Origin of the sequence: Pseudomonas putida (genome assembly GCF_004357765.1) — a bacterium.
Lineage (GTDB): Bacteria > Pseudomonadota > Gammaproteobacteria > Pseudomonadales > Pseudomonadaceae > Aquipseudomonas > Aquipseudomonas putida_U.
On record NZ_SMTE01000013.1, the window covers coordinates 113528 to 171198 of the forward strand.

General features: G+C 63.4%; 50 protein-coding genes, 2 tRNA genes and 1 pseudogene (2 of these 53 running past the window's edge). 31 read left to right on the forward strand and 22 right to left on the reverse strand.

Annotated elements, in window-relative coordinates:
• Window positions 1-328, forward strand: partial view of a glycoside hydrolase family 17 protein gene (locus E2H86_RS20215; protein WP_133331040.1) — the end only. It extends 1226 nt beyond the left edge of the window; only the last 328 of its 1554 coding nucleotides appear in the window; the start codon falls outside the window, past its left edge; its stop codon occupies window positions 326-328.
• Between the two features lie 20 nt (window positions 329-348).
• On the opposite strand, the gene E2H86_RS20220 is transcribed toward E2H86_RS20215, so the two are convergent.
• On the reverse strand, window positions 349-711 hold the full coding sequence (locus tag E2H86_RS20220; RefSeq protein WP_133331042.1) for a hypothetical protein: 363 nt from the start codon (window positions 709-711) through the stop codon (window positions 349-351).
• Window positions 712-940: 229 nt separating this feature from the next.
• Here E2H86_RS20220 and E2H86_RS20225 point away from each other — a divergent pair, with 229 nt between their 5' ends.
• Window positions 941-2239 carry a serine/threonine protein kinase gene (locus E2H86_RS20225; protein WP_133331044.1) on the forward strand — a complete coding sequence of 433 codons (1299 nt, stop codon included), beginning with the start codon at window positions 941-943 and terminating at the stop codon, window positions 2237-2239.
• Window positions 2240-2312: 73 nt separating this feature from the next.
• The gene (locus tag E2H86_RS20230) at window positions 2313-3056 is read left to right on the forward strand and encodes an MlaA family lipoprotein (RefSeq protein ID WP_409977299.1); all 744 of its coding nucleotides are present in this window, start codon (window positions 2313-2315) and stop codon (window positions 3054-3056) included.
• A 19-nt stretch (window positions 3057-3075) separates the two neighbouring features.
• On the opposite strand, the gene E2H86_RS20235 is transcribed toward E2H86_RS20230, so the two are convergent.
• Together E2H86_RS20235 and E2H86_RS20240 are read right to left on the reverse strand one after the other, a co-directional pair.
• Entirely contained in the window at window positions 3076-4224 is a 1149-nt protein-coding gene (locus tag E2H86_RS20235) for a patatin-like phospholipase family protein (protein WP_133331048.1), read from the reverse strand.
• Between the two features lie 62 nt (window positions 4225-4286).
• Window positions 4287-5222, reverse strand: coding sequence for a lipid A biosynthesis lauroyl acyltransferase (locus E2H86_RS20240; protein ID WP_133331050.1), 936 nt, complete (start codon window positions 5220-5222; stop codon window positions 4287-4289).
• Between the two features lie 111 nt (window positions 5223-5333).
• Between E2H86_RS20240 and minC the strand changes: the two genes are divergently transcribed.
• The 13 genes from minC (at window position 5334) to E2H86_RS20300 (ending at window position 17561) form a co-directional block, all read left to right on the forward strand.
• Window positions 5334-6092 (forward strand): septum site-determining protein MinC, encoded by a 759-nt coding sequence (minC, locus tag E2H86_RS20245; protein WP_133331052.1) that lies wholly within the window; start codon window positions 5334-5336, stop codon window positions 6090-6092.
• A 96-nt stretch (window positions 6093-6188) separates the two neighbouring features.
• Complete coding sequence (gene minD, locus E2H86_RS20250) at window positions 6189-7001, forward strand: septum site-determining protein MinD (RefSeq protein ID WP_133331054.1); 813 nt, start codon at window positions 6189-6191, stop codon at window positions 6999-7001.
• 3 nt (window positions 7002-7004) lie between these two features.
• The gene (gene minE, locus E2H86_RS20255; RefSeq protein WP_021782476.1) at window positions 7005-7259 is read left to right on the forward strand and encodes a cell division topological specificity factor MinE; all 255 of its coding nucleotides are present in this window, start codon (window positions 7005-7007) and stop codon (window positions 7257-7259) included.
• A gap of 142 nt (window positions 7260-7401) precedes the next feature.
• The gene (locus E2H86_RS20260) at window positions 7402-8037 is read left to right on the forward strand and encodes an RluA family pseudouridine synthase (protein WP_133331056.1); all 636 of its coding nucleotides are present in this window, start codon (window positions 7402-7404) and stop codon (window positions 8035-8037) included.
• 133 nt (window positions 8038-8170) lie between these two features.
• Window positions 8171-9460: a M18 family aminopeptidase gene (locus E2H86_RS20265; protein ID WP_133331058.1), complete on the forward strand. Its 1290-nt coding sequence runs from the start codon at window positions 8171-8173 to the stop codon at window positions 9458-9460.
• 221 nt (window positions 9461-9681) lie between these two features.
• On the forward strand, window positions 9682-9849 hold the full coding sequence (locus E2H86_RS26035) for a hypothetical protein (RefSeq protein ID WP_165976104.1): 168 nt from the start codon (window positions 9682-9684) through the stop codon (window positions 9847-9849).
• 45 nt (window positions 9850-9894) lie between these two features.
• Window positions 9895-12054, forward strand: a complete 2160-nt coding sequence (locus E2H86_RS20270; protein WP_133331060.1) for a mechanosensitive ion channel family protein — start codon at window positions 9895-9897, stop codon at window positions 12052-12054.
• Between the two features lie 277 nt (window positions 12055-12331).
• Window positions 12332-13396 (forward strand): ABC transporter substrate-binding protein, encoded by a 1065-nt coding sequence (locus E2H86_RS20275; RefSeq protein ID WP_133331062.1) that lies wholly within the window; start codon window positions 12332-12334, stop codon window positions 13394-13396.
• Between the two features lie 83 nt (window positions 13397-13479).
• Complete coding sequence (locus tag E2H86_RS20280) at window positions 13480-14286, forward strand: alkaline phosphatase family protein (RefSeq protein WP_133331064.1); 807 nt, start codon at window positions 13480-13482, stop codon at window positions 14284-14286.
• Window positions 14283-15122: an ABC transporter permease gene (locus E2H86_RS20285; protein ID WP_133331066.1), complete on the forward strand. Its 840-nt coding sequence runs from the start codon at window positions 14283-14285 to the stop codon at window positions 15120-15122. The genes E2H86_RS20280 and E2H86_RS20285 overlap by 4 nt, the downstream gene beginning before the upstream one ends.
• Window positions 15112-15906 carry an ABC transporter permease gene (locus tag E2H86_RS20290; protein WP_133331068.1) on the forward strand — a complete coding sequence of 265 codons (795 nt, stop codon included), beginning with the start codon at window positions 15112-15114 and terminating at the stop codon, window positions 15904-15906. Before E2H86_RS20285 ends, E2H86_RS20290 begins: the two co-directional genes overlap by 11 nt.
• 1 nt (window position 15907) lies before the next feature.
• Window positions 15908-16897 carry an ABC transporter ATP-binding protein gene (locus tag E2H86_RS20295; RefSeq protein ID WP_133331070.1) on the forward strand — a complete coding sequence of 330 codons (990 nt, stop codon included), beginning with the start codon at window positions 15908-15910 and terminating at the stop codon, window positions 16895-16897.
• Window positions 16898-16907: 10 nt separating this feature from the next.
• Entirely contained in the window at window positions 16908-17561 is a 654-nt protein-coding gene (locus tag E2H86_RS20300; protein ID WP_133331072.1) for an HAD family hydrolase, read from the forward strand.
• A gap of 106 nt (window positions 17562-17667) precedes the next feature.
• Here the strand turns inward: E2H86_RS20300 and E2H86_RS20305 are convergent, their stop codons facing one another.
• Window positions 17668-18630, reverse strand: coding sequence for an NAD(P)H-quinone oxidoreductase (locus E2H86_RS20305; RefSeq protein ID WP_133331074.1), 963 nt, complete (start codon window positions 18628-18630; stop codon window positions 17668-17670).
• Window positions 18631-18773: 143 nt separating this feature from the next.
• Here E2H86_RS20305 and E2H86_RS20310 point away from each other — a divergent pair, with 143 nt between their 5' ends.
• The gene (locus E2H86_RS20310; protein WP_165976105.1) at window positions 18774-20855 is read left to right on the forward strand and encodes a carboxy terminal-processing peptidase; all 2082 of its coding nucleotides are present in this window, start codon (window positions 18774-18776) and stop codon (window positions 20853-20855) included.
• Between the two features lie 129 nt (window positions 20856-20984).
• On the opposite strand, the gene E2H86_RS20315 is transcribed toward E2H86_RS20310, so the two are convergent.
• The 6 genes from E2H86_RS20315 to E2H86_RS20340 form a co-directional block, all read right to left on the reverse strand.
• Window positions 20985-21353, reverse strand: a complete 369-nt coding sequence (locus E2H86_RS20315; protein ID WP_133331078.1) for a hypothetical protein — start codon at window positions 21351-21353, stop codon at window positions 20985-20987.
• Window positions 21350-21688 (reverse strand): helix-turn-helix domain-containing protein, encoded by a 339-nt coding sequence (locus tag E2H86_RS20320; protein WP_133331080.1) that lies wholly within the window; start codon window positions 21686-21688, stop codon window positions 21350-21352. Before E2H86_RS20320 ends, E2H86_RS20315 begins: the two co-directional genes overlap by 4 nt.
• Before the next feature lie 100 nt (window positions 21689-21788).
• Window positions 21789-22229, reverse strand: a complete 441-nt coding sequence (locus E2H86_RS20325) for a YkvA family protein (protein WP_133331082.1) — start codon at window positions 22227-22229, stop codon at window positions 21789-21791.
• 247 nt (window positions 22230-22476) lie between these two features.
• Window positions 22477-23226 carry an FKBP-type peptidyl-prolyl cis-trans isomerase gene (locus E2H86_RS20330; RefSeq protein WP_133331084.1) on the reverse strand — a complete coding sequence of 250 codons (750 nt, stop codon included), beginning with the start codon at window positions 23224-23226 and terminating at the stop codon, window positions 22477-22479.
• 237 nt (window positions 23227-23463) lie between these two features.
• On the reverse strand, window positions 23464-24396 hold the full coding sequence (gene pcaQ / locus E2H86_RS20335) for a pca operon transcription factor PcaQ (RefSeq protein WP_133331086.1): 933 nt from the start codon (window positions 24394-24396) through the stop codon (window positions 23464-23466).
• A 9-nt stretch (window positions 24397-24405) separates the two neighbouring features.
• Complete coding sequence (locus E2H86_RS20340) at window positions 24406-25335, reverse strand: helix-turn-helix transcriptional regulator (RefSeq protein WP_133331088.1); 930 nt, start codon at window positions 25333-25335, stop codon at window positions 24406-24408.
• A 432-nt stretch (window positions 25336-25767) separates the two neighbouring features.
• Between E2H86_RS20340 and E2H86_RS20345 the strand changes: the two genes are divergently transcribed.
• The 4 genes from E2H86_RS20345 to E2H86_RS20360 all read left to right on the forward strand — a co-directional run bounded on the left by E2H86_RS20345 (window position 25768) and on the right by E2H86_RS20360 (window position 29790).
• The gene (locus tag E2H86_RS20345) at window positions 25768-27111 is read left to right on the forward strand and encodes an MFS transporter (RefSeq protein WP_133331090.1); all 1344 of its coding nucleotides are present in this window, start codon (window positions 25768-25770) and stop codon (window positions 27109-27111) included.
• A 209-nt stretch (window positions 27112-27320) separates the two neighbouring features.
• Entirely contained in the window at window positions 27321-28031 is a 711-nt protein-coding gene (locus E2H86_RS20350; protein WP_133331092.1) for a fumarylacetoacetate hydrolase family protein, read from the forward strand.
• 15 nt (window positions 28032-28046) lie between these two features.
• A complete protein-coding gene (locus E2H86_RS20355) occupies window positions 28047-28811 on the forward strand; it encodes an SDR family oxidoreductase (RefSeq protein ID WP_133331094.1) in 765 nt (254 codons plus the stop codon).
• 28 nt (window positions 28812-28839) lie between these two features.
• Window positions 28840-29790: a 2-hydroxyacid dehydrogenase gene (locus tag E2H86_RS20360; protein ID WP_133331096.1), complete on the forward strand. Its 951-nt coding sequence runs from the start codon at window positions 28840-28842 to the stop codon at window positions 29788-29790.
• 69 nt (window positions 29791-29859) lie between these two features.
• Here the strand turns inward: E2H86_RS20360 and nirD are convergent, their stop codons facing one another.
• The 3 genes from nirD to E2H86_RS20375 all read right to left on the reverse strand — a co-directional run bounded on the left by nirD (window position 29860) and on the right by E2H86_RS20375 (window position 37094).
• Entirely contained in the window at window positions 29860-30222 is a 363-nt protein-coding gene (nirD, locus tag E2H86_RS20365) for a nitrite reductase small subunit NirD (RefSeq protein WP_133331098.1), read from the reverse strand.
• The gene (nirB, locus tag E2H86_RS20370) at window positions 30222-32774 is read right to left on the reverse strand and encodes a nitrite reductase large subunit NirB (protein WP_133331100.1); all 2553 of its coding nucleotides are present in this window, start codon (window positions 32772-32774) and stop codon (window positions 30222-30224) included. The genes nirD and nirB overlap by 1 nt, the downstream gene beginning before the upstream one ends.
• Window positions 32775-33065: 291 nt before the next feature.
• On the reverse strand, window positions 33066-37094 hold the full coding sequence (locus E2H86_RS20375) for a bifunctional nitrate reductase/sulfite reductase flavoprotein subunit alpha (protein WP_133331102.1): 4029 nt from the start codon (window positions 37092-37094) through the stop codon (window positions 33066-33068).
• A 338-nt stretch (window positions 37095-37432) separates the two neighbouring features.
• On the opposite strand from E2H86_RS20375, the gene map reads away from it, so the two are divergent.
• On the forward strand, window positions 37433-38209 hold the full coding sequence (map, locus tag E2H86_RS20385) for a type I methionyl aminopeptidase (protein ID WP_133331106.1): 777 nt from the start codon (window positions 37433-37435) through the stop codon (window positions 38207-38209).
• 134 nt (window positions 38210-38343) lie between these two features.
• Here map and E2H86_RS20390 read toward each other — a convergent pair.
• A tRNA-Asp gene (locus E2H86_RS20390) sits at window positions 38344-38420 on the reverse strand.
• Window positions 38421-38433: 13 nt separating this feature from the next.
• Window positions 38434-38509, reverse strand: a tRNA-Val gene (locus E2H86_RS20395).
• Between the two features lie 217 nt (window positions 38510-38726).
• Between E2H86_RS20395 and rdgC the strand changes: the two genes are divergently transcribed.
• From rdgC to sugE, 3 genes are all read left to right on the forward strand, one after another.
• Window positions 38727-39647, forward strand: coding sequence for a recombination-associated protein RdgC (gene rdgC, locus E2H86_RS20400; RefSeq protein ID WP_133331108.1), 921 nt, complete (start codon window positions 38727-38729; stop codon window positions 39645-39647).
• 165 nt (window positions 39648-39812) lie between these two features.
• Window positions 39813-40778 (forward strand): bile acid:sodium symporter family protein, encoded by a 966-nt coding sequence (locus tag E2H86_RS20405; protein ID WP_133331110.1) that lies wholly within the window; start codon window positions 39813-39815, stop codon window positions 40776-40778.
• A 121-nt stretch (window positions 40779-40899) separates the two neighbouring features.
• Window positions 40900-41217: a quaternary ammonium compound efflux SMR transporter SugE gene (sugE, locus tag E2H86_RS20410; protein WP_133331112.1), complete on the forward strand. Its 318-nt coding sequence runs from the start codon at window positions 40900-40902 to the stop codon at window positions 41215-41217.
• Window positions 41218-41378: 161 nt separating this feature from the next.
• On the opposite strand, the gene E2H86_RS20415 is transcribed toward sugE, so the two are convergent.
• Complete coding sequence (locus E2H86_RS20415) at window positions 41379-43256, reverse strand: 1-acyl-sn-glycerol-3-phosphate acyltransferase (protein ID WP_133331114.1); 1878 nt, start codon at window positions 43254-43256, stop codon at window positions 41379-41381.
• A gap of 333 nt (window positions 43257-43589) precedes the next feature.
• Between E2H86_RS20415 and E2H86_RS26885 the strand changes: the two are divergent.
• Window positions 43590-44549: pseudogene (locus E2H86_RS26885) on the forward strand (methyl-accepting chemotaxis protein); the annotation flags it as partial.
• Between the two features lie 141 nt (window positions 44550-44690).
• The gene (locus E2H86_RS26890) at window positions 44691-45404 is read left to right on the forward strand and encodes a methyl-accepting chemotaxis protein (RefSeq protein WP_439958287.1); all 714 of its coding nucleotides are present in this window, start codon (window positions 44691-44693) and stop codon (window positions 45402-45404) included.
• Window positions 45405-45526: 122 nt separating this feature from the next.
• Here E2H86_RS26890 and E2H86_RS20425 read toward each other — a convergent pair whose 3' ends face one another.
• The 3 genes from E2H86_RS20425 to E2H86_RS20435 all read right to left on the reverse strand — a co-directional run bounded on the left by E2H86_RS20425 (window position 45527) and on the right by E2H86_RS20435 (window position 48600).
• Window positions 45527-46828, reverse strand: a complete 1302-nt coding sequence (locus tag E2H86_RS20425; protein WP_133331118.1) for an SLC13 family permease — start codon at window positions 46826-46828, stop codon at window positions 45527-45529.
• Between the two features lie 31 nt (window positions 46829-46859).
• A complete protein-coding gene (locus E2H86_RS20430; RefSeq protein WP_133331120.1) occupies window positions 46860-47693 on the reverse strand; it encodes an amidohydrolase family protein in 834 nt (277 codons plus the stop codon).
• Window positions 47694-47868: 175 nt separating this feature from the next.
• On the reverse strand, window positions 47869-48600 hold the full coding sequence (locus E2H86_RS20435) for a GntR family transcriptional regulator (RefSeq protein ID WP_133331122.1): 732 nt from the start codon (window positions 48598-48600) through the stop codon (window positions 47869-47871).
• Window positions 48601-48798: 198 nt separating this feature from the next.
• On the opposite strand from E2H86_RS20435, the gene E2H86_RS20440 reads away from it, so the two are divergent.
• Window positions 48799-52275: a PAS domain-containing hybrid sensor histidine kinase/response regulator gene (locus tag E2H86_RS20440; RefSeq protein WP_133331124.1), complete on the forward strand. Its 3477-nt coding sequence runs from the start codon at window positions 48799-48801 to the stop codon at window positions 52273-52275.
• On the opposite strand, the gene rmuC is transcribed toward E2H86_RS20440, so the two are convergent.
• Together rmuC and E2H86_RS20450 are read right to left on the reverse strand one after the other, a co-directional pair.
• The gene (gene rmuC, locus E2H86_RS20445; RefSeq protein WP_165976106.1) at window positions 52247-53620 is read right to left on the reverse strand and encodes a DNA recombination protein RmuC; all 1374 of its coding nucleotides are present in this window, start codon (window positions 53618-53620) and stop codon (window positions 52247-52249) included. The genes E2H86_RS20440 and rmuC overlap by 29 nt on opposite strands.
• A gap of 186 nt (window positions 53621-53806) precedes the next feature.
• A complete protein-coding gene (locus E2H86_RS20450; protein ID WP_133331128.1) occupies window positions 53807-54229 on the reverse strand; it encodes a tetratricopeptide repeat protein in 423 nt (140 codons plus the stop codon).
• A 959-nt stretch (window positions 54230-55188) separates the two neighbouring features.
• Between E2H86_RS20450 and E2H86_RS20455 the strand changes: the two genes are divergently transcribed.
• The 3 genes from E2H86_RS20455 (at window position 55189) to E2H86_RS20465 (ending at window position 57555) form a co-directional block, all read left to right on the forward strand.
• A complete protein-coding gene (locus E2H86_RS20455; protein ID WP_016715487.1) occupies window positions 55189-55413 on the forward strand; it encodes a hypothetical protein in 225 nt (74 codons plus the stop codon).
• 248 nt (window positions 55414-55661) lie between these two features.
• Window positions 55662-56144: a hypothetical protein gene (locus E2H86_RS20460; protein WP_133331130.1), complete on the forward strand. Its 483-nt coding sequence runs from the start codon at window positions 55662-55664 to the stop codon at window positions 56142-56144.
• A gap of 145 nt (window positions 56145-56289) precedes the next feature.
• The gene (locus tag E2H86_RS20465) at window positions 56290-57555 is read left to right on the forward strand and encodes an OmpP1/FadL family transporter (RefSeq protein ID WP_133331132.1); all 1266 of its coding nucleotides are present in this window, start codon (window positions 56290-56292) and stop codon (window positions 57553-57555) included.
• A 42-nt stretch (window positions 57556-57597) separates the two neighbouring features.
• On the opposite strand, the gene E2H86_RS20470 is transcribed toward E2H86_RS20465, so the two are convergent.
• Window positions 57598-57671 carry the 3' portion of a LysR family transcriptional regulator gene (locus E2H86_RS20470; protein ID WP_133331134.1) on the reverse strand. Its footprint extends 856 nt past the window's final position, so only the last 74 of its 930 coding nucleotides appear in the window; its start codon lies beyond the right edge, outside the window; its stop codon occupies window positions 57598-57600.

The window sequence follows — 57671 nt, forward strand, 5'->3', positions numbered from 1 at the left end:
GCTGTTCGTCTGGCTCCAGGCCCGGGCTGGCTGGCTCTTGCTGGCGGCAGGGTTCGCCGCAGCGGTGAGCATGCTGGCGATGGTGTTCGACCCGCGCTATCGCAGTTTCCCGACTGCCGCGCTGGCACTGCCGGCGCTGGTGTATGCCGTGCGGCCGGTGGCGGCGGCGCGGGCCGAAGTGGCTTTGCTGGCGGTGATCGTCGGAGGCGGGGTGCTGCCGCAATTGTACCGGGAAGGGCTGGAGAACCAGCAGGCCTGGGGCTGGGCGCTGGTTGGGGTGGTGATGACGCTGGGCCTTTGGCGGAGTTTGCGGGTGGGCCGGGCTTGAGATCGGCCCACACCCTGGATCTACCGACGGGCCCTAACCAACCGCAACCCAGCCAACACCACGGCGAACACCGCGATGCTGGCGGTATACAACACCAGCGCAGGCACGCCGAACAGCAATGCCAGTCCCGCCAGCCAAGCCCCCAACCGCCCCGGCACCCACTGCGCCACCAGCGCCAACGCCAAGCCGCTCCAGGCCAGGATCTGATGGTGAATGGTCAACCCCAGCAGCGACCGGGCCTGGCACTGCCAATACGGCCCGGCCCCTGTGCACAGCCCGACCCATTGCCCATCCTCCATCAACCCATAGCGCACGGCGAAGCTTGCAGCCAGCCACATCGCCAGGAACGAGGCCACGACAACCACCGGCAGGGTACGAGACATCCTGTTCTCCAAAAGCGGTAAAGGTAAGCGGGCATCATCACCCAAGTGCCATTGCAAGGCAAAATCGTCCTCATGCAGCTATGTTGCAGAGAACAAACCTGCGCCGCCACAGACTGGCGCGGCAATAACTGGCGCGACAAAGACCGCAACACCTTGGCAACTTTGCCATGACGGTCGTGGTCCTAGCCTGCATATCGCACGACCTTGCTTGCTTTCCCTGGGGGACACCATGCTTCGACCTTGGCGCTTCGCCGCTTTTCTCGGCGGCCTGCTATTGGCTACGGCCGCTTCAGCGCGGGATATCGACGCCGCAAGCTATGGCTATCCGCTGACCAACCCGTTCGAGGCGACCATCGCCACCACCCCGCCGGAGCAACGCCCGACGTTGCCCAGCGACGATGACATCACGCAATCGGACTACAGCCTGAACCTGCGTCCGGACCGTGAGTTCACCTTGCCGGACAACTTCTGGCCGGTGAAGAAGCTCAAGTACCGCTTGGCCCGACAGGACCGCGAAGCGCCGTTGATCTTCATCATCGCCGGCACCGGCGCGCCCTATACCAGCAGCATCAACGAATACCTGAAGAAGCTCTTCTACCAGGCCGGCTTCCATGTGGTGCAACTGTCCTCCCCGACCAGCTGGGACTTCATGAGCGCCGCCTCGCGCTTTGCCACCCCCGGGGTCAGCCAGGAGGACGCCAAGGACCTCTATCACGTGATGCAGGCCATTCGCGCGCAACAAGCCCGCCTGCCGGTCAGCGATTTCTACCTCACCGGCTACAGCCTCGGCGCGCTGGATGCCGCGTTCGTCAGCCACTTGGATGAAACCCGGCGCAGCTTCAACTTCAAGCGCGTGTTGCTGCTCAATCCACCGGTCAACCTGTACACCTCGATCAACAACCTGGACAAACTGGTGCAGACCCAGGTCAAGGGCATCGACCGTGGCACCACGTTCTACGAACTGATGCTGAGCAAGCTCACCCGCTACTTCCAGGACAAGGGCTACATCGACCTCAACGATGCCCTGTTGTATGACTTCCAGCAGTCGCGTCAACACTTGTCCAATGAACAGATGGCCATGCTCATCGGCACCTCGTTCCGCTTCTCGGCCGCCGACATCGCCTTTACGTCTGACCTGATCAACCGACGCGGCCTGATCATCCCGCCGAAATACCCGATCACCGAAGGCACCAGCCTCACGCCGTTCTTCAAACGGGCCCTGCAATGCGATTTCGATTGCTACATGACCGAGCAGGTGATTCCCATGTGGCGCGCCCGCACCAACGGCGGCAGCATCCTGCAACTGGTCGACCAGGTCAGCCTGTACGCCCTGGAAGATTACCTGCACAAGAGCCCGAAGATCGCCGTGATGCACAACGCTGACGACGTGATCCTAGGCCCCGGCGACATCGGTTTCCTGCGCAGGGTGTTCGGCGACCGCCTGACCCTGTACCCCCATGGCGGCCATTGCGGCAACCTCAACTACCGCGTCAACAGCGACGCCATGCTGGAGTTCTTCCGTGGTTAACAAACTCTTCCTCGTCACTGCCCTGCTCGCTGCCGGCAATGCCTTGGCACAAGAGCCCGCGCCACGGGCCAGCGTGATAGAAGCCGACCCGCAGGTGACTGCCGCGCCGCTGGCGCCGGAAGCCGACGGTTTCATCGATCCGTTGCGCGAACTGAAATTCAACCCTGGCCTCGACCAGCGCGAGTTCGAGCGCTCGACCCTGGAGGCGCTAAACGTCTATGACCCGCTGGAATCGATGAACCGGCGCATCTACCACTTCAACTACCGTCTGGACCAATGGGTCCTGCTGCCCCTGGTCAACGGCTACCAGTACGTCACCCCGCACTTCGTGCGCACCGGGGTGAGCAACTTCTTCAGCAACCTGGGCGATGTACCGAACCTGTTCAACAGCGTGCTGCAACTCAAGCCCAGGCGCTCGGCGGAAATCACCGCACGGTTGATGTTCAACACCCTGCTCGGCGTGGGCGGGCTGTGGGATCCGGCGACCAAGATGGGCCTGCCCAAACAGAATGAGGACTTCGGCCAGACCCTGGGCTTCTACGGTGTGCCCGAGGGACCGTACCTGATGTTACCGGTGCTGGGTCCCTCGAACCTGCGCGATACCACCGGGCTGGTGGTGGACTATGCGGGCGAGGACGCGATCAACTACCTGAACGTGGCCGAAGCCAGCAGCGACCACCCCGAGATCTTCGCGTTGCGCGTGGTGGACAAGCGCTACACCACCAACTTCCGCTACGGTCAGCTCAATTCGCCGTTCGAGTACGAGAAAGTGCGGTATGTGTATACCCAGGCGCGCAAGCTACAGATCGCGGAGTAGACAAGCCTCACGGAACACCTCATACCCCGAGAAACTGCTGCAGTTGCTGGCGCTTGGCCAAGGCATCCCGGCGCCCCAGTTCGATCAGTTCGCTGCAGTAGCTGGCCTCGAACAACAGGTAGCTCAACACCCCCGCGCCACTGGTCCGCGTCGCCCCCGGCCCGCGCAAGAAGGTGCGCAAGGCTGAGGGCAGTTCGCGTCGGTGGCGTGCGGCGATCTCGTCCAGTGGCTGGCTGGGCGCCACCACCAACACCTCGATCGGCGCCAGCCCAAGGTGCCGTGCATTGAGGTGGGCCGGCAGCAGGTGACTGAGGTGGTTGAGCCGCTGCAGCAGTTCGATGTCGTCTTCGAGGCTGTCGATGAACGTACTGTTGAGCATGTGCACGCCGATCTGCGCCAGGCTCGGCTGCTGGCCGCTGAATACCCGTTGGGCCGTCGGCGGCGCCGGCGGCCGCTGCGGGTTGCCGCTGACGCCAACCACCAGCACGCGGCTCGCGCCCAGATGCAGGGCCGGGCTGATCGGCGCCGACTGGCGCACCGCACCGTCGCCATAGTACTCGTCGCCCAGGCGTACCGGGGCGAACAGCAGCGGGATGGCGGCGCTGGCCAGCAGGTGATCGATCGACAAGCGCGTCGGCACGCCGATGCGCCGATGGCGCAACCAGGGGTCGATAGTGCCGCGGCCCTGGTAGAAGGTCACTGCCTGGCCCGATTCGTAGCCGAATGCGGTCACTGCCACGGCGCGTAACTGCTCGGCCGCCAAGGCGTTATCGATGCCGCTGAGGTTCAGGTGCGAGGTCAGCAGACCGCGTAATGGACTGCTGTCGAGCAGGGCCACCGGTGCTTGCCCACCGACGCCCAACAGGCTGTGGCCGACGAAGCGGCTGGCCTGGCGGATCACGCCGGGCCAGTCGCTGCGCATCACCAGGTGGCTTCGGAAGTTCTGCCAGAAAGCCGTCAGGCGCTCGATCGCCTCACCGAAACGGGCAGCGCCGCTGGCCAGGGCCACGGCGTTGATCGCCCCGGCCGAGGTCCCGACGATCACCGGAAACGGATTGGGCGTGCCTGGCGGCAACACCTCGGCGAGGCCGGCCAGCACCCCGACCTGATAGGCCGCGCGCGCACCGCCGCCAGAGAGGATCAGACCGGTTACCGGAGATGGGGCCATTGAGGGTTCCTGGGTTGGTGGTGTGTCAGTCCCGCGAAGAGGCCAGCACTGACACCCTGATATCAGCGTTTCTTCTTGTCGTACAGCCGCGGCGCCCCTTCGGGCCGCGACTTGAAACGTCGGTGCGCCCACAGGTACTGCTCAGGGCACTCGCGCAACACCCCTTCGATCCACTGGTTGATGCGCAGGCAATCGGCCTCCTCGCTCTCACCCGGGAAGTCGGCGAGCGGCGGATGCACCACCAGGCGATAGCCGCTGCCATCTTCAAGGCGCTTCTGGGTGAAGGGAATCACCTGCGCCTTGCCCAACCGGGCGAACTTGGTCGTGGCGGTGACCGTCGCCGCCGGAATGCCGAACAGCGGCACGAACAGGCTCTGCTTGGCCCCATAGTCCTGGTCCGGCGCGTACCAGATGGCGCGGCCCGAACGCAGCAGCTTGAGCATGCCGCGCACGTCCTCGCGCTCCACCGCCAGCGAGTCGAGGTTGTGCCGTTCGCGGCCACGGCGCTGGATGAAGTCGAACAACGGGTTACCGTGCTCGCGGTACATACCGTCGATGGTATGGGCCTGGCCCAGCAGCGCGGCGCCGATTTCAAGGGTAGTGAAGTGCACCGCCATGAGGATCGCGCCCTGCCCGGCCTGCTGCTCCGCTTGCAGGTGCTCGATGCCCTCGATGTGCGCCAATCGCGCCAATCTGGCCTTGGGCCACCACCAGCTCATGGCCATTTCGAAGAAGGCGATACCGGTGGAGGCGAAATTGGCCTTCAACAAACGGCGCCGTTCGTCGTCGGACATTTCCGGGAAACACAACTCCAGATTGCGCGCGGCAATCCGCCGGCGCTCACCGGCCAGGCGATACATCACGGCGCCCAGGGCACTGCCCAGCGCCAGCAAGGCGCGGTACGGCAACTGCACCACCAGCCACAGCAGGCCCAGGCCCAGCCAGAGGCCCCAGAAACGTGGGTGGAGGAAATAGGGTCGAAAACGCGGGCGTTCCATTGAAGCTTCCGGAAAGACAAAGGCCGGGCATTCTACAACGGTTCGGCATCGGTTGCGGCCAACCGGTCTTATCGTTATAAGTCAGGGCACTTTTTTCGCAACTTGCCGTCTATGCAGACCATGAGCACAAACCCCACCCCCGACACCGCCTCCGTGTTCCAGCTCAAGGGCAGCATGCTCGCCATCACTGTGCTGGAACTGGGGCGCAACGACCTGGAAGCCCTCGACCGCCAATTGGCGGCGAAAGTGGCCCAGGCGCCGAACTTCTTCAGCAACACGCCCCTGGTGCTGGCCTTGGACAAGCTGCCGGCCAACGAAGGGGCGATCGACCTGCCCGGGCTGATGCGCATCTGCCGCCACCATGGTCTGCGCACCCTGGCCCTGCGCGCCAGTCGCATCGAGGACATCGCCGCGGCGATCGCCATCGACCTGCCCGTGCTACCACCCTCCGGTGCCCGCGAGCGACCGCTGGAACCCGAGCCCGAGGTCAAGAAGCCCGAACCGCCACCACCGCCGCCGCCACCGGCAGAACCCGAAGTGCGCCCAACCCGCATCGTCACCACGCCGGTACGCGGCGGCCAGCAGATCTACGCCCAGGGCGGCGACCTGGTGGTGGTCGGTTCGGTCAGCCCGGGTGCGGAACTTCTCGCCGATGGCAACATCCATGTGTACGGTGCCATGCGCGGCCGTGCCCTGGCGGGCATCAAGGGCAACACCAAGGCACGTATCTTCTGCTATCAGATGACCGCCGAACTGGTCTCCATCGCCGGCCAGTACCGGGTCTGCGAAGAGCTGCGGCGTGACCCGCTGTGGGGCGCCGGGGTGCAGGTCAGCCTGTCTGGCGATGTGTTGAACATCACCCGTCTTTAACGGATACTTGCCGGCATTTTTAGCGCAACTTTTTTCTCGTTGCCGTTTTTTGTATTTGCAGGGACTCGCGTCCCGTTTATTTAGGGGTGAAACACCTTGGCCAAGATTCTCGTCGTTACTTCCGGCAAGGGGGGCGTGGGCAAGACCACCACCAGCGCCGCTATCGGTACCGGCCTCGCTCTGCGGGGCTACAAGACGGTCATCGTCGACTTCGACGTGGGCCTGCGTAACCTCGACCTGATCATGGGCTGCGAGCGCCGCGTGGTGTACGACTTCGTCAACGTGGTCAACGGCGAGGCCAACCTGCAACAGGCCCTGATCAAGGACAAACGCCTCGAGAACTTGTTCGTGCTGGCCGCCAGCCAGACCCGCGACAAGGACGCGCTGACCCAGGAAGGCGTGGAGAAGGTGCTGATGGAGCTGAAGGAAAGCTTCGACTACGTCATCTGCGACTCCCCGGCCGGTATCGAGAAGGGTGCACACCTGGCGATGTACTTCGCCGACGAAGCCATCGTCGTGACCAACCCTGAAGTATCCTCGGTTCGTGACTCCGACCGCATGCTGGGCATTCTGTCGAGCAAGTCGCGCCGCTCCGAAAACGGCGAAGAGCCGATCAAGGAGCACCTGCTGATCACCCGCTACCACCCCGAGCGCGTCGAGAAGGGCGAAATGCTCAGCATCGCCGACGTCGAGGAAATCCTGGCAATCAAGCTCAAGGGCGTGATCCCCGAGTCGCAGGCCGTACTGAAGGCCTCCAACCAGGGTATCCCGGTCATCCTCGACGACCAGAGCGATGCCGGTCAGGCCTACAGCGACACCGTCGACCGTCTGTTGGGCAAAGAAAAGCCACTGCGCTTTATCGACGTGCCGAAGCAAGGATTCTTCGCGCGCCTGTTTGGAGGCAAATAAACCATGAACCTTTTTGACTTCTTTCGTGGCAGGCAGAAACAGAGCAGCGCGTCGGTAGCGAAAGAGCGTCTACAGATCATCGTGGCGCACGAGCGCGGCCAGCGCAGCGAGCCCGACTACCTGCCGGCCTTGCAGAAGGAATTGCTCGAGGTGATCCGCAAGTATGTGAACATCGGCAACGACGATGTGCACATCGAACTGGAAAACCAGGGTAGCTGCTCGATTCTGGAACTGAACATCACCTTGCCCGATCGCTGATCGGGTATCGACCATTGGGGCTGCGTTGCAGCCCATCGCGGGACAAGCCCGCTCCCACAGGTGCGACACCAATCCTGTAGGAGCGGGCTTGTCCCGCGATGGGCCGCAACGCGGCCCCAGTGGTTTACACAGAGAACTCGCAATGCCGCTGTCAAATGTGCAGATCCTCCATGAGGACGCCGCCATCCTAGTCATCAACAAGCCGACCCTGCTGCTGTCGGTGCCAGGCCGCGCCGAAGACAACAAGGACTGCCTGATCACCCGCCTGCAGGAAAACGGCTACCCCGACGCGCTGATCGTTCACCGTTTGGACTGGGAAACCTCCGGCATCATCCTGCTGGCCCGCGATGCCGACAGCCACCGCGAGCTGTCGCGGCAGTTCCACGACCGCGAAACCGAAAAAGCCTACACCGCGTTGTGCTGGGGCCAGCCGGCACTGGACAGTGGCAGCATCGACCTGCCGCTGCGCTATGACCCACCGACCAAGCCTCGCCACGTGGTGGACCACGAGCAAGGCAAGCATGCGCTGACCTTCTGGCGCGTGCTGGAGCGTTGTGGCGATCACTGCCGGGTCGAGCTGACGCCGATCACCGGGCGCTCGCACCAGCTCCGCGTGCACATGCTGTCGATCGGCCATCCGTTGCTGGGCGATCGGCTGTACGCCAACCCCGAGGCCCTGGCCGCCCACGAGCGGCTGTGCCTGCACGCCTCGATGCTGAGTTTCACCCACCCGGTGTCCGGGGAGCGGTTGAAGTTCGAGTGCCCTGCTCCTTTTTAAGCGGCAAGCTTCAAGCGACAAGCTGCAAGACAAAGCAAGATCGCGCTGGACCATGCTGCGCACACTGCTCTTGCTTGCAGCTTGCAGCTTGCAGCTTGAAGCTTGAAACTTGAAGCTTCAAATGGAGTGACCTATGCGCGATGCACTGAATACCGGCCTGATCGAATTCCTCAAGGCCTCCCCGACGCCCTTCCACGCCACCGCCAGTCTGGCCCAACGCCTCGAAGCCGCCGGCTACCAGCGCCTGGACGAGCGCGACAGTTGGGCCACGGTGCCTGGCGGTCGCTACTACGTGACCCGCAACGACTCCTCGATCATCGCCGTCAAGCTGGGCAAGCATTCGCCCGTGCTCAACGGCATCCGCATGGTCGGCGCGCACACCGACAGCCCGTGCCTGCGGGTCAAGCCGCAACCGGAGCTGCAACGTCAGGGCTTCTTGCAACTGGGCGTAGAAGTCTACGGCGGCGCACTGCTTGCGCCGTGGTTCGACCGCGATCTGTCGTTGGCTGGTCGGGTGACCTTCCGCCGTGACGGCAAGGTCGAGAGCCAGTTGATCGACTTCAAGCTGCCGATCGCGATCATTCCCAACCTGGCGATCCACCTCAACCGGACCGCCAACGAGGGTTGGCAGATCAACCCGCAGAACGAACTGCCGCCGATCCTCGCCCAGGTCGCCGGTGACGAGCGTATCGACTTCCGCGCCCTGCTCACCGAGCAACTGGCCCGCGAGCACGAACTCAATGCCGATGTCGTGCTGGATTACGAACTGAGTTTCTACGATACCCAGGACGCTGCGCTGATCGGCCTGAACGGCGACTTCATCGCCGGAGCCCGTCTGGACAATCTGCTGTCGTGCTTCGCCGGCCTGCAGGCCCTGCTGGCCGCCGACAGCGACGAAACCTGCGTGCTGGTGTGCAACGACCACGAAGAAGTCGGCTCGTGCTCGGCGTGCGGCGCCGATGGCCCGATGCTCGAACAGACTCTGCAGCGCCTGCTGCCGGGCGGCGATGACTACGTGCGGGCCATCCAACGCTCGCTGATGGTCTCGGCCGACAACGCCCACGGCGTGCACCCCAACTACGCCGACAAGCACGACGGCAACCACGGGCCAAAGCTCAACGCCGGGCCGGTGATCAAGGTCAACAACAACCAGCGCTACGCCACCAACAGCGAAACCGCCGGGTTCTTCCGCCACCTGTGCATGGCCGAAGAGGTGCCGGTGCAAAGTTTCGTGGTACGCAGCGACATGGGTTGCGGCTCGACCATCGGCCCGATCGCCGCCAGCCACCTGGGCGTACGCACGGTCGACATCGGCCTGCCGACCTTCGCCATGCACTCGATCCGCGAGCTGTGCGGCAGCCATGACCTGGCCCACCTGGTGAAGGTGCTGAGCGCGTTCTACCGCAGCCGCGAGTTGCCCTGATTTTGCTCTGAGCAGGACCGGCCTCTTCGCGGGACAAGCCCGCTCCCACAGTATCCCACTAGTCTGAAAATTGGTGGGGTACCTGTGGGAGCGGCGGTTCGGCGCGCCGACTTGTCCCGCGAAGAGGCCGGTCCTGTAACAACTACTGCTGCGGATCAATCCTCCACCCCAGCAACCCGCTATGCTTGTTTACATGGCCCCACCGCAAAAGGATTGCCACCATGTCCCCCTTCCTCTCCCTGTTCGTGCCGGTGTTTCTGTTCCTGTTGCTGCTGACCGTCGGTTTCAGCCTGCGCGAACGCAACATCGGCGTAGTGATGATGTGGATCGGCACCCTGGGCATCTTCGGCCTCACCTGCTGGAAGATCCTGGAGCAACTGCCGACATAAACCTCTACACTCGGTCCATTGTTCGACCCTGAGGTAGATTTCCCGGTGCCTGCCCTTCTCCGTTACCTGATCCTGCTGTTCACCCTGTTCGTCCTCCCTGCCCAGGCCGCCGGCCTACCCAGCCTGCTCGGCTCGAGCACGCCCGCCCAGCCACAAGCCACCGAGCCCTTGGGCAAGTCCCTGGACGAGGTGATCAAAAGCCTGGAGAACGACGAGCAACGCGCGAAGCTGCTGGCCGATCTGAAGAAACTGCGCGATGCCACCCAGCAGACCCAACCCACAGTCGAACAGGGCGTGCTCGGCCTGATCGGCGGCGCATTGCACGATTTCGAGAAGCAGTTCAGCGGCGACGCCAGCCCCTTCCATCGCTGGTCGCAGGAAATCGAACAAGCCCAGGCTGAACTGGCCGAGTTGATCGTGCCGGTGCACCAGTGGCCGGCAATCCTGTTCGGCTTCGCGGCGGTCATCGCGGTGTGGAGCCTGCTCGCCTGGGTGTTCAACTGGATCGGCCACCGCGTACGCGTGCGCTTCGGCCTGACCGAAGAGCTGCCGCAGCACCCCCGCACCTGGGACCTGGTGCGCTTCGCCCTGCGCAAGCTGGGGCCATGGTTGGTCGCGCTGATCTTCACGGTATACCTGAGCTTCGCCCTGCCCCCTTCCCTGGGCAAATCACTGGCCATGGTGCTGGCCTACGCGTTGGTCGTCGGCACCTGTTTCTCGGCCATCTGCGTCATCGCCTTCTCGCTGCTCGACGGCCCGCACCGCCACCGTGCCCTGCACATCCTGCGTCACCAGGCGTTCCGCCCGTTGTGGCTGATCGGCAGCTTCGCTGCCTTTGGCGAGGCAATGAGCGATCCGCGCATGCTGGTCGCCCTCGGCACGCATCTGGCCCATGCCCTGGCGACCCTGGCCAACGTCATCGCAGCGCTGTCCACCGGGCTGTTCATCCTGCGCTTCCGACGCCCCATCGCCCACCTGATCCGCAACCAGCCACTGGCCCGGCGCCTGACCCGGCGCACGCTGAGCGACACCATCGAGATCCTCGGCAGCTTCTGGTTCATCCCGGCGCTGATCCTGGTAGCCATTTCCTTGTTCGCCACCTTCGTCTCGGCCGGCGACACCAGCACCGCCCTGCGCCAGTCGCTGATGTGCACCGTGCTGGTGGTGGTGTGCATGGTGCTCAACGGGCTGGTGCGCCGGCATGCCGCCAACCCCAAGCGCGCCAGCAAGCGCCAGGCGGTCTACACCGAACGCTTGCGCAACTTCGGCTATGCGCTGGTACACCTGCTGATCTGGTTGCTGTTCATCGAGCTGGGTCTGCGGGTCTGGGGCCTGTCGATGATCAACTTCGCCGAAGGCGACGGCCACGAAGTGAGCTTGCGCCTGCTGGGCCTGGCCGGCACCCTGATCGCCGCCTGGCTGATCTGGATCCTGGCCGACACCGCCGTGCACCACGCCTTGGTGCACTCGCGTCGGGGACTGGCCAACGCCCGGGCACAAACCATGATGCCGCTGATCCGCAACGTGATGTTCGTGGCGATCTTCATCATCGCGGTCATCGTCGCCCTGGCCAACATGGGCATGAACGTCACGCCGCTGCTGGCCGGTGCCGGTGTCATCGGCCTGGCCATCGGTTTTGGCGCACAATCGCTGGTGGCCGATCTGATCACCGGCCTGTTCATCATCATCGAGGACTCCCTGGCGATCGACGACTACGTCGATGTCGGCGGCCACCTCGGCACGGTCGAGGGGCTGACCATCCGTACCGTGCGCCTGCGCGATATCGACGGCATCGTACACACCATTCCGTTCAGCGAAATCAAGAGTATCAAGAACTACTCGCGCGAATTCGGCTATGCCATCTTCCGCGTGGCCATCCCGCACAATATGAGCATCGACCGCGCCATCAGCCTGATCCGCGAGGTTGGCCAGAAGCTGCGCAACGACCCGTTGATGCGCCGCAATATCTGGTCGCCGCTCGAGCTGCAGGGCGTGGAAAGCTTCGAATCGGGCTCGGCGATTCTGCGCGCGCGGTTCAAGACGGCGCCGATCAAGCAGTGGGAAGTGTCGCGGGCGTTCAATCTGGCCTTGAAGCGTCAGCTCGACGAGGCCGGGTTGGACCTGGCGACGCCGCGCCTGTCGGTGCAGGTGGTGACCGCCGGTGGTGGCGCAATGAGCGAAAGCGGTGCATCCAGCTCCACGTGAATCCTGTCCTTTCCCTCCGGTGACCTGGGGCTGCGCCGCTCGGTGAGCCCCCAGGCTATCCATGAACATCCTGTGACAAGGCGGCCTGAACGTCGCACCGATCTGGTCTACGCTGTAATTCCAGGAAACTGGAACCGTCTATGCATACCTACTCCTACATCAAATTGCCACGCGTCTTCGCTACCGTGGCCAGGGCCTGCGCGCCCCCAGCAACGCGCACCGGCATCCGTCTCAAACCAAACCAAGAACGCAAAAGCACCCACCCAAGGAGCTTCGGATGAAAAAGCTTTTCATGGCGTCACTGCTCGGTTCGGCCATCACCCTATGCACCTCGGCCATGGCCGCAGGGCCCGATCTCAAGGCCCTGGAAGACGCCGCTCGCAAGGAAGGCCAGGTCAACAGCGTGGGGATGCCCGATGCCTGGGCCAACTGGAAAGACACCTGGGATGACCTGGCGCGACTGTACGGCCTCAAGCACAGCGACACCGACATGAGCTCGGCACAGGAAATCGCCAAGTTCGACGCCGAGAAGGACAACGCCAGTGCCGACATCGGCGACGTCGGTGCAGCGTTTGGCCCGATTGCCGTGGCCAAGGGCGTGACCCAACCGTACAAACCAAGCACCTGGGACCAGGTGCCAGCCTGGGCCAAGGACAAGGACGGTCACTGGGCATTGGCCTATACCGGCACCATCGCTTTCATCATCAACAAGGACTTGGTCAAGGAAGACGAGCGCCCCACCACCTGGCACGACCTGGAAAAAGGCAAGTACAAGGTCGCCATCGGTGACGTCGGCACTGCCGCCCAGGCCGCCAACGGCGTGCTCGCCGCCGCCATCGCCTACAAGGGCGACGAGAGCAACGTCGCACCGGGGCTCGAGCTGTTCACCAAACTGGCCCAGCAGAAACGTCTGTCGCTGGCCAACCCGACCATCCAGACTCTGGAAAAGGGCGAAGTGGAAGTGGGCGTGGTGTGGGACTTCAACGGCCTGAGCTACCGTGAGCAGATCGACCCCAAGCGCTTCGAAGTGCTGATCCCCTCCGACGGCTCGGTGATCTCAGGCTATACCACCGTGATCAACAAGTACGCCAAGCATCCGAATGCCGCCAAACTGGCGCGTGAGTACATCTTCAGCGATGCCGGCCAGATCAACCTGGCCAAGGGGCACGCCCGGCCGATTCGTGCCGAGCACTTGAAGCTGCCGGACGATGTCCAGGCCAAGCTGCTGCCCAACGAGCAATACAAGGCCGCACAACCGATCAAGAATGCCGAAGCCTGGGAAAAGACCTCGAAAGAGCTGCCGCAGAAGTGGCAGGAGCAGGTGATCATCGAGATGGAGTAAGACCCTAACCTTCCGGGGTCTGTAACGGCCTCTTCGCGGGCAAACCCGCGAAGAAGGCAACGCGGTTTTTGACTGGAGCCACCATGCAACACAATGTCATTCTGGTCCTGCTCGACGGCCTCAACCACCAGGTCGCCCACCACGCCATGGGCCACCTGCATGCCTATGTCGAGGCCGATCGCGCCGCGCTGTACCGTGTCGAATGCGAACTGCCATCGCTGTCACGCCCGCTGTACGAATGCATCCTCACCGGCGTGGCGCCCATCGACAGCGGCATCGTGCACAACAACGTCAACCGCCTTTCGAACCAGCGCAGCGTCTTCCACTATGCTCGCGAAGCCAACCTGGGCACTGCGGCAGCGGCCTATCACTGGATGAGCGAGCTCTACAACCGCTCCCCCTTCGACCCGCTGCGCGACCGCCATACCCATGCGCCGAAGCTGCCGATCCAGCACGGCCTGTTCTACTGGGACGACCGCTACCCCGACTCGCACCTGCTGGCCGATGCCGAGTACCTTCGCCGCCGCCATGCGCCCAACTTCCTGTTGGTGCATCCGATGAGCATCGACGACATCGGCCACCGTCACGGCCTGGACAGCAGTCAATACCGCAACGCCGCGCGCAGCGTGGACATCCTGCTCGCCGACTATCTTCCTGGCTGGCTCGAAGAGGGCTATCAGGTACTGGTCACCGCGGACCACGGCATGAACAACGACCGCTCGCACAATGGCCTGCTGGCGGAGGAGCGTGAGGTACCACTGTTCGTGTTCGGCGAGGGGTTCAGCCTCGATCCCGCTGCCAAGCCGTTGCAGACGGAGCTGTGTGGCACCATCTGCGAGCTGCTCGGCGCGGCGCACGACAAGAGTGTGTGCCGGGAGCTGCTCAAATGAAGCCTGGCAACCGCACCCGGGCCCTGGCCCTGCTGTGCCTGCTGCCCTTCGCGGTGTTCTTCGTCATCTTCCAGATCGCCCCGCTGGCCTGGGTGGCCATCAACAGCCTGCAATCGCAGACCGGTTGGGGGCTGGACAACTTCAGCAAGGTCTTCGCCTCGAAGTTCTACTTGCAGGCTTTGCAGCGCAGCCTGGAAATCAGCTTCTGGTCGAGCCTGTTCGGCATCGTCATCGCCACCCTCGGCGCCTACTCGCTGCGCCAGGTGGACTCGCGGCTGCGCGATTTCGTCAATGCATTCGCCAACATGACCAGCAACTTCGCTGGCGTGCCGCTGGCCTTCGCCTTCATCATTCTGCTCGGTTTCAATGGCGCATTGACCTTGCTGCTCAAGCAGATGGGCCTGCTGGAGGACTTCAGCATCTACTCCAAGAGCGGCCTGATCCTGGTCTACACCTATTTCCAGATCCCGCTCGGCGTGTTGCTGCTCTACCCGGCCTTCGATGCCCTGCGCGAGGACTGGCGCGAGTCGGCCGCGCTGCTTGGGGCCAACCATTGGCAGTATTGGCGGCACATCGGCCTGCCGGTGCTGACGCCGGCGCTGCTCGGCACCTTCGTCATTCTCCTGGCCAATGCCCTGGGCGCATACGCCACGGTCTATGCCCTGACCACCGGCAACTTCAACGTGCTGCCGATCCGCATCGCCAGTCTGGTGGCCGGGGACATCAACCTCGACCCAAACCTGGCCAGCGCCCTGGCGATGGTGCTGGTGGGGCTGATGACGCTGGTCACGGTGGTCCACCAATGGCTGCTCAAGAGGAGCTACCATGCCCGTTAAGCCCGTCTCCGCCAACCTGTACCACCGTGTGGTGGTGTACCTGCTGTTCCTGATCCTGCTCCTGCCCCTTGCTGGCACCCTCCTCTACTCGCTGGCCACCAGCTGGTCGGCCAGCCTGCTGCCCAGCGGCCTGACCTTCAAATGGTACCTGGCGCTATGGAGCGAGCCGCGCTTTCTGGCGGCATTCGGACAGTCGCTGCTGGTGTGCGTGGGCGCGCTGCTGCTGTCGGTGCTGTTGATCCTACCGCTACTGTTCGTGGTGCACTACCACTTCCCCAGACTCGACGCGCTGATGAACATCCTCATCCTGTTGCCGTTCGCAGTGCCGCCGGTGGTGTCGTCGGTGGGACTGCTGCAGTTGTATGGCAGCGGGCCGATGGCCATGGTCGGTACCCCGTGGATCCTGATCGGTTGCTATTTCACCATCGCATTGCCATTCATGTACCGCGCCATCACCAACAACCTGCAGGCCATCAACCTGCGCGACCTGATGGACGCTGCCCAGTTGCTCGGAGCCAGTACCTGGCAGGCTGCCTTGCTGGTGGTGCTGCCGAATCTGCGCAAGGGCCTGATGGTCGCGGTGCTGCTGTCGTTCTCGTTCCTGTTCGGCGAATTCGTGTTCGCCAACCTGCTGGTCGGCACGCGCTACGAGACGCTGCAGGTGTACCTGAACAACATGCGCAACAGCAGCGGCCATTTCAACAGCGCCCTGGTCATTTCGTACTTCGCCTTCGTGCTGGTCATGACCTGGATCGCCAACCGCCTGAACAAGGACAAGACCTGACATGAGCTTCGTCAGCGTGCAACGGCTACACAAGCGTTACGCGGGCAACCCGGTGTTCCAGGACATCGACTGCCAAATCGAACGTGGCGAATTCGTCACCCTGCTCGGCCCTTCCGGCTGTGGCAAATCCACCCTGCTGCGCTGCATCGCCGGCCTGACCCCGGTAGACAGCGGCAGCATCCTCCTCGATGGCCAGGATCTGGTGCCACTGAGCCCACAGAAGCGCGGCATCGGCATGGTGTTCCAGAGCTATGCGTTGTTCCCCAACATGACGGTGGAACAGAACGTGGCCTTCGGCCTGCGCATGCAGAAGGTCGCCAGTGCCGAGCGCCAGAGCCGAGTCGCCGAGGCCCTCGCCCTGGTCGAGCTGAGCAGCTTCGCCGCACGCTATCCGCACCAGTTGTCGGGTGGCCAGTGCCAGCGCGTGGCCCTGGCCCGTTCGCTGGTCACCCGCCCACGCCTGCTTCTGCTGGACGAACCCCTGTCGGCGTTGGACGCGCGCATCCGCAAGCACCTGCGCGAGCAGATCCGTGCCATCCAGCGCGAGCTCGGGCTGACGACCATTTTCGTGACCCACGACCAAGAGGAAGCCCTGACCCTGTCCGACCGCATCTTCCTGATGAACGAAGGACGCATCGTCCAGAGCGGCGATGCCGAGACCCTGTATACCGCGCCGGCGGACCTGTTCGCCGCCGGATTCATCGGCAACTACAACCTGCTTGACCCGCAAAGCGCCAGCCGGCTGCTGCAGCGTCCGATCGACAGCCGCCTGGCAATCCGCCCAGAGGCCATCAGCCTGGGCCGCGAAGGCGACCTGCAAGCCTTGGTGCGTAGCCACAGCCTGCTGGGCAACGTGATTCGCTACCGCGTCCAGGTGCGTGACGTGGAACTGGTGGTCGACGTGCTCAATCGTTCGTCGGCAGACCTGTACGCCGACGGCCAGCAGGTGGCATTGTCGATCGACCCCGCGGCACTGCGGGAAGTGGCCTGAGGAGAGCTGCATGGCACTGGCAATTTTCGACTTGGACGAAACCCTGATTCACGGTGACTGCTCTTCCCTGTGGAGCGAGCAGATGGCCCGCCTGGGCTGGGTCGATGGCAAGGCGTTCCTGCGCCGCGACCATGAACTGATGGAAGCCTACGGCAAGGGCCACCTGCGCATGGAGGACTACATGGCCTTCAGCCTGGAGCCGATTGCCGGGCGAACCCTTGAGGAAATCGATCACCTGGTGGAGCCCTGGGTCGAGGACGTGATCGAACCGATCATCTACGGCGATGGCTGTCGCTGCATCGCCGAGCACCGCCGACGTGGCGACCGCATCCTGATCATCTCGGCCAGCGGCACGCACCTGGTCGGTCCAATCGCCGCACGCCTGGGCGTCGACGAGTACCTGGCCATCGAACTGGAGGCGGTCAACGGTGTGTACACCGGCAACACCCATGGCGTGTTGACCTACCGCGAAGGCAAGATCACCCGGCTGATGGAGTGGCTGGATCAGGAGCAGGAGAATCTGGAAGGGGCGAGCTTCTATTCCGATTCGCGCAACGATCTGCCGTTGCTTTTGAAGGTGGACCATCCGCATGTGGTGAACCCCGATGCGGTGCTGCGCGAGCATGCCCAGACCAATGGCTGGCCGATCTTGGACTGGAGCTGAAACCTGCTGCGTCGGTTCGGCCACTTCGCGGGACAAGCCCGCTCCCACTGTCTGGATGAATGATGACTGTGGGAGCAGGCTTGTCCCGCGAAGGGGCCAGGCCTGCCTACACCAGGCTAGGGTCGATCACCATCACCAGCTTGCCCGAAACCCGATTGGTCTCAAGCTCGGCATAAGCCGCCTGGGCGAATTCCACCGGGTAGGTATCGACCAGCTGTGGCGACAGCCGCCCTTCCGTGAACAGCGGCCACACCTGCTGCTGCAAATCACGCAGCAACTCGGCCTTGAACCCCTCGTCGCGGTTGCGCAGGGTCGAACCCGTGATCTGCAGGCGCTTGCCCAGCACCTGGGCCAGGTCCAGCTCGACCTTGCGCCCCCCCATCAGGCCGATGATCACCCAGCGTCCATCGCGGGCCAGCAACTGCAGGTTGAGCTGGCCATAGCTGGCCCCCACCGGGTCGAGGATCACATCGAAGGGTCCGAAGCGTTCCAGGTCGTCGAGGTTCTCGTTGCGCACCACGCCTCCAGCAGCGCCCAAGGCCTGGCAGTAGTCCAGGCGGTCCTTGGAGCCGACGCTGACCCATACCGGGCTGCCGAAGGCCTTGCACAGCTGGATCGCTGCACTGCCCACGCCACTGGCGCCAGCATGCACCAGGACTTTCTCACCGGCCTTCAGGCCGCCCAGCTGGAAGATGTTCAGCCACGCGGTGGCGTACACCTCCGGCAGCGCTGCAGCTTCGTGCAGGCTCAGGCCTTCGGGAACCGGCAGTACATGACGGGCATCGACCACCACTTCCTCGGCCATCGCCCCGCTGGCAAGCAGCGCGCACACGCGATCGCCGACCCGCCAATCGGCTCCGGCTCCCACTTCCTCGACCACCCCTGCGCACTCCAGCCCCATGTACGGGCTGGCACCTGGCGGCGGCGGGTAAAGCCCGGCCTTTTGCAGCAGATCGGCGCGATTCAAGCCCGCAGCGGCCACACGAATACGCACTTGGCCCGCATCACAGGTCGGTCGTTCGGCTTCGACCCAAGCCACATGTCCGTCAACGCCTTGCAATGCCTTCACAGTGCCTCCATAGTTGAATCATATGACTGAGCCTGGGACAGCTATGTCCCAGGCTTTTTGCAGTATGCGACCGGATCTTTGGAACCGGCGAACGGAAAAGACGGCCTACTATGCGTGATCAATTGCCTCCACGTCGAATCAGCATGAAGCAATTCATTCCCAGCACCGCCCTTGCCCTGGTCATCGGCCTTGGCAGCCTCGCGCTCGGCGGCACTGCATCGGCCGCCAATAAGTGGGACAGCCTGCAGCCGGACCGCGATGAAATCGTCGCCAGCCTCAACGTGGTCGAGCTGCTAAAACGCCACCACTACAGCAAGCCGCCGCTGGACGATGCTCGCTCCGTCATCATCTACGACAGCTACATCAAATTGCTCGACCCTGCGCGCAGCTACTTCACCGCCGCCGACATCCGCGAATTCGACAAGTGGAAGACGCAGTTCGACGACTTCCTCAAGAGCGGTAACCTGGATCCCGGCTTCACCATCTACAAGCGCTATCTCGACCGCGTCAAATCGCGGCTCGACTTCGCCCTGGCCGAGCTGGCCAAAGGCGTCGACAAAATGGACTTCACCACCCACGAGACCTTGCTGATCGATCGCAAGGACGCACCGTGGATGAAGAACCAGGCCGAGCTCGACGACCTGTGGCGCAAACGCGTCAAGGACGAAGTGCTGCGCCAGAAGCTGGCCGGCAAGGATCCCAAGCAGATCCAGGAAACCCTGACCAAACGCTACAAGAATCAACTGGCGCGTCTCGACCAGACCCGGGCCGAAGACATCTTCCAGGCCTACATCAACACCTTCGCCCAGTCCTACGACCCGCACACCAACTATCTGTCGCCGGACAACGCCGAGAACTTCGACATCAACATGAGCCTGTCGCTCGAGGGCATCGGCGCGGTGCTGCAGAGCGACAACGACCAGGTCAAGATCGTGCGCCTGGTGCCGGCAGGCCCGGCGGCCAAGACCAAGCAGGTGGCACCTGCCGACAAGATCATCGGCGTGGCCCAGGGCAACAAGGAAATGGTCGACGTGGTCGGCTGGCGCCTGGACGAAGTGGTCAAGCTGATCCGTGGCCCGAAAGGCTCGGTGGTGCGCCTGGAGATCATCCCGGCCAGCAACGCCCCGAACGACCAGACCAGCAAGATCGTTTCGATCACCCGCGAAGCGGTCAAGCTCGAGGAGCAGGCGGCGAAAAAGTCGGTGCTCAAGCTCAAGCAGGACGGCCGTGACTACAAGCTGGGCATCATCGAGATTCCGGCCTTCTACCTCGACTTCAAGGCGTACCGCGCCGGTGATCCCGAGTACAAGAGCACCACGCGCGACGTGAAGAAACTGCTCACCGAGCTGCAGAAGGAAAAAGTCGACGGCGTGGTCATCGACCTGCGCAACAACGGCGGCGGTTCGCTGCAGGAAGCCACCGAGCTGACCAGCCTGTTCATCGAAAAGGGCCCGACGGTGCTGGTGCGCAACAGCGATGGCCGCGTCGACGTGCTCGAAGACGAAAATCCCGGCGCCTTCTACAAAGGCCCGCTGGCGCTGCTGGTGAATCGTCTCTCGGCCTCGGCTTCGGAGATCTTCGCCGGCGCCATGCAGGATTACCATCGCGCACTGATCATCGGCGGTCAGACCTTCGGCAAGGGCACGGTGCAGACCATCCAGCCGCTCAACCATGGCGAGCTGAAGCTGACCCTGGCCAAGTTCTACCGGGTTTCCGGGCAGAGCACCCAGCACCAGGGCGTGCTGCCGGACATCGATTACCCGTCGATCATCGACACCAAGGAAATCGGTGAAAGCGCCCTGCCCGAAGCCATGCCCTGGGACACCATTCGCCCAGTGGTCAAGCCTGCGGCCGATCCGTTCAAGCCGTTCCTGGCTCAGCTGAAGGCGCAGCATGAGGCGCGCAGCGCCAAGGATGCGGAGTTCACCTACATCCGCGACCGTCTGGCCCTGACCCAGAAGCTGATGAACGAGAAGACGGTCAGCCTCAACGAGCAGGAACGCCGTGCCCGCCATGATGACATCGAAGCCAAGCAACTGGCCCTGGAGAACGTACGCCGCAAGGCCAAGGGCGAAGAACCGCTCAAGGAACTGAAGAAAGAGGACGAGGACGCCTTGCCTGCAGAGGATGAAGACACCAAGCCGGAAGACGACGCCTACCTGTCCGAAACCGGTCGCATCCTGCTCGACTACCTGAGCATCAGCTCCCAGGTGGCCAAGCACTGAGGCGCTCGCTGTAACGGGAAAGGGGCGAACGTTGCGGTGTTCGCCCCTTTTTTTCGCTTTGGAGGTGCGGGGCTGCAGAGATCGAGCGCCGCACAGATCGAGCGCCGCCTCAGCCCCCAAGGCAACTGCTCAGGCCTCTTCGGGATAACTGTACTCGAACACCCTCACCACCTCGGACGCATGCCAGGACGCCGCTTCCATCCCGTCGACCGGCCCGGAGAAACGCCCCAGGCGCTCCACGCACTCGAAGAAGCCGGTGCGTGGCAGACGGCTGGCTCCTTGGCTGATGACCAACGAGCTGCGCAGCGGCTGCTCGGCTCGGGCATCGAGCACCGCCAGGTACTCCAGCGCGGCTGTGAGCGTCTGCATCGCCGGAGTGGGCAACTGCAGGCGCTCGAGCAGTGCGCGGTAAGTGAGCAGATGGCGTTGACGGCGGGCCAGGTCAAGCTCGTCCAGCAGGCTCTGCCAATGCTGGCGGCTGATCCTGACCTGGCTCATGACGGCTCGCTCCAACCGGCCACGCCCAGATGCCAGGCCAAGGCTCGGCGGATGGCAGCATCGGGCTGGCGTTCGCCGGACTCGATCATGGCCAGATAGGCCGGACTGACACCGACATTGCGTGCCAGTTGCTCAGGCGCGATGCCCTTGGCCTGACGCAACTGTGCCACTTCACTGAACGCCGGCAAGCTGACCGGCTCGCGCGGGGCAGCCGGCTCGCTGGCCGCGACCACCGCCGGCGCCTGCCCTGCCGCCTTGAGCAAGGCCTGATACTGCTCCCAGGGAACGACGGCGTACTCCGGCTGACCGTCCCGGCTGATGACCTGAATTCCCATTACAACCCCCTCACGTAGGACTACAGCATGTAATCCGTAGGCATAATCCTTATGCCAATTATATTACCAAGCTCGGGAGTCTGTGTGCTTCAGGGCGAAATCAATGGGTATTGCGCTCCAGACCCAAGGCTTCCGGGGTGTCTGGCAGACGCTCCACCACGCGCAAGCGTTCCGGCGCCTGGCTGTCTCGCCAGGCCTTGAAGCGGGCCAACTCGTCGGCCACGGTCTTGAGCACCCAACCGAGCACGGCGATGTCATCGAGAAAGCCGACCCCCAACAACCAATCGGGAATCGCATCGATAGGACTGACGAAATACAGCAGTCCGGCCACGATGGTCACCAGCGCCTTCGGACTGATCGCGCGGTACTCGCCCCGCCACCACGCCAGGCACAGCGACTGCAACAGCCGCACGTCTTCACGCAGCTGGCCGAGGCGCGGACCCTTACGGGCCACGGCAAACAGCAAAGCCGGCAGCCGGCCGCGGCTGAGCAGACGCTCGGCCAGGGGCAGGAAACGGGCGAAATTCCAGGGTGCGCTCATGGAGCCTCCGACAGCGAGAGGTTATCCACATTTATTGTGGATAACCTTGTGAACAGGGCGAATTTTCCGACGTCAGGTGCCCACGAGGCAAGGGCCCCGGTCAGATCGGGCGTTTTTTACACAGCGGTTTCAAGACGCGCAAACGTTTTAGGCCGCATAGCCTAGGACCGTCCACGCCCAGGCAGGTTCGTTTCGAGCAGAAACGACAACGCCCCGTCGAACGGGGCGTTGTCGGCAGAGCCGGGTATTACTTGGCCGGCGCTTCGGCAGGTGCTTCGCCTGGAGCGTCGCCCTGCAGTTGGGCCGGATCCTTGATGCCGAGCAGTTCGAGGTCGAACACCAGCACCGAGTTGGCCGGGATCAGCGGGCTTGGGCTCTGGGCGCCGTAGGCCAGCTCAGCCGGGATGAACAGCTTGTACTTCTCGCCGACGTGCATCAGCTGCAGGCCTTCGACCCAGCCCGGGATCACGCCGCTGACCGGCAGGTCGATCGGGCTGCCACGCTCGACCGAGCTGTCGAACACCTTGCCATCGATCAGCTTGCCTTCGTAGTGGACAGTGACCACATCGGTCGGCTTGGGCTGCGGGCCGTCGGCCTTCTTGATCACTTCATACTGCAGGCCCGAAGCGGTGGTGACGACACCTGGCTTCTTGGCGTTTTCTTCGAGGAACTTCTTGCCGGCGGCGGAAGCTTCTTCGCTGGCCTTGGCCAGGCGCTCTTCAGCACGCTTCTGCAGCGAGGTGAAGGCTTCGACCAGTTCGTCGTCCTTGATGCGCTGTTCTTTCTTGCCGACAGCGTCTTCGATGCCAAGGGCCACCGCTTTCGAATCAAGGTCTTCCATGCCTTCCTGAGCCAGGCTCTTGCCCATGTTCAGGCCGATACCGTAGGAGGCTTTCTGTGCCGGAGTTTTCAGCTCGGGTGTGCTGGCTTGTTGATCACAGCCAGCCAGTACCAGGCCTACCAGGGCAACCGCAGCCGCCAAACGATGCTGTTTCATGCTATTTCCTTGTTCATGCGCCATAGGGGCAATCAGGGTAAAGCCGCGAGCTTAGCAGGCGGCCATGACCAATGGCTACCGGCATAAGAGCGGGTTGTAGTCCATAAGTTCAGTGGTTAAAAGCTTATTCATCTGCCGGCTCGCAGCCAATGGCCAGTATTGACCCTGGGTGCCGGTTTTGCCTGGTGTATCCGCCGATTTATTTCCCTTGGGGCAAAACGGTGTGGCGCAGCGCATTCAGGGATACAGACCCTCCCGATACTGCCCGGCTACCTCGCGCAGCACCTCGCACACCCACTGCCCCGGCAGGCTCTGTGCCAGCGCCGCATTGCGACAGATGCCCACCGAGCCACCCTGCTCGCGCACGCCCAGGTCAAGCTCGGCCAGTTCCCCGCTGCGCAGGTCGATCAATACCGCATCGCGCGGCGCCACCCATACCGCATCGCTACCCAGCAGGTAACGGCGGCTGAGCGCCAGCGACAGGGTTTCCAGGCGCTGCGCCGAAGGCTGGATGCCACATTGCACGAACAGGCTGTCGGCATGCTGACGAATGGTGGTGCCCGGTGGCGGCAGCACCAGCGGGTAGTGCCCCAGCCGTGCGCGCTCGACCGGAGTACCGTTCAGCAACGGATGGCCGGGACGTACCACCAGGGCCATCGACTCGCTGTACAAGTGCTCGAAAGACAGCCCCTGGATCTGCGGACTGTCGGTCATGCGTCCGACCACCAGCTCCAGTTCGCCCAGGTGCAACTGCCCGAGCAACTGTGCACTGACGCCGGTGACGACACTGATCAGCAAGGCCTCATGGCGCTGGTGCAGGCGGCACAGCACCTCAGGCATGAGCAGGCCTTCGACCGTCGACAGCACGCCGATCCGCACCTGCGAAGGCGCTCGCGCCTCGCCGCGCAGGCTGCTCACGCCGTCCCGCAAGGCTTGCACGCTCGGGCCGGCGTACCGCATGAAACGGGTGCCGGCCGGGGTCAGTTCGACACCCTGCCGGCTGCGCTCGAACAGGCGCGCCTCGAGCAGATCCTCAAGCTCCTTGAGGGTCTTGGAAATCGCCGGCTGGCTGATGGCCAGGACATCAGCCGCCCTGGCCAGACTGCCCTGCCGGGCAATCTCCAGAAAGCACAGCAGATGACGGTACTTGATGCGGGTGTCGAGATTCATGCGGCAAGCTTACCGCATCGCCACCTGCGGCGTATCCGGGTCACGTTGCTGGCGGCGGAACTGCCCCGGCGGCAGGCCGTGGATCTGGCGAAAACGCCGGGAGAAATAAGCTTCATCGGCAAAGCCGCAGAGCCGCGCCACCTCGCCCACCGGCCGGCTGCCATTGAGCAGGTAGTTGCGCGCCGTGTGCATGCGCCGCTCCAACACCAGTTCACTGAAGGTCTTGCCGATTTCCTTGCGCAACCAGTGGGTCAGGTAGGTCGGCGACAGATAGGTCGCCGCCGCCACCTTCTGCAGGTTGAGGTCGGGATCATCGATGTGCCGGCGCAGGTAGTCGCTCATGCGTCCCAGGGCGGCGCGCCGGCTCAGTTGCGCGGCATTGCCCTCGGCCAACGCGCGCAGGGGCTCGGCGTACAGGCCGCAGACCTGACCGATCAATTGCAAGAGCAAGCCCTTGAGCATCTCGCGGCTGCCGAATCGGCGGTTGCCATCGAGTTCGCGCATGCGTTCGAGCATCTGCCGCACCTGGGCGAATTCAGCGTCATCGAGGCAGAAATCCAAGTGTTCCTGAAAGCGAAACGGCGACAGCTCGGGGGCCTGCAGGATCGAGACGTCCTCCAGATCCATCGGGTCGCAGGCCAGGTGCGGCAGGAGGAAGGTCTGGGAGAAGTTGATCACCATGAAATCGCTGTCGGCCGGGTGCGGGATCACGTGGACCCGATGCGGCAGGATGAACGCCAGGGTATTGCGGCGAAACGGGCGCTGCACGCTGCCGATGTGCTGCACCGTGTCACCGCCGAAATTGATCTGGATCTGGAAGTACTCGTGGCGATGCGGCGCAGTCTCGGCGCAGCGGCCATGCTGGTCGCGGATGTGGAAGTCCATCAGCTCGCTGCGCTGCTGCATGAGGTAGGTCGGGACCTCGTGCTTGGGGGGCATTGGGCTTTCTCCGGTCGGTAAGACGATGGGGTGCCTGTGCGGGCCCTTTCGCGGGTAAACCCGCTCCTACAGGGCCTGCGCCGCTCGTGTAGGAGCGGGTTTAGCCGCGAAAGGGCCCGCACAGGCACCCGATAATTCTGACCGGCATCCGGTCTAACTGGCAACAAGTTGTACGATGTCTAAGCTCGAAAACGTAGCCACCCGTTCAAAAAACCATACCCCTCGAGATCCCTTAAACCCCTCTAAACCAAGCTTTTCAGCAAATCAGGCGCGCCGAACCCCCGCCCGCATATTTGTTGGACAACGCAGTCTAGGCTGCGCCTCTCTGCAGAAAACGATCTAAACCACGCGTTGCATTTCGATAGTTGTACGACCACCTTAGAAAAGGGACTGCAGCCCACCTCACCCAACAACAACAAACGAGGTCGACTCATGTCGAGCACGCCAACCTCGCGTACCACGGCGACGTCGTTCGCCCTGGACGCGGCTCCATCGCAACGCCTGCCCACTCGCCGCCGCTGGTTCATGCTGTCACTGCTGCTGCTGGCGACCATCATCAACTACGTCGACCGGGTCAACATTTCCATCGCTGCACCGTTCATGTCCAAGGATCTGGGCCTGGACAAGGTCGAAATGGGCCTGATCTTTTCCGCTTTCGCCTGGACCTACGCCTTGGCCTTGGTGCCTGCCGGTTTCATCGCCGACCGGTTCGGCTCGCGCCTGACCTATGGCGTGTCGCTGATCAGTTGGTCGGCGGTCACCGTTGCCCAGGGCCTGGCCAGTGGCTTCGCTTCGCTGTTCGGCCTGCGCCTGGCGGTCGGCGCCATGGAAGCTCCGGCCTTTCCGGCCAACAGCCGCGCGGTGACGGTATGGTTCCCCGCCCGCGAGCGCGGCATGGCCAGCAGTATCTACGTCTGCGGCCAGTACCTGGGCACCGCGCTGTTCACCGGCGCGCTGCTGTGGCTGGCCACCACCTATGACTGGCGCCACGTGTTCTACAGCACCGGTGCGATCGGCATCGTGTTCGGCGTGCTGTGGCTGTGGCTGTACCGCGATCCGCTGAGTTGCAAGAAGGTCAGCAAGGAAGAGCTGGCCTACATCGAGAACGGCGGCGGTCTGGTGAAAAGCAGCCAGCAACGCACCCGCTTCGACTGGCGTCAAGTCGCCGAGCTGTTCCGCTATCGCCAGGTGTGGGCGATCTGCCTGGGCAAGTTCGCCAGCACCTCGGCGCTTTACTTCTTCCTGACCTGGTTCCCCACTTACCTGATCGAAGAACGCCAACTGACCCTGATCAAGGTCGGCATCTTCGCGGTGATGCCGTTCATTGGCGCGACCGTGGGTATCCTCCTGGCGGGTATCGTTTCCGACCTGCTGATCCGCCGCGGCTACTCGCTGTCGTTCGCCCGCAAGCTGCCGCTGGTGGTGGGGTCGATGCTGGGCATGTCGATCGTGCTGGTCAATTTCACCGACTCCAACGTGCTGTGCATCGCCGTCCTGACGTTGGCGTTCTTCGCCCAGGGCATCGCTTCGTCGTCATGGGCGGCGGTGTCGGAGGTGGCGCCCAAGGAGTTGATCGGGCTCACCGGTGGCATCACCAGCCTGGCGGCCAACATCGGCGGCATCGTCACGCCGATCGTGATCGGCGCCATCGTACAGGCCAGCGGCTCGTTCGCCATGGCGTTCTGGTTCATCGGCGGCGTCGCGTTGATGGGCACCCTTTCCTACTCGTTGTTGCTGGGCAAGTTGTACCGGATCGAGCTGAAGGCGGCGTCCTGAGTCGAGCATTGCAGGGGCTTTGCCGGCCTCTTCGCGGCTAAAGCCGCTCCTACAGATGGATCGCAGTCCTGTAGGAGCGGCTTTAGCCGCGAAGAAGCCGGCAAAGACCAACGCAGCTCCCCGGATTAGTCCAATCCAACCCCGTTTTTGTCCAACTTTGCTCGCCCGCCGCTGTTTACGCTGCCCACTCCAGCACGGAGGAAGTCCCCATGTCGTATCTGTTCAATCCGCCGCCCACGGTCAGCCTGCCGATCCATGGCAGTGCCACGCGCTTTCCCGTCGGTCGGGTGTTCTGCCTGGGCCGCAACTACCCCTGGCCCGAGTCTTTCGGCCCCGCGCCGAGCGAGCCGGTGTTTTTCATGAAGCCGGCCTGCAACATCGTCCAGGCCACCGGCGAGCTGCCGTTCCCGCCGCAAACCGACGAGTTCTGCCACGAGATCGAGTTAGTGGTGGCGATCGGTGAAGGCGGTGCCGACATCGCCTCCGAACAGGCCCTGGCCCACGTCTACGGCTTTGCCGCGGGCCTGGACCTGACCCGCCGCGACCGCCAGCGGCAGGCCAAGGCCGAAGGGCTGCCATGGGAAGGCGCCAAGGTATTCGAGGCTTCGGCACCGATGACCGCGATAGTGCCTGCCAGCCAGTGCACCTGGCCGCTCGATGCCAGCCTTTGGCTGCAGGTCAACGGCCAGGAACGCCAGCGCGCCCATCTGTCCCAACAGACCTGGCCGCTGGCCGAGGTGATCAGCCGCCTGTCGCGGCTACTGCCACTGCGCCCCGGTGACCTGATCATGACCGGCAGTCCGCCCGGCGTGGCGCCCTTGAATCCCGGCGATGTGATCCACGCCGGCATCGACGGCATTGGCGAACTGCACCTGCAGGTCGGTGCGCGCGCCAGCGTTTCCCGCACCCACGCCGCCTGAATCCCTGGAGTTCCCATGAGCCCTACACAGAACAAGAGAGTCGCCTTGGTCACCGGCGCCGGCAGCGGCATCGGTCGCGCTGTCGCCCTCGCACTGCTCGAGGACGGCTTCTGCCTGGTCCTCGCCGGGCGTCGCGCCGAACCCTTGCAAGCGCTTGCCGAGCAGGCCCGGGCCGCCGGTGGCCAGGCCCTGGCCGTGCCCACCGATGTGCGCGACGAGCACAGCGTGGCCCAGCTGTTCGCCACTATCGAGGAAGTGCATGGCCGCCTCGACGTGGTGTTCAACAACGCCGGCATCAACGCTCCGGCCGTGCCGGTCGACGAACTGCCGCTGGAGAACTGGCGCAACGTCATCGCCACCAACGTCGATGGCGTGTTCCTCTGCGCCCGCGGCGCCTTTGGCCTGATGCGACGCCAACAGCCTCAGGGTGGACGAATCATCAACAACGGTTCGATCTCGGCGCACACGCCACGTCCGTTCACCGCCCCCTACACGGCCAGCAAGCATGCCGTGCTCGGCCTGACCAAGGCACTGGCCCTCGATGGCCGGCCCTACAACATCGTCTGCAGCCAGGTGGACATCGGCAATGCCCTGACCGAGCTGTCCGAACGCATGACCCGTGGCGTGCGCCAGGCCAATGGCGAGATCGCCGCCGAGCCGATGCTCGACGTGCGCCACGTGGCCGATGCCGTGCGCTACATCGCGGCACTGCCGCTCGACGCCAACGTACTGAACATGACCGTGATGGCCAGCAACATGCCCTTCGTCGGGCGCGGCTGACCTCCCTTGCCTTGAAAGGAACTGCTTGATGAAACCGCAAATCCTGCAACTGAGCCCCATCCTTATCCCAGCCGTCCGCGAGCGCCTGGAATCACTGTTCACCGTGCACCGCTACTTCGAGCAGGCCGACAAAGATGCCTGCATCGCCGCCCATGGCGCCCACATCCGTGGCGTGGTCACCGGCGGGCACACCGGCATCAGCCAGGCGCTGATGGCACGCCTGCCCAACTTGCAGGTGGTGGCGGTGAACGGCGTGGGTACCGATGCAGTGGACCTGGCCTACGCCCGCGACCGCGGCATCCAGGTGACCGCCACCATCGGCGCGCTGACCGAGGATGTCGCGGACCTGGCCATTGGCCTGCTGATCGGGGTGTGCCGTGGCATCTGCAGCGGCGATCGCTTCGTCCGCGCCGGGCACTGGGCGACCAGTGCAACGCCGCTGGCACCGCTGCCGCTGGCGCGCCAGGTCTCGGGCATGCGCATCGGTATCGTCGGCATGGGCCGAGTCGGCCGCGCGGTGGCGCAGCGGGCTGCCGCGTTCGGTTGCCCGATCCGCTACACCGATCTGCAGGCGCTGGACGTGCCCTATGGGTTCGAACCCGACCTGCTGCAGTTGGCGAAGGACAGCGATGCGCTGATCCTGGCGGCAGCCGCCGACAAGGGCGAGGCGTTGATCGGCGCCCAAGTGCTGCGAGCATTGGGTCCGGAGGGCTACCTGATCAACATCGCACGCGGCAAGCTGGTGGATGAACCGGCGTTGATCGCGGCGCTGCAGGCAGGTGAGATCGCCGGGGCGGCATTGGACGTGTTCGCCGACGAACCGCACGCGCCAGAGGCGTTGTTCGAACGGGACGACGTGGTGCTGCAACCGCATCGGGCCAGTGCCACGGTGCAGACCCGCACGCGCATGGGTGAAATGGTGGTCGATGGGTTGGTGGAGGTGTTTGCCGGGCGTAAGCCGCAGGGGTTGGTGATCTAGATAGCTTGAACCGGGCTGTTCGCGGCGGTCCGCCGCCGCGAAAGGGCCGCTACGGACAACCCATCAGGATCAGCCCACCGCCACCTCCACCGCCCCTCCATTGAGCCGCACGGGCCACACCCGCAACCGCTGCCCCTCATCCTCCAGGCAGCGGCCACTCGCCAGGCTGAAATGCTGCTTGTACAGCGGCGCCGCCACCACCAACTCCCCCTGCAGGCTGCCCACCAATCCACGGCCGATCACATTGGCTCCGGAGCGTGGATCGCGGTTGTCCACCGCATACACCGCCTGCTCCTGACCAGGCAGATAGAAGACCGCCACCTGGGCACCCTCGAGCCATACCACCACGCCGGAATCGGCGACCAGGTCGTCGGCCTGGCACACCGCCTGCCAGTTCGGTTGGGGTTGTACAGCAGCATTGGACAGGGTCATCAGACAGCCTCCTCGACAGTGGGAATCAGGTGCAGCGCGGTAGCGGGACGCCGTTGTTCACGCTCACGGACGAAATGCACATCCGGATCGGCACGCCGGTCGTTGACGAAGGTGCGGAAGCGCTTGAGCTTCTCCGGATCTTTCAGGGCGTTGGCCCATTCGCATTCATACTGGTCGACCACATGCTGCATCTGCGCCTCCAGCTCGGCGGCCAGGCCGAGGCTGTCCTCGAGAATCACCTGCTTGAGGTAGTCCAGGCCGCCATCGAGGCTCTCGCGCCAGACCGAAGTACGCTGCAACTTGTCCGCGGTGCGGATGTAGAACATCAACACACGGTCAATCAGCCGCACCAGGGTTTCGTCGTCCAGGTCGGTGGCGAACAGCTCGGCATGCCGTGGGCGCATGCCGCCATTGCCACAGACGTACAGGTTCCAGCCCTTGTCGGTGGCGATCACGCCGATGTCCTTGCTCTGCGCCTCGGCGCACTCGCGGGTGCAACCGGACACTGCGAATTTCAGCTTGTGTGGACTGCGCAGGCCTTTGTAGCGATCTTCCAGGCGCAGGGCCATGCCGACGCTGTCCTGCACGCCGTAACGGCACCAGGTGCTACCGACGCACGACTTCACCGTACGGGTCGATTTGCCATAGGCATGGCCGGTTTCGAACCCGGCCTCGATCAGCTCGCCCCAGATCAGCGGCAGCTCGTGCAATTGGGCGCCGAACAGGTCGATGCGCTGGCCGCCGGTGATCTTGGTGTAGAGGTCGTATTTCTTCGCCACCTGGCCGATCACGATCAGCTTGTCCGGGGTGATCTCGCCACCGGGAATACGCGGCACCACCGAGTAGGTACCGTTCTTCTGCATGTTGGCCATGAAGGTGTCGTTGGTGTCCTGCAGCGGAACCAATGCCGGATCCATGATCGGCTGGTTCCAGCACGAGGCCAGTATGTTGCCCACCGCTGGCTTGCAGATGTCGCAACCGACATGGCCCTTGCCGTGGCGGGCGAGCAAGTCCTGGAAAGTGCGGATGCCCTCTACGCGCACCAGGCCGTAGAGCTCCTGGCGGGTGTAGGCGAAGTGTTCGCACAGGCTCTTGTCCACGGTCACGCCGCGGGCAGTGAGTTCGTGCTCGAAGACCTGCTTGAGCAAAGCCGCGCAACCGCCGCAGCCGGTGGCCGCCTTGGTGCAGCCCTTGACGGCGGCAAGATCGCTGCAGCCGCTGTCGATGGCCGCGCACACCGCGCCTTTGCTGACGTTGTGGCACGAGCAGATGGTCGCGCTATCAGGCAATGCATCGGCGCCCAGGGCAGGCGCCCCACCACCCTGCGGCAGGATCAGCGCGGCCGGGTCGGCCGGCAGGGCGATACCGTTCTGGGCGTACTGCAGCAAGGTGTCGTAGTAGCTGTTGTCGCCGACCAACACCGCACCGAGGACCTTCTTGCCGCTGGCATCCACCACCAGGCGGCGATAGGCGCTGTTGGCTTCGTCGATGAAGCGATAGCTGCGCGCACCCGGCGTGGCACCGTGGGCATCGCCGATGGAGCCAACGTCCACGCCCAACAGCTTGAGCTTGGTGGACATGTCGGCGCCGCTGAATTCACCGGCCACCTCGCCCATCAGCAGCGCAGCAAGGTTACGCGCCATGCTGTAGCCGGGAGCGACCAGGCCGAACACGCTGCCGTTCCAGGAGGCACATTCACCGATGGCGAAGATCCGTGGGTCGCTGGAGCGGCAGTGGTTGTCGATGACCACGCCACCACGGGCGGCGATGTCCAGGCCGCAGGCGCGGCCAAGAGCATCCTGCGGGCGGATGCCGGCGGAAAACACGATCAAGTCGGTTTCCAGGTGCTCGCCACCGTCGAAGTTCATGCGGTAGCGGTAGGTTTCACCGGCGCTGATCGACTGGGTGGCACGTGACAGGTGCACACCTACGCCCAGGGCTTCGATCTGGGCCTTCAGTGCAGCGCCACCCTCGCCGTCGAGTTGCACCGGCATCAGCCGGGGAGCGAATTCCACCACATGGGCTTCCAGACCGAGGGACTTCAAGGCATTGGCCGCTTCCAGGCCAAGCAGGCCGCCACCGACCACCACGCCACGGCGAGCGTCGCTGGCTGCAGCGCGGATCGCGTCGAGGTCGTCGAGGGTGCGGTAGACCAGCCGGGCGTGGCCGCTGGAGCCTTCGATTGGCGGCACGAAGGGATAGGAGCCGGTCGCCAGGATCAGCTGATCATAGCCATAGCGCCCCTCTGCGGTGATCACCTCCTGGCGTTCGCGGTCGATCTCCAGTACCGCTTCGCCCAGGTGCAGGTGCACCTCGCTGGCGCCGTAGAAGCCAGGTTCGCACAGGGCCAGGGTTTCGGCACAGCTACCGGCGAAGTACTCCGACAGGTGCACACGGTCGTAGGCACGCTGGCGCTCCTCGCCGAAGACACGCACCTCGAAGCGCGCCAGGGCGCCGCGTTCGACCAGTTGCTCGACGCAGTGGTGTCCGACCATGCCGTTGCCGACGATGACCAGTCGCTCTCGTTGTCCGCCGTTAGCTGTTGCCTTCATAGCCGATCCTCGATCAAAAAAAAGGCGCCTGGAGCCGAAGCTCCAGGCGCCTTTGCCTGTATTCATCACGGAGTGGTGCCCGGAATGGTCGCCGTTGACCAGTGGGCTCTGTTGTATCTGGGTTAAAGCAGGGAGTGTGCCAAGTATATGTCCGTGGCGGCCTCTTCGCGGGTAAACCCGCTCCTACAGGGGGCTGGCCGTGCGAGGATCCTGTAGGAGCGGGTTTACCCGCGAAGAGGCCGCCACAACCAATGCACATCCACAGTGCACCTCTCCCCATCCTGGGGCACTTCAATACACATCACGCCGATAACGCTTGGCCCTGCCCAGTTCCTCGACATAGGCAGCAGCCGCCGCCAGATCCATGCCGCCATGCTCGGCGACGATCTCGCGCAGGGCTGCATCGACGTCCTTGGCCATGCGCTGGGCATCGCCACAGACATAGAAGTACGCTCCGGCCTGCAGCCATTGCCACAGCTGCGCACCTTGCTCGCGCAGGCGCTGTTGTACGTAGATCTTCTCGGCCTGGTCCCGCGAGAACGCCGTGTCCAGGCGCAGGTGCCCCGCAGCCTGCCAGGCCTGTAACTGGTCTTGGTAATAGAAATCGGTGGCGGCGTATTGCTCGCCGAAGAACAGCCAGTTGCCGCCCTTGGCTCCCCGCGCCTCACGTTCTTCGAGGAACGCGCGAAACGGCGCGATACCGGTGCCGGGCCCTACCATGATGACGGCCACATCATCGTCCTCAGGCAGGCGAAAATGCTTCGACACCTGAGGGAAGATCGCCACTTCCAACGCCTCGGCGCGGTCGGCCAGAAACGTCGAACAGACTCCCTTGCGCCGGCCATGGCGCACGGTCGACACGGTCAGGTGCACCTGCCCGGGATGGGCCAGGGGGCTGGAGCTGATCGAGTACAGCCGCGGCTGCAACGGCTTGAGCAATTCGAGCCAGGTAGTCAATGGCAGATCCTGCGGGAAGGAATGCAGGACATCGACCAACTGCCTGCCCCACAGCCACTCCTGCAACTCGGCCTTGCAGTCAGGGTGCAACAGCCGCTGCAGATCGGCGGCGTTGTGGCTGAAGACCTGCAACTGCTGCGGGGTGATCTTGGCGATTTCCAGGTGGGCTTCCAGGGCCTGGGCCAGGGGCATCGTCGGCTGTCCCTTGAGCTCGACCGGAGTCCCACCGTCCAAGCGCATCAGGCCGAGCAACTCCTCGACCAGCGCCGGACAGTTACGTGGCCATACCCCCAGAGCATCGCCGGCCTGGTAGGTGAAGCCGCTACCGGCCAGGTCGAACACCAGCTGGCGGGTCTCCTTGCTCGCGCCTGGGCCATTGAGTACGCGGTTTTCCAGCAGGCGTGCGAGGTACGGCCGTTGCTTGCCATAGGGCGCAGTCGGCGCCGGTCTCGAGCCTGGGGCAACCGCGGCACCGTTGTCCAAGGCTGGCAGCAGGGCTTCCAGCCAAGTGGTGAACGCCTCGTCGTAGTCAGGTTCACAGTCGACACGTGGCAACAAACGACGCCCGCCCAACTCAGCCAGACGCTGGTCGAGCTTGCGGCCAAAAGCGCAGAACTGGTCGTAGCTGGAATCGCCCAGGGCTAGCACGGCGTAAGGCAGGTCGGCGCAATGGGCACCTTCCTCGCCTTGCAACGCCTGCCAAAAAGCCCCGGCGCTATCAGGCGCATCGCCATCGCCGAAGGTACTGGCGATCAGCACCACGCTGGCGGCGCCTTGCAACTGTCGCGGACTGACCCCATCCATGCACCCGAGCTGTACGGCGAGACCGGCGCTGCGCAGCCGCTCGGCGCAACGCTCGGCCAAAGCCTCGCTGTTGCCGGTTTGCGAAGCCCAAAGCAGTCGGTGATGCGCTGGGCCGATCAGCGTCTCGGGCGCCGCCGTCGACTGAGCGAACAGTCCCGCCAGCAAACCATCGACGAACAGCCGCCTGGAAGCCGCCAACGGTGCATTGACCGGCAAGCGAGGCACACCTTCGGCACCGGCCTGATCCAACCCGAGCAAAAAGCCTTGCAGGTAGTGGCGCTCGTCCTCGGTCAGCACAGGGGCAGGCAGTGCGTCCAGGCCAAGCAGGCGGGACAAGGTAGCGGTCGGCATGCGGGCAGGCTCCGGCAGATGAGGTGTGGCGCTCAGCTCAAGGGCATCGATGCGCTCGCCGGCGACCCGCTCCAGGGCCACGGCGCAGTGTTTGAAGGCCGGCTGCAGGGACTGCGGGTCGACCGCGTCGCAGGTCACGGCGTTGATTGCCAGTCGCTCACCGAACACATCGTTCCAATGAAACGGCACGAAACAGTTGCCCGGCATCACACGGGTGCTGGTCCGTGCCGGCAACACGGCTTGGCCGCGACGAGAACGGACGGCTACCTGGTCCTGGTCGCGCAGCCCCAGACGCTCGGCGTCCTCGGGGTGAATCTCGACGAAAGGGCCGGGCTCGAGCTTGTTCAGCGCCGGCACCTTGCCGGTCTTGGTCAGGGTGTGCCATTGGTGCTGGACGCGACCGGTATTGAGTACCAGTGGATAGTCGTCATCTGGCAGTTCGGCCGCAGGCAGCCAGGGCCGGGCGAAGAATCGCGCCTTGCCGCTGACTGTCGGAAAGGCCAGCGCCGGCCTGTTGCCCTGGGTATCGAGTAGCAGGTGCTGGCTGGCGCCGTCGTTGAGATAGCGTAGCGGGCTGCGCCGGTCGGTACGGCCTGGGGCGCACGGCCATTGCCGCGGGTTCTGGCGCAGCTCGGCATAGTCGATACCGCGCAGGTCGTAGCCGCTGGCGGGGTTCCAGAAACGGCGGATTTCGTCGAAGACGGCCTCGGCATCGGGGTAGTCGAAGGCGTGGGCATAGCCCATGGCGCAGGCGACCCGGGCGATGATTTGCCAGTCGGGCAGGCTCTGCCCTGGGGGCATGACGGCACGCGGCATCAGGGTCAGGTTGCGTTCGCTGTTGATCATCACCCCCTCGCCTTCGGCCCAAAGCGCGCCGGGCAGCAGGATATCGGCGTAGCGGTTGGTCTCGGTGTCGAGAAAGGCGTCCTGGGCGATGACCAGTTCGGCTGCGCGCAGACCGTCGATCACCTGTTGCCGATTGGCGACGCTGGCGACCGGGTTACTGCAGATGATCCAGCAGGCCTTCACCTCGCCCGCCTTCATCTGCTCGAACAAGGCGACCGTGCCTTCGCCCCCCTCGGCGCGCAGGGTCCCGGCGGTGAGGCCCCATTGCTGTTCGACGAAAGCACGGTCTCCCTCGACCAGGGCCGAACGCTGACCCGGCAGGCCGGGGCCCATGTAGCCCATCTCGCGTCCCCCCATGGCGTTGGGCTGGCCGGTCAGCGAGAACGGGCCGCTGCCCGGACGGCAGATGGTGCCAGTGGCCAGGTGCAGGTTGCACAACGCATTGCTGTGCCAGGTGCCATGGATGCTCTGGTTCAGACCCATGGTCCAGCAGCTCATCCACTGCCCGGCATTGCCGATCCACTCGGCTGCCTGACGCAGGTCGGCTTCGGCCAGACCGGTGATGGCGGCGACGCGTTCGGGGGTGTAGTCCTCGAGAAACGCCGGTAGTGCTTCCCAGCCTTCGGTGTACCGGGCAATGAACGCGGGATCGGTGTGGCCGTTGTGGTGCAGCAGGTGAAGCAAGCCGTTGAGCAACGCCAGGTCGCTGCCAGGGCGCAGTTGCAGGAACAGGTCGGCCTTGTCGGCGGTGGCGGTGCGCCGGGGGTCTACCACGATCAACTTGGCCCCGGCCTTGACCCGGTCGAGCAGGCGTAAAAAGAGAACCGGATGGCAGTCAGCCATGTTGGCACCGATCACCAGGAACACCTCGGCATGCTCGAAGTCCTGATAACTGCCTGGCGGCCCATCGGCGCCCAGTGAGAGTTTGTAGCCGGTGCCGGCGCTGGCCATGCACAAACGCGAGTTGGACTCGATATGACGGGTGCCGATGAACCCCTTGGCCAGCTTGTTAGCGAGGTATTGCGCCTCCAGCGACATCTGCCCGGACACGTACAGTGCCACGGCGTCGGGCCCATGGTTGTCGATGATGCCGCGCAGGCGCTGGGCGGCCTCACCGATGGCCTGATCCAACGCGGTACGAAGCGGTTCCTGATGAGGCTGTTGGCGCACGTAGGCATCTTCCATGCGGCCACGGGTCAGAGGCAGGTGGGCGGTGAGGCCTTTGGTGCAGAGGCGACCGAAGTTGCTCGGATGCTGCTTGTCGCCGGCGACCTTGCTGACTTTGCCATCGGCCACGGTCATGACGATGCCGCAACCAACGCCGCAGTAGGGGCATACGCTGCGCACTTCACTGGTGGTCATCGACGTGTCTCCCTTCAGAAACGCGAAAAGGCGCCGGCTGCCCCGGCTTGCTTGGCAAGCGGAGCAACACGGCGCCTTTGTCGTGGATGTGTGGGGGCCAATCGGCGTTGACGGCCCTGTATGAGGAGATCAGCAATTTATGGGCCAGCTGTATCGGCCCTTTCGCGGGCAAGCCCGCTCCCACAGGTTTACCCCAGGCTTGAAGGACGGCATGGATCCTGTGGGAGCGGGTTTGCCCGCGAAAGGGACGGCACGGATAACGCACCACTCGGTGGCAACCGGCAGCGCCATAGCGCTATGCTGGGGCACATTCCAGCACGAGATACTGCCCTCCGCTCATGTCCCAGGTGATCCTCAAGACCCCCGAGCAACTTGACCTGATGCGCCGCGCCGGCCAATTGCTGGCCCAGGTGTTCGCCGACCTGGACGGTTTCATTCGTCCCGGCGTGACCACCCTGCAGATCAACGACCGCGCCGACGCCTTCATCGTCCACACCCTCAAGGCCCGTCCAGCGAGCAAGGGCCAGTATGGCTTTCCCTACTCGCTCAACACCTCGGTGGATCACGTGGTCTGCCATGGCATTCCCAAAGCCGACGAGGTGTTGCGGGAGGGCTCGATCATCAATGTCGACATCACCCTCGAGCATGCAGGCTACATCGCCGATTCGTCGAAGATGTATCGCATCGGCAGGATCAGCGACGAGGCCGCGCGGCTGGTCGACACGACCTATGAAGCCCTGTGGAAAGGCATCGCCCAAGTACGCCCTGGGGCGACACTGGGTGATATCGGCCATGCCATCCAGACTCATGCCGAAGCTGCAGGCTACAGCGTGGTACGCGAGTACTGCGGCCACGGTATCGGCAGGCAGATGCACGAAGGTCCGGAAGTGCTGCATTTCGGCCACCGCGGCATGGGGATGAAGCTCAAACCCGGAATGGTGTTCACCATCGAACCGATGATCAACCAGGGCGGGCGCGGTACGCGGACGCTGAAAGATGGTTGGACGGTGGTGACCCGTGACCATGCCCTGTCGGCACAGTGGGAGCATACGGTGGCAGTGACCGAAGAGGGGGTCGAGGTGCTGACGCTGCGCGAGGAGGAGCGGCACCGCTGAGGCGACAGGGGGCCTATGCCCCCGTATCCCGGCGATCCGGCGTAATCTGCGCAAAGACAGAAACAAAAAAAGCGACCTTAAGGTCGCTTTCTTTGTGGCTTCCGGGTGTTCAGTGGGCCCTGGAAGCTGGAATATGGCGCAGCGGACGGGACTCGAACCCGCGACCCCCGGCGTGACAGGCCGGTATTCTAACCGACTGAACTACCGCTGCGCTATACATCGAGTGGTGGGTGATGACGGGATCGAACCGCCGACCCTCTGCTTGTAAGGCAGATGCTCTCCCGGCTGAGCTAATCACCCTTTCGTCTCGGTGTGGCGCGCATTCTACGGACGACCCCGCACCCTGGCAAGCACTTTTTTAAACTTTTTCAAAAAAAATTTTCAGCCCTTTCAACGACCTAGCGCTACCGCGCATTTCTTTCCTTATATAGGGCTAATGGCCCTCTGACAGGGTTGGCCTCGGGACGCCGCTCGGAGAATAATGCCCGCCTTATGCATTAAGGAGAGATTCCCCCTCATGTGGTTCAAGAACCTGCTGTCCTACCGTCTGACCCAGGAAGTACCGTTCGAGGCGCAAGCCCTGGAGGCCGCCCTGGCCACCAAGCCTGCCCGCCCCTGCGCCAGCCAGGAGCTGACCACCTACGGATTCGTCGCGCCATTCGGCAAGGGCGAAGATGCTCCCCTGGTGCACGTCAGCGGTGAGTTCCTGCTGATTGCCGCGCGCAAGGAAGAACGCATCCTGCCGAGCAGCGTGGTCAACGATGCGGTAAAGGAGAAGGTCGAAGAGATCGAGACCGAGCAGATGCGCAAGGTCTACAAGAAGGAACGCGACCAGATCAAGGACGAGATCATCCAGGCCTTCCTGCCGCGCGCTTTCATCCGCCGCTCGATGATCTTCGCCGCCATTGCCCCGCGCCTGGGCATGATCCTGGTCAACTCGGCCAGCGCCAAGCGCGCCGAAGACCTGCTCTCGACCCTGCGCGAAGTCATCGGCTCGCTGCCGGTACGCCCGGCCACGGTGAAGATCGCACCGAGCGCGACCATGACCGACTGGGTCAAGTCGCAACAGGCAGCCGAAGGATTCTACGTGCTGGACGAGTGCGAACTGCGCGACACCGCCGAAGACGGCGGCATCGTGCGTTGCAAACGCCAGGACCTGACCAGCGAGGAAATCCAACTGCACCTGAGCACCGGCAAGGTGGTCACCCAGCTGGCCCTGGCCTGGCAGGACAAGCTGTCGTTCGTGCTCGACGACAAGATGGTGATCAAGCGCCTGAAGTTCGAAGAGTTGCTGCAGGAGCAGGCCGAGCAGGATGGCGGCGATGAGGCAGCACAGCAGTTCGATGCCAGCTTCCAACTGATGATGATGACCTTTGCCGAGTTTCTGCCGGTGCTGTTCGAAGCCCTGGGTGGGGAAGAGATTCCGCAAGGGGTCTGATCGGCATCATCGACCGGTGCCGGCCTGCATGCCATTTTCAGCCAGTGCCGGCCCTTTCGCGGGACAAGCCCGCTCCCACAGATACTCTGCAGCCCTTGGAGACTGTGGTGATCCCGCGAAGGGGCCAGTGAAAAGCGAAAGTCATAACTACAAAAGGACCTGCCAATGCGTGCCCTCGCCGCCTTCAGCCGCTTCGTCGGCAACACCTTCGCCCTCTGGGTACTGGTGTTCGCCTGCCTGGCCTTCCTGCAACCGCAGTGGTTCATCGCCCTGAAGGTCGCCATCGTACCGCTGCTGGGCCTGGTGATGTTCGGCATGGGCCTGACCCTCAAACTCGACGATTTCGCCGCCCTCGCCCGCCAGCCGTGGCGCGTGCTGCTGGGCGTGGTCGCGCACTTTCTGATCATGCCCGCCATAGCCTGGGTGCTGTGCCAGCTGTTTCACCTGCCGGCGGAAATCGCCGTGGGCGTGATCCTGGTCGGCTGCTGCCCGAGCGGCACGGCATCGAACGTGATGGTGTGGCTATCCAAGGGTGACCTGGCACTGGCGGTGGCGATCGCCGGGGTGACTACCCTGCTGGCACCGCTGCTGACCCCAGCCTTGATCTGGTTCCTGGCCTCGGCTTGGCTGCCGGTGTCCTTCATGGACATGTTCTGGTCGATCCTGCAGCTGGTGATGCTGCCGATCGTGCTCGGCGTGGTCGCCCAGCGCTTGCTCGGCGCCCGAGTGCAACTGGCGGTGCAGGTGCTGCCGCTGGTGTCGGTGGTGAGCATCGTGATGATCGTCTGCGCGGTGGTTGCCGCCAGCCAGGCGAAGATCGCCGAATCGGGCCTTTTGATCATGGCCGTGGTGGTACTGCACAACAGCTTCGGTTACCTGCTTGGGTACCTGACCGGCAAGCTCTGCAAGCTACCGCTGGCCCAGCGTAAATCGCTGGCCTTGGAGGTGGGCATGCAGAATTCCGGGCTGGGGGCAGCCTTGGCGGCGGCGCACTTTTCGCCACTGGCGGCGGTGCCCAGCGCGCTGTTCAGTGTTTGGCACAATATTTCCGGGGCGCTGCTATCGACCTGGTTCAGACGGATGCGAGCGCCTGCGGATGAGGTCGAGAGCGCAGAGCCGGCCAGGCATTGATGCAGACTTGCCCAAGGACGGGCAAATGTGCACTATATTGCCCACTGTGAGGACGACCTCACGACGCACCGCGTGACCATCTCGGGGACGGCCCCATCATTGACAACGATGGAGACTCACCATGTCCTGGATCATCCTGTTCTTCGCCGGCCTGTTCGAGGTCGGTTGGGCGGTCGGCCTGAAATACACCGACGGCTTCAGTAAACCGCTCCCCACTGCCCTCACCGTCGCCGCCATGGCTATCAGCCTCGGCTTGCTCGGACTTGCCATGAAAGAGCTGCCGCTGGGCACCGCGTATGCCATCTGGACCGGTGTCGGTGCGGTCGGCACGGTGATTGCCGGCATCATCCTGTTCGGCGAGTCCATGGCCCTGGTGCGGCTGGTCAGCGTGGGGTTGATCGTGGCCGGACTGATCGGGCTCAAGGTCAGCGCCAGCTAAGTCTTCCACCTGCCATAAGGTTGATTCGGATTGCCTGGGGCTTTGGGGCTTTGGGGCTTTGAGATTGGATGGTTGGTCCGAGGGATGTAGCGGCGCTACACAAAATGGATCTCCCCCCAATCTCAATGCCAAGCCAGCCGCGAAGAACCTGACCCCCCTACCTAACGCACACCACCACGCAAGCGGCTCACCTGCTCCCGCAATGCCTCGGGCTGCGCCGCCTCCACCGGGATGGCGGCGCCCGCCACGATGGTCACCCGCGACCACAGGCGCTTGAAGAAGCCCTTGGCCGGGTCACGGCTGAAAAAGCTCCCCCACAGCCCCTGCAATGCCAGAGGAATCACCGGCACCGGGGTTTCCTCGAGGATCCGACTGACCCCGCCCTTGAACACATCGATCTCGCCATCGCCGGTCAACTTGCCTTCAGGGAAGATGCACACCAACTCCCCCGCCGCCAGGTACTCAGCGATGCGTGCAAACGCACGCTCGTAGGTAGCCAAGTCTTCGTTGCGCCCGGCAATCGGGATGGCCCCCGCCGTGCGGAAGACGAAATTGAGTACCGGAAGGTTGTAGATCTTGTAGTACATGACGAAGCGGATGGGCCGACGGATCGCCCCTCCCAGCAGCAACGCATCGACGAACGAGACATGGTTGCACACCAGCAATGCCGCGCCTTCGTCTGGGATGCGTTCGAGGTCGCGGTGCTGCACACGGTACATCGAGTGGCTGAGCAACCAGATCAGGAAGCGCATGGTGAACTCGGGCACGATCCTGAATATGTAAGCATTGACCAGCACATTGAGCAACGACACTACCAGGAACAGCTGGGGAATGCTCAGGTCGGCCAAGCCCAGCAGGACCATGGTCAGCAGCGCCGACACCACCATGAACAAAGCGTTGAGGATGTTGTTGGCCGCGATCACCCGGGCCCGCTCGTCCTCGGCCGTGCGCGCCTGGATCAGCGCGTACAGCGGCACGATGTAGAAACCGCCGAACACTCCCAGGCCGACGATCGATACCAGGATCCACCACGCTTGCGGCATGCCCAGCAGCGCCAGCCAGTCATGTGGCGTGGCCGCAGCCGGCACGTCACCGGAGTGCCACCACCAGAGCAGGCCGAACACAGTCAGGCCGAACGAGCCGAAAGGCACCAGACCGATTTCTACCTTGCGACCGCTCAGACGCTCGCACAGCAACGAGCCCAGGGCGATGCCGACCGAGAACAGCGTGAGCACCAGGGTCACCGCGGTGCTGTCGCCGTGCAGCCAGTCCTTGGCGTAGGCCGGGATCTGCGTGAGATAGATGGCGCCGACGAACCAGAACCACGAGTTGCCGACGATCGAACGCGACACTGCTGGGGTCTGCCCCAACCCCATGCGCAGGATCGCCCAGGACTGCTTGAAGATGTTCCAGTCCAGCACCATCTGCGGTGACGCCGCGGCGGCGCGGGGGATCCAGCGGCTGGCCAGGTAGCCCAGTACCGCAGTGCCGACCACCCCGCCGGCCACCACCGTGGCGTAGCTGTCGGCCGACATCATTACCCCGGCGCCGATGGTCCCGGCAAGAATCGCCAGGAAGGTGCCCATCTCCACCAAGCCGTTGCCACCAACCAGCTCCTGCTCGCGCAGGGCCTGGGGCAGGATCGAGTACTTCACCGGGCCGAACAGCGCCGAGTGGGTGCCCATGCCGAACAGCGCCACCAGCATCAGCGTCAGGTGGTGGGTGACGAAACCCAGGGCCCCGATAGCCATGATGACGATCTCGGCCAGCTTGATGAAACGGATCAAGGCGTCCTTGGCGAACTTCTCGCCGAACTGGCCGCCCAGTGCCGAGAACAGGAAGAACGGCAAGATGAACAGCAGCGCACACAGGTTCACCCACATGGCGCTGGCGCCTTCGCTGAAGCCGAGCTTGAACAGAATGGCGAGGATCAGTGACTGCTTGAACAGGTTGTCGTTGAAGGCGCCCAGCGCCTGAGTGATGAAGAACGGCAGGAAGCGTCGCTTGCCGAGCAAGGTGAATTGCGAGTGTTGACTCATCGTCCTCGTTCCCTGGGGGCTTTTTCATTGGAGGCACTTCTGGCCTTCCAGGCCACAAATCTGCATGGGAAACCGTGAGGCAGCAATTGATGGCATAGAGCCACTATTTTTATTGAAGTAAAAGTTCAGATTCTGTTACATCTGCCGATAATTCATATAGATGAATGCATCTAATCAGAAGGAACAGACCCTCGGTCTCCTCCCCCGCTAAGAAAGGAGCTCAGCAGCATGTTTACCTGGTTCGGCGATCTGAAGATCGCCAACAAACTCTTCCTCGGCTTCGGCCTGGTACTGGCCCTCACGCTGATCCAGTCGTTGATCAGCTGGAACGGCATGGGCAGCCTGGTGCGCCGCAGCGAGGTGGTCAGCGACGTCTCCGGACTCAATGATGCCCTCGGCGATCTGCGCGAGGCGCGCTTGCGCCATGCCATGGCCAACGGCAGCGAGTCTGAAGGCAAGGCCCTGCAGGCGGCGACGGAAGCTTTCGAGCGGCCCTTGGGAAAGCTGCGCCAGACCCTGGCCAAGCCCGAAAACCTGGCCCTGCTGAGCCAGGCCGATCAAACGCTGAAGGCCTATGCCAGTAACCAGGCGCTGAGCTTGCAGGCCTACCAGACCATGCGCGCGGCACAAAAGAAGATGGGTGTGTTGGCCACCGACGCCTTCGCCAGCATCGAATCGATCCGCAAGCAGGTTCGCTCGTTGCCCGACGCCGAGCAACGCTTCGCCCGTATCGAGGCGATCAACCAGATCCGCGAGAACCTGATCCTGCTGCGCTACCACGTGCGCGGCTACACCGGTAATACCAATGCCGACACCGAAAAGCTGATGAACACGCAGATCGCTACCACGGTGAACGACTTACCGAGGCTGGTGGCGCACTTCAATGGCAGCTTCGCCGGTGAGTTCCAGCGTCTCGAGCAGCAGGTGCATGCCTATGCCGAGGCGGTCGAGGCATTCCGCGGCCAAGTCAGCAAGCTGGGTGACTACCGTGCCGCCATGGGCCATGACATCGATACCCTCACCGATTTGATCGGTCAGCTGCTCGACTCGCAGGCGCAATCAGTGGAGCAGGACAGTCAGTTCGCCAGGTCCCTGCAGATCGTCACCACCCTCTTCGCTCTGCTGCTCGGGGCCCTGGCCGCGATCATCATCGGCCGCCAGATCAGCCAGCCGTTGCGCCAAGTGTTGGGTGCCTTGGAACAGGTGGCCAGCGGTAACCTCAGTGAACAGCCGAGCACCCGTCGCCGTGACGAGGTCGGCCAGTTGCAGAACGCGCTGCAAGGCATGACGGGCAACCTGCGCCAGCTGATCGCCCAGGTCCGCGATGGCATTTCGCAGATTGCCAGCGCCACCGAAGAGCTCTCGGCGATCACCGAGCAGACCAGCGCCGGCGCCAACAGCCAGAAGGTGGAAACCGACCAGGTGGCGACCGCCATGCAGGAAATGGCCGCGACCGTGCACGAGGTGGCGCGTAACGCCGGCGAAGCCTCCCAGGCGGCCAGCGCCACCGACGAGGAGGCCCGCGAAGGCGACAGCGTGGTCAACCGTGCCGTGGCCCAGATGGGCCGCCTGGCCAACCAGGTGGACGCCACCGGCCAGGCCATGGGCGCCTTGCGCAGTGAAAGCCAGCGTATCGGCAAGGTCATGGACGTGATCAAGGCGGTGGCCGAGCAAACCAACCTGCTGGCGCTCAACGCCGCCATCGAGGCGGCGCGTGCGGGCGAAGCAGGCCGTGGTTTCGCCGTGGTGGCCGACGAAGTCCGTGGGCTGGCCCAGCGCACCCAGGCCTCGACACTAGAGATTGAATCGGCGATCGGCAGCCTGGAGCAAGGCACCCTGTCGGTCAGCGAGTTGATGGAAGAAAGCCAGAGCCTGACCGAGAGCAGCGTCGCCCTGGTCCGCGAGGCGGGCGTGGCACTGGAGGGCATTACCCAGCGAGTGTCGGCGATCCAGTCGATGAACCAGCAGATCGCCGCGGCCTCGGAACAGCAAAGTGCGGTCGCCGAGGAAATCAGCCGCAGCGTGGTGACGGTACGGGACATTTCCGAGCAGACTGCCGAGGCCAGCCAGCAGACGTCGGCATCCAGCGTCGAACTGGCACGCTTGGGCAGCCAGTTGCAACAGATGATCAGCCGCTTCCGCCTGTAAACGTCGGGGCACACATCACCGCAGCCAAGATTAATACCAGACAGTTAAGCAATATGGGGCCGCTTTGCGGCCCCATGATCGAGATTAAACCAGGGCTGCGGTTTCGGTGTTGCCAAACAGCCTCAGAGCACGAACGTCAGGACCAGATTGAAGCCCAGTGCCGCTACGAAACCGATCGGCGCCGCCTTGAACAACAGTTGTGGGAACAGCGAACCGCGGCTCTTGTCGTTGCTGCACGAGCCCAGGATCAGGCTGCCGCCCGAGGAGAACGGCGAAATCGAGGTAGCCTGCGCGCCAGCCACGATGGCGATGAACAGGATCATCGGCTCGATGCCCATGCTCTGGGCAATCGGCATCACCAGCGGGAACAGCGCCGGGGTCACGACGCCCAAAGTGCTGGAGAAGATCGACATGAACGCCGCCACCACGCCGAATACCACCGGCACCAGAATCGGCGGAATGCTGCTGCCGATCCAGGACGCGAGAATGGCGATGGTACCCGCCTTGATCGCCACGGAAATCAGCATACCCACGCCGCAGATCATGATCAGCGTCCCCCAAGGCACGGTAGCCATGGCCTTGCGCTCGTCACCGAGCTTCAGCAGCAGCGCGATCACCGAGAAGATGCTGGCGATCAGGCCGATGTCCATCTTGGCATTGATGAAGCTGACGGTAGCGTTGTCAGGCAGGATGATGCTTGCCACAGGCGCTGCCAGCACGATCGCCATCATCGCCAGGGTCAGCCACAACGTGGTCTTCTGCTGAGCGTTGAGCGGCTCTGGTGCCGTGGCGTTGAAAGCCGATGCTTTCAAGGCACGACCATGGCCGGCGAGGAAGACGAACGCCGAGATCACCAGCAACGGAATGATCAGGGTGCTGGCGAAGATACCGGCTGCGTTGATGAACGCCTGGTTGTCACTGATACCGGCATTGGTCATCAAGCCGCGGAAGATGATACCGCTCTGGCTGGACATGAAGTTCGCGCCGCTCAATGCACCGTAGTTCACCGCCATGCCACCGACGATCAAGCTCATGCCGGTGCGCTCGCAGAGCAACAGGGTGATCGGCGCCATGAATGCCAGCACGGTGTAGTAACCGGCGCCCATGGCAGCGATGAGGGTAGCGGCGAAGAATACCGCGAAGGGCAACAACTGCGGCATCGCCCGGCATCGGTAGATCAGGTGTTCGGCGAGCTTTTCCAAGGTGCCGTTGACCGTGGCGAAACTGTAGAACAGGCAGACCGAGAAGATCACGAAGAAGATCTTCAGCGGCCACATGCCGATGATCTCGGACGGGCTCAGGCCCATGCCGAAGCAGCCGATCAGGTAGGCGAAAGCGATGGCGAACAGACCGATGTTGATCTTGGTCTTGTAGCCGAGGGCGACGGCCGCGACGATGGCGGCGACGACGAGCATGCTCATCATGTTGAAGTGTCCTGTTGTTGTTATCGAATTATCAGCGGCAACGGTCGAAGCCGAACAGCTTTACCGGGTTGTGGCATAACATCTGGGTGCGCTCGCCGGCATCGGGCAGCAAGGCCTCGAACAAGGCGTACTGCTCGGCATAGCCGGTCTGCTGCTCGAACTGGGTATTGGGCCAGTCGCTGCCCCACAGGAAACGCTCGACCCCTCCGGCGGCCTCACGCATCTGCGCCAACAGCACCTTGGCCTTGGCCAGGTCGGACTGGCTGCGGTAAGCGGCTGACAATTTCAGCCACAGCTTCGGTTCGGCGAGCAGGTGCAGGAAGATCCGGTGGCTGTCGTTGTTCAAGTCGATACCGTCGGCTGGCAAGCCAAAATGGTCGATCACCACGTCCACGCCACAGGCCAGGATCGACGGCACGATCAACGCCAGGTCAGCGGAGCCTCGTTGAATCTCCACTTGCCAACCGCGTTGGGCCAAACGCTTGAACAAGCTCGTCCACTCAGGACCGGCATAGTCGGCCAGGCGCTTGCCGATCAGGTTCAGACGGATCCCGACCACGCCCGCTTCCGCCAGGTCATCGAGTTGCTGGTCGCTGATGCTGGCGTCCACCACCGCTACGCCACGCAAGCGCTGGGGATAGCGGCGCAAGGCCTGGAGCATGTAGTGGTTGTCGGTACCCAGGAAGCTGGGCTGGATGAGCACGCCGTGGGACAGCCCATGACGATCGAGATGAGCGAGGTACTGCTCGATCAGCGCGTCATAATCCGGGCTGTATCGACGATTCGGAACCATCGGCAGGTCCTGCCGGAAGATATGGGCGTGGGTATCGATACCACTGATGCGGGGCAGATGGGGGCTGGTCATGGAGTGATCACCCTGGTCGATTGTTATGGCGGCGGCGAGGCGTCGCGGATTTTTATAAACATGTAGTCATATATATGAATATATGAACATATAGCCAGCCGTGTGGCGCTGTCAATCAGCGAACGATCAGGGGTAATCAGAAAGCGGCGCCCCGATCCAGGGGCGCCATCGACCATCAACGAATGTCGATGCGGTAACGGAAGTGCTGGGCATGCCCTCGCGACCGGCGCCACTCGAGCGGGTTGCCGGCATAGTCGCGGGCCAGGCGCTCGATCACCACCACCGGGGTTTGCACCGGCAGTTGCAAGAGGCGGGCATGCTCCTCGGCGGCCGCTTCGGCGGTGAGCACCTCTTCAGCCGAAGCCACCACCTGGCCGCACAGGCTTTCGTAGATGGGATACAGCAAAGGCCCCATCGTATTCAGTTCGACCTGCAACAACGGCTGGAACAGTGCTCGCGACAGCCAGATCTCTTCTGCCAGCACCGGCTGGGCGCCCAGCAGACGCACACGCAGGATTCGGATCGCTTGCTCGCCTTCCTGCAGGCCCAGTGCCTGGGCAGCGACAGCCGGGGCTGGCAGCGGGTCGACAGAGAGGATACGGCTGTCAGGCATCAGCCGTTCGCCATGGGCACCCTCGAACCGGAAGAAACGAAACAGCGAGGACTGGAACTGCGGGCGGCGGATGAAGGTGCCACGGCCCTGCTGGCGCTCCAGCACGCCTTCGGCCACCAGGGCGTCGACCGCCTTGCGTACGGTGCCGACGGACATGTCGAATTCACTGGCCAGTGCCGCCTCGGTGGCGATCGCCTCGCCTGGGCGCCAGCGGTGATTGGCGATCTGAGCGATCAGGTGGTCACGCAGCAGTTGGTAACGGGGTAGTCGGGCATCACCGGACAATTGGGGCATGGGACGCTCTCGGTTTTTCATGCAAACATCTATAGGTCTGACCGGTTGAAAGGATTCCCGGTGGGGGGCCTGCTGTCAATCCTCCGTCGCCAGCGCTGATGGTCAGGGCCTACAACCAATGTCGGCGCTGACGAACCGTCGCCTGCATGCCAGACTGACTGATCGGGACCGCGTTATCTTTCTTGCTCCGGAGTTTCCATGTCGTTGTCCAGCGGGCTGATCGCCGTGGTCGCCCTGGCCTATATGGCCATCATGTTCGCCATCGCCTTCTACGGCGACCGTCGCAGCACACCATTGCCGCCGCGCCTGCGTGCCTGGGTGTACAGCCTGTCGCTGGCGGTGTACTGCACCAGCTGGACGTTCTTCGGCGCGGTCGGCCAGGCCGCCGAACAGCTCTGGGCGTTCTTGCCCATCTACCTGGGCCCTGTGCTGCTGATGATCTTCGCGCCGTGGGTGCTGCAGAAGATGGTGCTGATCAGCAAACAGCAGAACATCACCTCGATCGCCGACTTCATCGCCGCACGCTACGGCAAGTCGCAGAGCCTGGCGGTGGTGGTGGCGCTGATCTGTCTGGTCGGCGTGCTGCCGTACATCGCATTGCAGCTCAAGGGCATCGTGCTCGGCGTCAATCTGCTGATCGGCGCCAACGCCGACGCCACCGGCACCCGCGTGCAGGACACCGCGTTGGTGGTGTCGCTGGTGCTGGCGCTGTTCGCCATTGTCTTCGGCACCCGCAGTTTGGACGTCACCGAGCACCACCGCGGCATGGTCCTGGCGATCGCCTTCGAATCGCTGATCAAACTACTGGCCTTTCTCGCCGTGGGCGTGTTCGTGGTCTTCAACTTGTACGATGGCTTCGACGACCTGCTGGGCCAGGCACGCCAGGCGGTGCAGCTCGACAGCTATTGGCAGGAGACCATCAATTGGCCGTCGATGGTGGTGCAGACCGCCGTGGCGATGATGGCGATCATCTGTCTGCCACGGCAATTCCACGTCACCGTGGTGGAGAACATCGAGCCACAGGACATGCGCCTGGCGCGCTGGGTGTTCCCGGCCTACCTGGCTTTGGCGGCGCTGTTCGTGGTGCCGATCGCCCTGGCCGGGCAGATGTTGCTGCCGGGCGCGGTGATTTCCGACTCGTTCGTCATCAGCCTGCCGCTGGCCGAGGCGCATCCGAGCCTGGCCCTGCTGGCGTTCATCGGCGGCGCCTCGGCGGCTACCGGCATGGTCATCGTCGAGGCCGTGGCGCTGTCGACCATGGTTTCCAACGACATGCTGCTGCCGTGGCTGTTGCGCCGCAATAACGCCGAGCGCCCGTTCGAAGCGTTTCGCCATTGGATGCTGTCGGTGCGCCGGGTGACCATCGTGGTCATCCTGCTGCTGGCCTATGTCAGCTACCGCCTGCTCGGCTCCACCGCGAGCCTGGCGACCATCGGCCAGATCGCCTTCGCCGCCGTCACCCAGCTGACCCCGGCCATGCTCGGCGCGCTGTACTGGAAGCAGGCCAACCGCCGCGGCGTGTTCGCCGGCCTGGCGGCAGGGATATTCCTGTGGTTCTACACCCTGGTGCTGCCGATCACCGCACAAAGCCTGGGCTGGTCGCTGGAACTGTTCCCGGGCCTTGCCTGGCTGCACGGCAACCCGCTGAACCTGCCCATCACGCCGCTCACCCAGGGCGTGGTGCTCTCGCTGGCAGGCAACTTCACACTGTTCGCCTGGGTCTCGATCCTGTCGCGCACGCGGGTTTCCGAGCACTGGCAGGCCGGGCGTTTCATCGGCCAGCAGCCTGCCCGCCTGAGCAGCAAGCCGTTGCTGGCGGTGCAGATCGACGACCTGCTCAACCTGGCCGCGCGCTTCGTCGGTGAAGAACGCGCACGGCAAAGCTTCATCCGCTTCGCCTACCGCCAAGGCAAGGGCTTCAACCCCAACCAGAACGCCGACGGCGACTGGATCGAACATACCGAGCGCCTGCTCGCCGGCGTGCTCGGCACGTCCTCCACGCGCGCGGTGGTCAAGGCAGCCATCGAAGGCCGCGACATGCAGCTCGAAGATGTCGTGCGTATCGCCGACGAAGCCAGCGAGGTGCTGCAATTCAACCGCGCCTTGCTGCAAGGCGCCATCGAGAACATCAACCAGGGCATCAGCGTGGTCGACCAGAATCTGCACCTGGTGGCCTGGAACCGTCGCTACCTGGAACTGTTCAACTACCCCGACGGGCTGATCAGCGTCGGCCGACCGATTGCCGACATCATCCGCTATAACGCCGAACGCGGCCTGTGCGGGCCTGGCGAAGCACAGGTCCACGTAGCTCGCCGCCTGCACTGGATGCGCCAAGGTCGGGCGCATTCCTCCGAGCGGCTGTTCCCCAACGGACGGGTGATCGAGCTGATCGGCAACCCGATGCCCGGTGGCGGTTTCGTCATGAGCTTCACCGACATCACGCCGTTCCGCGAAGCCGAACAGGCGCTGCGCGAAGCCAATGAAAGCCTTGAGCAAAGGGTGGCCGAGCGCACCCACGAGCTGTCGCAGTTGAACCAGGCGCTGAGCGAAGCCAAGAGCCAGGCCGAGGCGGTCAGCCAGTCCAAGAGCCGCTTCCTGGCCGCGGTCAGCCATGACCTGATGCAACCGCTCAATGCAGCGAGGCTGTTCTCCGCCGCACTGTCTCAGCAGGCTGAGGGCGCCATGAACGAGGAGGCGCAGCAACTGGTGCAACATATGGACAGCTCGTTGCGCTCGGCCGAGGAACTGATCAGCGACCTTCTCGACATCTCTCGCCTGGAAAACGGCAAGGTCACGCCCGACGCCAAACCCTTCGCCCTCAACGAGCTGTTCGACACCCTGGGGGCGGAGTTCAAGCTGCTGGCGGCGGAGAAGGGACTGGAGTTCCGTCTGCGTGGCAGCCGCCTGCGTATCGACAGCGATATGAAGCTGCTGCGCCGGGTGCTGCAGAACTTCCTGACCAATGCCCTCCGTTACGGCAAGGGACCGATCCTGCTGGGTGTGCGCCGCCAGGGCCAGCGTTTGTGGCTGGAGGTGTGGGATCGCGGACCGGGGATCGCCGACGACAAGCTGCAGGTGATCTTCCAGGAGTTCAAACGCCTGGACAGCCATCAGACCCGCGCCGAAAAAGGCCTGGGCCTGGGCCTGGCGATCGCCGACGGCCTGTGCCGGGTGCTGGGTCATCCGCTGGAGGTCCGCTCGTGGCCAGGCCGCGGCACGGTGTTCCGAGTCAGCGTGCCGATCGCCCATCAGGCCGCTCCGGCGCCGGCCCTCGCGGTAGAACAGAGCGCTCAACCACTGGCTGGGCTGCAGGTGCTCTGCGTGGATAACGAAGAAAGCATTCTGATCGGCATGCACAGCCTGCTCAGCCGCTGGGGCTGCCAGGTCTGGACGGCACGCAACCGGGAAGAATGCGAGGCGTTGCTGACCAAGGGCATGCGCCCGCATTTGGCGCTGGTGGACTACCACCTCGACGACGGCGAGACCGGCACCGAGCTGATGGGCTGGCTACGCACGCGCCTCGGCGAGCCGGTTCCGGGTGTGGTGATCAGCGCCGATGGGCGCAACGAGACCATTGCCTCGGTCCATGCCGCCGGGCTCGACTACCTGGCAAAGCCGGTCAAGCCGGCGGCCTTGCGCGCCCTGCTCAACCGTCATCTGAGCCTGGCTCAGTAACCGCCTCGCCGGCCAGCGCCTCGTCGGACAGTGCCCGCTCCAGCAGGTCGGCCGGCAGACTCTTGCTCGCCCGCGCGCCGAGCAGCTTGAGCTGCTCGCTGCGGCTGACGAGGTTGCCACGCCCCTCGCAGAGCTTGTTGCGCGCCGAAGCATAGGCTTTGTCCACCTGCTGCAGACGATTGCCCAGCTCGTCCAGATCCTGGATGAACAGCACGAACTTGTCGTAGAGCCATCCTGCGCGCTCGGCGATCTCCCGCGCGTTCTGGCCCTGACGCTCCTGTTTCCACAGGCTGTCGATGACCCGCAGGGTCGCCAGCAGCGTGGTCGGGCTGACGATGACGATCTGTCGATCGAAGGCCTCCTGGAACAGGTTGGGCTCGGCCTGCAAGGCTGCCGAGAATGCCGCTTCGATAGGCACGAAGAGCAGGACGAAATCCAGGCTGTGCAGACCTTCGAGACGGCTGTAGTCCTTGCTCGACAAGCCTTTGACATGGCTGCGCAACGATTGCACGTGTTGCTTTAGCGCGTTTTCGTCGTTGTTGCTGACGAACTGTTGGTAGGCGGTGAGACTGACTTTAGCGTCCACCACGACCTGCTTGTCGCCAGGCAGCATGATCAACACATCGGGCTGGAAGCGTTCGCCATCGGCGCTTTTGAGGCTGACCTGGGTCTGGTATTCACGACCTTTTTCAAGCCCCGCGTGCTCCAGTACCCGCTCGAGAATCAGCTCGCCCCAGTTACCCTGGGTTTTCTGCCCCTTGAGCGCTTGGGTCAGGTTGGTCGCCTCGTCGGACAAGCGCAGATTGAGCTGCTGCAGACGTTCCAGCTCCTTGCCCAGGGAGAATCGCTCGCGCGCTTCTTGCTGGTAGCTCTCCTCCACACGCTTCTCGAAAGCCTGGATGCGCTCCTTCAGCGGGTCGAGCAATTGCCCCAGGTGCTGCTGGCTGGTCTGGGCGAAGCGTTGCTCGCGCTCGTCGAAGATCTTCGTGGCCAGGTCGGCGAACTGGGCACGCAGCGTATCGCGGGCCTCCTGCAGATCGTCCAGGCGCTGTTGGTGACTTTCCTGCTGCTCGCGCAGCTCGGCTTGCAGCCCGGCAGCCTGGGCCTCGAGCCGACGCAACTCGGCCTCGCGGTTGGCACGCTCGAGGTTCCAGGCATGGGCGGCATCGCGGGCGTTGTCGCGCTCGATCTGCAAAAGCTCCAGTTCGCGGCCTTGAGCGGCCAACTGGGCCTGCTTGACGGTGTTGGCTTCGCTGAGGTCGCTGATCTCGTCGCGATTGGCCTCGAGCTGGGCTTGCAGGCCTTCCTGGGCAAGCTGCGCGCTGTGCAGGCGCTCCTCCAGCAACGCGTGCTCCCCCTCGCGGCGGCTATAGCGACGCTGTTGCTGGATGACCCAGCCCACGCATGGCACCGCCGCCATTACGATGCCCAGCAGGATGCTGGTCAGATCCACTGCCATGGTTACCCCGATCGATGCTGATACAAATGCAGTGCAGCTTATCAGCCTGACGGACGGGCTGCCTGTGCCGCATCACCCCTCAGGAAACCACAGCCTGAGCAAACCACGCGCCTCCTGCGAGCCCTGCCCCGCGGCCAGCTCCAGCCAGTACCGCGCCTGCTCCGGCTCGCTGGACTGGCACACCCGCGCATACTCCAACTGGGCCCGCCGGTCCCCGGCGCGGGCTGCCTGGCGCAGCAGTTCGTGGCCAATACGCCGATCACGGGAATTTCCGCAATCGCGACAGAGCATCTGTCCCAGGCGACTCTGCGCCACAACCACGCCCTGGCGCGCCGGCTGCTTGAGCAGGCGCCCGGCCAGATGCTTGACCTGGGGTTTGTCCCCCAGGCGCGGACTGTCGAGCAACCATAAGGCCACTTTGAGGGAAAAACGTTTGGCAGGCGCCGCCGACGACGGTGCAGCGGGTGGGACGAGTGATTTACCGCGAAACTTCATGACCAGGCAGCATGGCAATTCGAAAAGCGCGCCACTCTACTCTTTTTTCGTTCTTCAGGCGCGCAGATTCCCATTGGATGGAAAAAATTTTAAATGATCTTTTCTTGACGCTTCCGATCGTCGGACCGGACAGTCAGTCGGTGCTCGACAATTGTCGGATGGTCCTGCAGATTGCTGGCACGCCCGTTCTAGAGCAAGCGCTTTGGACAATCCACAGTTCCTGTGGATAAGTCGGTGGACAACGCCTCTAAAGGGCTCTCAAACCCCCGTAAAACGGGGGCCTCAGTCAAACTGACGATTTTTTCACCAGCAAAAATTAGTGTTTTTTTTCATTGACTTAAGGCGCTAGTCAAGTCATTGGCGAGCGTCTGTGGCCTTGTTGCCGACCCGTTACAACCCGCACTGCAAATGTGCACAACCGGCTTGGTTGGCGGACGATGATGCACTGAATCAGCACATCGTGGCGGTTCCCGGATCGTTCACCCCCTTCACAGCCATGGTGATTGACGCCATAATGTTCGGCTCCTCGAAGCACAAGTGAAAGTGCTTGCCAAATACCTGCATCTGCGCTAAGGTGCGCTCCGTTAGTACCCAGCTGAAAGTCAATTCCGGCCATTCGAGTCCTTGCTGCCCATTCTTCTGTGCGCGTCACAGAGATGCCCGCCGCTGAAACCAGGACCGGCCAATCGATGATTCACTCGCCAGCCTTCCGCTGCCCAAGCACGAATCACGTGACAGATTGATCAGGATCCAGCCCGGCAGCCTAGAACCTTGGCCCCGGAGCATTGCCTGCCTTCTGAAGTACCTACCAGTCAGCCCAAGCGCCCCTATTTGATTGCGCCCTCTCTGGCTGCCCTGTTCCGGTCAGGTTCGTTCGTCCCTTAATAAAGGCGTCACTGGAACGTTTCTATCATGCACGGATCTTAATCCCCGTGTTTAAAGCAGGAACATCCAACAACATGCACACTCATCATCAAATTCAGGCTGCCATTGGCACCCTCTCCCAGGCCTTTTCGCCGTTGAAATGCCTCATCGTGGCTCCCCGCAAGGGCAGCTTCAGTTTCACCCTGGTGGACGAGCACGGCGTCGCCTGCCACACCGAGCGCCTGTACCCAGAACAGTACAGCCGATCGGAGCCATTGCAGGCAGTCATCGCCCGTACACGTCAGTCACTGACCGCGTGAGCGGCGAATACCTTGGTATTCAGCCGCTGAATGCAGCCGTCTCCCGTACAGCCATTGGTTCTTGGCGTAATTGCCACAAGGCATATGGCGCGGGGCGACGGGCCGCAATCGATTTAAAAACAGCCTTTTACACCCGCATTATCACACTACACTTCAACTCGAGCGGTGCGAGCCGCTTCCGGCGGGCCTGACCATTCACTAGCTGCCAAGCTCCAGCGCCCGTCGGCTCATTACTGCTCGAGGGCATTATGAGTATTGCCGCGAAGGAATTGTGTCAGTATGTGATCCGGCCAACCCTGGTCTACCTCAACCGTCATTGCGCCAGCGCTGAAGCTTTGTTGCTGGGCGTTGCCGCCAGCCAGTCGGCCCTCGGCTCGGTACTGCATGATCGGCGCGGGCACGGCCTGTACCGGATCGGCGAGCAACGTCACCAGGCCCTATGGGACCAGTACCTGGCCCGCGACCCAGACCTTGCCAGCCTCGTCCGCGGCCTGGCCAGTCAGCACGCCTTCCTCGGCGGCCCTTACCTGGAACTGGCCGTCAATCTGCGTTACTCCACCGCCATCGCCTGGATGCTCATCGAGGAGCACGCTGCGCCATTGCCGGCGGCCGACGACTTACTCGGGCTGGCACGAATCTGGCGCCAGGTGTTCCATCCGCAAGGCCGCCTGCGCGACTTCACGGTCGCCTGGCAGACCTGCGTCTCGCAAAAGATCCCACAGGCCTCGTAAGACTGGTCCTACATTGTGATGAGATAAAAAGGAATTTTGGTCGGATTGTCCTACAAAAGCGCTCTATCTCCTGCGTTTGAGCCTATAGCGCGGCGCGTGATTTGTTGGTAGCTTTTCGCCCCGGAGACCTCAAGGAGTTCTAATAATGAAAAAAGCAATGCTCAAAACCTCCCTCGGCGTAGCCGTTGCCGTCGCTTCCAGCCAACTGCTCGCCAGTGGCTTTGCGCTCAACGAGCAAAGCATCAGCGCCATGGGTACGGGTTTCGCGGGTCGTTCTTCTTCTGCCGAAGATGCCAGCACCGTGTTCGGCAACCCTGCGGGCATGTCCCGCCTGAAGCGCGAACAGTTCACCGTGGGCGGCGCAGCCGTCATCGCAAAAACCGATATTTCCGGGCCAGGCAGCAACCTCGGGGGGGAAACCGATGGTGATATGGTGCCAACCGTTGGCGTGCCCATGGGCTACTACGTCAAACCGCTCGACGATCACTGGAGCGTCGGTTTCGGTGTCTACGTACCGTTCGGCCTGGTAACCGACTACGGCAGTGACGACGCCGCCCGCTACTGGGGTAAAAAGAGCCATGTCCAGGTCGTCACCTTCCAGCCGACCGTCAGCTATGCCTTCAACGACAAGGTGTCGATCGGCTTTGGCCCGACCATCAACCGCATCGAGGGTGAGTTGGGTTCGAGTCTGATCAACCCCTTCAGCCCTGGCAGCAACGACGGCGAAGTGAAAATCAAGGGTGACGACACCGCCGTTGGCTACAACATCGGTATTCTGGTCCAGGCAACCGACCGTACTCGCATCGGCCTGACCTATCACTCGATGGTCGATTACAAGCTCGAAGGCAAGACCCGCGTCAGCACCCCGCTGATCGGTCCCTACGACGGCAGCAAGTTCGACGCCACCCTGAAGATCAAGACGCCTGAATCCGTCGATCTTTCCGTGACCCACGAACTGGATGATCACTGGACTCTGTATGCCGGTAGCACCTGGACTCGCTGGAGCCGTCTGGAAAACATCACCGTGCAGAACGATGTCCCAGCACCGCTGCAAGGTTCGGCGTTCGAGACCATCACCGAGGAACAGAACTGGCACGATACCTGGGCCCACGCCATCGGTGCCTCCTACCGCGTCAACAAGGAGTGGGTACTGCGCACCGGCTTCACCGTGGACCAGTCCCCGACCAACAACACCGACCGTTCTCCACGCATTCCGACCGGCGACCGCAAGGTCTTCAGCCTGGGTGCCGGTTGGAGCCCGAACGACGACATGACCATCGACGTGGCTTACTCTTATCTGTGGGAAGAAGACACCAAGGTCAACCAGGTCAGCGCCACCAAAGGCAGCTACCAGGCCAAGTACGAAAACAGCGCTCACGGTATCGGTGCTTCCCTCACCTACCGCTTCTGATCGCCACCCGCTGTATGGAAAACCGCCCTCGTGGCGGTTTTTTCACGTCTGGACCTGCCAGCTGTCGCCGAGCGATTCGCGCAGGTATTCCATGAATGCACGCACCTTGGGGGTGA

Bases quoted from the DNA above. Each gene is read 5' to 3' on its own strand.
- E2H86_RS20220 (WP_133331042.1), bottom strand. From the start codon at position 711: ATGTCTCGTACCCTGCCGGTGGTTGTCGTGGCCTCGTTCCTGGCGATG.
- E2H86_RS20225 (WP_133331044.1), top strand. From the start codon at position 941: ATGCTTCGACCTTGGCGCTTCGCCGCTTTTCTCGGCGGCCTGCTATTG.
- E2H86_RS20235 (WP_133331048.1), bottom strand. From the start codon at position 4,224: ATGGCCCCATCTCCGGTAACCGGTCTGATCCTCTCTGGCGGCGGTGCG.
- E2H86_RS20240 (WP_133331050.1), bottom strand. From the start codon at position 5,222: ATGGAACGCCCGCGTTTTCGACCCTATTTCCTCCACCCACGTTTCTGG.
- minC (WP_133331052.1), top strand. From the start codon at position 5,334: ATGCAGACCATGAGCACAAACCCCACCCCCGACACCGCCTCCGTGTTC.
- minE (WP_021782476.1), top strand. From the start codon at position 7,005: ATGAACCTTTTTGACTTCTTTCGTGGCAGGCAGAAACAGAGCAGCGCG.
- E2H86_RS20260 (WP_133331056.1), top strand. From the start codon at position 7,402: ATGCCGCTGTCAAATGTGCAGATCCTCCATGAGGACGCCGCCATCCTA.
- E2H86_RS20265 (WP_133331058.1), top strand. From the start codon at position 8,171: ATGCGCGATGCACTGAATACCGGCCTGATCGAATTCCTCAAGGCCTCC.
- E2H86_RS26035 (WP_165976104.1), top strand. From the start codon at position 9,682: ATGTCCCCCTTCCTCTCCCTGTTCGTGCCGGTGTTTCTGTTCCTGTTG.
- E2H86_RS20275 (WP_133331062.1), top strand. From the start codon at position 12,332: ATGAAAAAGCTTTTCATGGCGTCACTGCTCGGTTCGGCCATCACCCTA.
- E2H86_RS20280 (WP_133331064.1), top strand. From the start codon at position 13,480: ATGCAACACAATGTCATTCTGGTCCTGCTCGACGGCCTCAACCACCAG.
- E2H86_RS20285 (WP_133331066.1), top strand. From the start codon at position 14,283: ATGAAGCCTGGCAACCGCACCCGGGCCCTGGCCCTGCTGTGCCTGCTG.
- E2H86_RS20290 (WP_133331068.1), top strand. From the start codon at position 15,112: ATGCCCGTTAAGCCCGTCTCCGCCAACCTGTACCACCGTGTGGTGGTG.
- E2H86_RS20295 (WP_133331070.1), top strand. From the start codon at position 15,908: ATGAGCTTCGTCAGCGTGCAACGGCTACACAAGCGTTACGCGGGCAAC.
- E2H86_RS20300 (WP_133331072.1), top strand. From the start codon at position 16,908: ATGGCACTGGCAATTTTCGACTTGGACGAAACCCTGATTCACGGTGAC.
- E2H86_RS20310 (WP_165976105.1), top strand. From the start codon at position 18,774: ATGAAGCAATTCATTCCCAGCACCGCCCTTGCCCTGGTCATCGGCCTT.
- E2H86_RS20315 (WP_133331078.1), bottom strand. From the start codon at position 21,353: ATGAGCCAGGTCAGGATCAGCCGCCAGCATTGGCAGAGCCTGCTGGAC.
- E2H86_RS20320 (WP_133331080.1), bottom strand. From the start codon at position 21,688: ATGGGAATTCAGGTCATCAGCCGGGACGGTCAGCCGGAGTACGCCGTC.
- E2H86_RS20325 (WP_133331082.1), bottom strand. From the start codon at position 22,229: ATGAGCGCACCCTGGAATTTCGCCCGTTTCCTGCCCCTGGCCGAGCGT.
- E2H86_RS20330 (WP_133331084.1), bottom strand. From the start codon at position 23,226: ATGAAACAGCATCGTTTGGCGGCTGCGGTTGCCCTGGTAGGCCTGGTA.
- pcaQ (WP_133331086.1), bottom strand. From the start codon at position 24,396: ATGAATCTCGACACCCGCATCAAGTACCGTCATCTGCTGTGCTTTCTG.
- E2H86_RS20340 (WP_133331088.1), bottom strand. From the start codon at position 25,335: ATGCCCCCCAAGCACGAGGTCCCGACCTACCTCATGCAGCAGCGCAGC.
- E2H86_RS20345 (WP_133331090.1), top strand. From the start codon at position 25,768: ATGTCGAGCACGCCAACCTCGCGTACCACGGCGACGTCGTTCGCCCTG.
- E2H86_RS20350 (WP_133331092.1), top strand. From the start codon at position 27,321: ATGTCGTATCTGTTCAATCCGCCGCCCACGGTCAGCCTGCCGATCCAT.
- E2H86_RS20355 (WP_133331094.1), top strand. From the start codon at position 28,047: ATGAGCCCTACACAGAACAAGAGAGTCGCCTTGGTCACCGGCGCCGGC.
- E2H86_RS20360 (WP_133331096.1), top strand. From the start codon at position 28,840: ATGAAACCGCAAATCCTGCAACTGAGCCCCATCCTTATCCCAGCCGTC.
- nirD (WP_133331098.1), bottom strand. From the start codon at position 30,222: ATGACCCTGTCCAATGCTGCTGTACAACCCCAACCGAACTGGCAGGCG.
- nirB (WP_133331100.1), bottom strand. From the start codon at position 32,774: ATGAAGGCAACAGCTAACGGCGGACAACGAGAGCGACTGGTCATCGTC.
- E2H86_RS20375 (WP_133331102.1), bottom strand. From the start codon at position 37,094: ATGACCACCAGTGAAGTGCGCAGCGTATGCCCCTACTGCGGCGTTGGT.
- map (WP_133331106.1), top strand. From the start codon at position 37,433: ATGTCCCAGGTGATCCTCAAGACCCCCGAGCAACTTGACCTGATGCGC.
- rdgC (WP_133331108.1), top strand. From the start codon at position 38,727: ATGTGGTTCAAGAACCTGCTGTCCTACCGTCTGACCCAGGAAGTACCG.
- E2H86_RS20405 (WP_133331110.1), top strand. From the start codon at position 39,813: ATGCGTGCCCTCGCCGCCTTCAGCCGCTTCGTCGGCAACACCTTCGCC.
- sugE (WP_133331112.1), top strand. From the start codon at position 40,900: ATGTCCTGGATCATCCTGTTCTTCGCCGGCCTGTTCGAGGTCGGTTGG.
- E2H86_RS20415 (WP_133331114.1), bottom strand. From the start codon at position 43,256: ATGAGTCAACACTCGCAATTCACCTTGCTCGGCAAGCGACGCTTCCTG.
- E2H86_RS26890 (WP_439958287.1), top strand. From the start codon at position 44,691: ATGCAGGAAATGGCCGCGACCGTGCACGAGGTGGCGCGTAACGCCGGC.
- E2H86_RS20425 (WP_133331118.1), bottom strand. From the start codon at position 46,828: ATGATGAGCATGCTCGTCGTCGCCGCCATCGTCGCGGCCGTCGCCCTC.
- E2H86_RS20430 (WP_133331120.1), bottom strand. From the start codon at position 47,693: ATGACCAGCCCCCATCTGCCCCGCATCAGTGGTATCGATACCCACGCC.
- E2H86_RS20435 (WP_133331122.1), bottom strand. From the start codon at position 48,600: ATGCCCCAATTGTCCGGTGATGCCCGACTACCCCGTTACCAACTGCTG.
- E2H86_RS20440 (WP_133331124.1), top strand. From the start codon at position 48,799: ATGTCGTTGTCCAGCGGGCTGATCGCCGTGGTCGCCCTGGCCTATATG.
- E2H86_RS20450 (WP_133331128.1), bottom strand. From the start codon at position 54,229: ATGAAGTTTCGCGGTAAATCACTCGTCCCACCCGCTGCACCGTCGTCG.
- E2H86_RS20455 (WP_016715487.1), top strand. From the start codon at position 55,189: ATGCACACTCATCATCAAATTCAGGCTGCCATTGGCACCCTCTCCCAG.
- E2H86_RS20460 (WP_133331130.1), top strand. From the start codon at position 55,662: ATGAGTATTGCCGCGAAGGAATTGTGTCAGTATGTGATCCGGCCAACC.
- E2H86_RS20465 (WP_133331132.1), top strand. From the start codon at position 56,290: ATGAAAAAAGCAATGCTCAAAACCTCCCTCGGCGTAGCCGTTGCCGTC.